Here is a 55,535-nt window from a genome sequence, read left to right as displayed (position 1 = left end):
CGCGCAACCACGGATCGTTGCAGGCTGAGTTGTGGGAAATCGCCAGGAACAGGCCAGGCTTGTCGACCGGTTGCGAACGTGCGATCAGATCACCGGCCATGCCCAGTGTCTGTGCAGTCGCCATGCCCGAGTAACGTCCGGCCAGGACAAATTCGACTTCGCCCAACAACAGCTTCTGAAAGGCCAGGGTCAGGCTGGACGTGCGCGCGAGGGTTAACTGCTGTGCGGCAAAAGTGCTGAATTGCGGGGTCAATCGAGCCCGTTCCGACACGGCACCCGGATGGCCGTGCAGATCGGGTGCTTGGTTGTAGACCAGTGTCGAATCCTTGCGCGTCCAGACCAGGTAGTCGTTTTCCAGCAAAGGTGGATGGATGTAATCCAGGGTTTCCAGCTCACTGACGGTCAACGTCGCGTCCGCCAGCATGTCCATGCGTCCGCTGCGCACTTCGTCCAGGGCCTGGGCGCGTTTGCCGGCATACAGCAGTTCGACCTTGAGCCCCAACTCCCCCGCCACTTGCTGCAACAAATCGGCACTGGCACCGATCAGGTGTTTGGGATCTTGCGGGTCTTGCCAAAGGTACGGCGGCGCATCGGGGCTGCCGGTGACCACCAGGCGTTCGCATTTGCCTGCGGCGAAAGACAGCGCCGGCAACAGCGTCAATCCCAGCAAGCTCCACACAAGGCGCAAATCCATGGCTTCACACTCCACTCATACCCGGTTATGCCTCCTGTAGGAGCGAGCTTGCTCGCGATGGACGTCAATGCGCCGCGTTTTTTCAGAATGAACGCATCATCGTTAACGCCCATCGCGAGCAAGCTCGCTCCTACAGAGAGCAAAAAAAAGCCCGGCCAAAAGGCCGGGCTCTTTATAAGTCAAGCCGCCGGTTTAGACCAGCTTCTCGAACTCGGGGATGGCTTCGAACAGGTCCGCCACCAGGCCGTAATCGGCCACCTGGAAGATCGGCGCTTCTTCGTCCTTGTTGATCGCAACGATCACTTTGGAGTCTTTCATGCCGGCCAGGTGCTGGATCGCGCCGGAGATACCGACGGCGATGTACAGCTGTGGAGCAACGATCTTGCCGGTCTGACCGACCTGCATGTCGTTCGGAACAAAACCTGCGTCGACCGCGGCGCGCGAAGCACCCACGGCAGCGCCCAGCTTGTCGGCCAGGGCGTACAGGTGTTTGAAGTTGTCGCCGTTCTGCATGCCGCGCCCGCCGGAAACGACGATCTTGGCAGCGGTCAGTTCCGGACGATCGGACTTGGCCAGTTCTTCGCCGACGAAGCTGGAGATGCCAGCGTCGTGGGCAGCGCCAACGGCTTCAACGGCAGCCGAACCGCCTTCAGCGGCAACCGGGTCGAAACCGGTGGCACGCACGGTGATCACTTTCACTGCAGCGTTCGACTGAACGGTAGCAATGGCGTTACCGGCGTAGATTGGACGCTTGAAGGTGTCAGCGCTTTCTACCGAGATGATCTCGGAAATCTGGTCAACGTCCAGTGCAGCGGCAACGCGCGGCAGGATGTTTTTGCCGTTGGAAGTGGCGGCAGCCAGGATGTGGCTGTAGCCCTTGCCAAGTTCGGCAACCAGTGGAGCAACGTTTTCCGGCAGTTGGTGAGCGTAGGCAGCGTTATCGGCTACCAGCACTTTAGCCACGCCAGCGACTTTCGCAGCGGCTTCCGCCACGGCGCCAGCGCCCTGGCCTGCAACCAGAACGTGGATGTCACCACCGATTTTGGCGGCGGCAGCAACGGTGTTCAGCGTGGCCGGGGCCAGCACTTTGTTGTCGTGTTCAGCAATAACCAAGATAGTCATTTAGATTACCTTCGCTTCGTTTTTCAGTTTCTCGACCAGTTCAGCCACCGACTTGACCTTGATACCCGCGCTGCGTGCAGCCGGCGCTTCGACTTTCAGGGTCTTGTTGGTGGAGGCGGTGGAAACGCCCAAAGCGTCCGGAGTCAGCACTTCGAGAGGCTTCTTCTTGGCTTTCATGATGTTCGGCAGAGACGCGTAGCGCGGCTCGTTCAAACGCAGGTCGGTGGTGACGATGGCCGGCAGTTTCAGGGAAACTGTCTGCGCGCCGCCGTCGATTTCGCGAGTCACGGCAACGCTGTCACCGCTGATTTCGACTTTCGAAGCGAACGTGCCCTGACCGTAGCCGCTCAGTGCAGCGAGCATCTGGCCAGTCTGGTTGTTGTCGCTGTCGATGGCCTGTTTGCCAAGGATCACCAGCTGAGGCTGTTCCTTGTCGACAACAGCCTTGAGCAGCTTGGCAACGGCCAGGGAAGTCAGGTCTTCGGCGGACTCGACGAGGATGGCGCGGTCGGCACCCAGAGCCAGCGCGGTGCGCAGTTGCTCTTGAGCGGTGGACGGGCCGACGGAGACGACGACGATTTCAGTCGCAACACCTTTCTCTTTCAGGCGTACGGCTTCTTCCACGGCGATCTCGCAGAACGGGTTCATCGACATCTTGACGTTGGCAAGATCGACGCCGGAATTGTCCGCCTTGACGCGAACCTTGACGTTGTAATCCACAACGCGTTTGACAGCTACAAGAACCTTCATGGATTCCTCGTTACTCTCCGGTGAAAAGAAAGTCGCCTAGGCGAACCTGGCGGTTGATGCTCATCGGGCGCAAGGGCACCTCTAAAAACGCCGGCTAACGTGTCAAGTGACCATCACTCATGATCTGCATGACCATTCGTCAGTGGTGACTGACGAGTCATTCAACGTCACGGCGTGTAAACTTCGCGCCAAACCCGCACGGCGCATCACTCTCTACTGCCATCGCCCTGTCTTTAGAGGTGCTCTTGAAACCAACTGCCAGCCTACGGCGAGCGCAAAACCGCCCGTATCTTGACCGGAACGCCTATTCCGGTCAATACGCCAAAATGGCCGTTCATAAGGCGCGTGACTTTGATTTCTCTGGCTTTGAGCCAATTCAAACAAACGTTTGTATTGGACGCTGAGAGTGGTGTAGATATAATGCGCCACCCAAAGAGAAAGGTGGTCAATCGATTGTCCGCTTTCGGCGTTGCGCCGGAATTCATGGATGCGACACCCAACCTCCAAATTAGAAAAAAACTGTTGAGCCTTGAGTAGGAGATAACCTGTGGAACGCGAATACATGGAATTCGACGTCGTCATCGTCGGTGCCGGCCCCGCTGGTCTTTCCGCCGCCTGCCGCTTGAAGCAGAAGGCCGCCGAAGCCGGTAAGGAAATCAGCGTCTGCGTGGTCGAAAAAGGCTCCGAAGTCGGTGCTCACATTCTGTCCGGTGCCGTGTTCGAACCACGCGCCCTGAACGAACTGTTCCCGGACTGGAAAGAACTCGGCGCGCCGCTGAACACTCCCGTCACCCGTGACGACATCTTCGTGCTGAAGAACGCTGAAAGCGCGCAGAAAGTTCCAGACTTCTTTGTGCCCAAGACCATGCACAACGAAGGCAACTACATCATCTCCCTGGGCAACCTGTGCCGCTGGCTGGCCCAGCAGGCCGAGAACCTGGGCGTGGAAATCTACCCGGGCTTCGCCGCTCAGGAAGCGCTGATCGACGAGAACGGCGTGGTGCGCGGGATCATCACCGGTGACCTGGGTGTCGACCGCGAAGGCCATCCGAAAGAAGGCCTGTACACCCCGGGCATGGAACTGCGTGGCAAATACACGCTGTTCGCCGAAGGTTGCCGTGGCCATATCGGCAAGCAACTGATCAAGCGCTTCAACCTCGACAGCGATGCCGACGCCCAGCACTACGGCATCGGCCTGAAGGAAATCTGGGAAGTCGACCCGGCCAAACACCAGCCAGGCCTGGTGGTGCACACCGCCGGTTGGCCGATGGACATCATGGGCACCGAGAACACCGGTGGCTCGTTCCTCTATCACCTGGAAAACAACCAGGTCGTCGTCGGCCTGATCGTCGACCTGTCCTACAGCAACACCTACCTGTCGCCGTTCGACGAGTTCCAGCGCCTCAAACATCACCCGGTGCTCAAGCAGTACCTGGAAGGCGGCAAGCGCATCAGCTACGGCGCCCGTGCGATCTGCAAGGGTGGCCTGAACTCGCTGCCGAAGATGGTCTTCAAGGGCGGCGCGCTGATCGGTTGCGACCTCGGCACCCTGAACTTCGCCAAGATCAAGGGCAGCCACACCGCGATGAAGTCCGGCATGCTCGCTGCTGAATCGGTGGCTGACGCACTGTTCGCAGAGAAGGACGGCAGCGAAGAGCTGACCACCTACGTCGACGCGTTCAAGAAGAGCTGGCTCTACGACGAACTGTTCGCCAGCCGCAACTTCGGCCCGGCGATCCACAAGTTCGGCGCCATCGTGGGTGGCGGCTTCAACTGGCTGGACCAGAACATCTTCGGCGGCAAACTGCCGTTCACCCTGCACGACACCAAGCCGGATTACGCTTGCCTGAAACTGGCGGCCGACTGCAAGAAGATCGACTACCCGAAACCGGACGGCAAGATCAGCTTCGATAAACTGAGCTCGGTGTTCATCTCCGGTACCAACCACGAAGAAGAGCAGCCGTGCCACCTGAAGCTGGCCGATCCGAGCATCCCGATCAGCAAGAACCTGCCGCTGTACGATGAGCCTGCCCAGCGTTACTGCCCGGCCGGCGTGTATGAAGTGATCACCAAGGAAGACGGCGAGAAGCGCTTCCAGATCAACGCCCAGAACTGCGTTCACTGCAAGACCTGCGACATCAAGGATCCTGCACAGAACATCACCTGGGTGACGCCGGAAGGCGCTGGCGGCCCGACTTACCCGAACATGTAAGCCTACCGCTGAACATCAAGGCTCCCGAATGGGGGCCTTTTTGTTGCCTGGCATTTATGCAACAACACAAACCCCATGTGGGAGCGAGCCTGCTCGCGAAAGCGTCCCGTCAGTCGACACTGGCATTAACTGACAGATTGCTTTCGCGAGCAGGCTCGCTCCCACAAGGGTTGCTGCCTGAGGTCAGATTTTGGCGCCCAACTCCGCCGAGAGCCGCGCCGTAACACCTTTGATCAGTGGAATCAGCTCGGCCATTTTTTCCAGCGGCATGTACGGCACGGTACTGGCGATGCTGATGCCGGCAACGATGCGCTTGCTGGCATCGCGCACCGGCGCCGCCACGCAACGGATCGACGGCTCGTTATCTTCCAGATCGAAGGCGTAGCCGCCGGCCACGTACTCGACCATGCGCTGCTCGAACTGCTCCCAGGATTGCTCCGGGTGCTGCGGCCAGAACTGGTTTTTTCCACCCACCGGCAGGCTGACTTCGTACAGGCGCTGCCACTCTTGCGGCGAATCATCGAGCATCAGCGCCTTGCCGATCCCGGTGCGCGCCAGCGGCATGCGATGGCCGACCCGCGAACGCATTTCCGGGCCATTGCGCCCCGGGTTCTTGTGCAGGTACAGCACTTCGTCGCCTTCACGGATCGCCAGATGAATGGTGTCGCCGGTCAACGCCGACAACTCATCCAGATACGGCCCGGCCAGGGTCACCAATGGCAACTCTTCACGGGCCTGAAACCCCAACTCGATCAGTTTCGGCCCCAGCAGATAGCCGACTTGCGGCACCACCCGCAGGTAACGCTCGTCCACCAGGCAACTGGCCAGGCGATGGGTGGTGCTGCGCGTGGTGCCGATCAGCCGGGCGATTTCCTTGAGATCGCGGGCGCCGCTGGCCACGGCATGAACCACACCCAAACCGCGAAGCAGGGTCTGGGTGCCGGTCGGTGCGGCGTCCTTGGCGATTTTTGGGGCGTCTTCCTGCATATCCAGCCTTTACCGTTGAGCGAGTGAACGGGCGGCATTATGGTCGCCCGCGTGCCACGACTACAACTTGATACGCTCGACCTTGCCCACCAGCAAGATGTAGGACAGTGCGCCAATCAATGCCAGCACCGAGATGTAGGTGATTGCCGGGGCAAAGGAATCACCCGTGGCGAGGAAGCCGATCACGATCGGCGTGGCAATGGCCGCCAGGTTGCCGATGAAGTTGAACACCCCGCCGGTCAGCCCGAGCAAACGCGCCGGGGCGAGCGTCGACACCAGTGACCAGGTGATCGAAGCCAGGCCGTTGCCGAAGAATGCCAGCGCGAGGAAGGCAATCACCAGTGGCGTCGACTCAACGAAGTTGGCGCCGATGATCGAGGTGGAAATCAGCAAGCCGCTGATGATCGGTAACTTGCGGGCGAAACCCACCGTGTAACCGCGACGGATCAAAAAGTCCGAGAAGAAACCGGAGCACAGTACGCCGACAAAGGCCGCGAGAAACGGCAGCGACGCCAACAGGCCGGACTTGATGAAATCCATGCCGCGATATTTCACCAGGTAGGTCGGGAACCACGTCAGGAAAAACCACAGGGTCGAGTTGAGGCAGAACTGGCCGAGGTAGATGCCCCAGAGCTTGCGCTTGGTCAGGACAATGCCAAGGTCAGTCCAGCTGAATTTGGCTTTGACCTTGGCCTGTTCGGCCTGGATATCCACCAGCCCGCCGCCCTCGCAGATCAAGTCGATCTCCGCCTGATTGGCGCCTTTGAAGTCCCGCGGCTCGCGATACACCGCGTACCAGATCACTGCCCACAGAATGCCTACCGCGCCGGTGGTGACGAACACCATATGCCAGCCGAATTCGTGCTGCAGCCAAGCCAGCACCGGTGTCAGGAAGGCCAGGCCGACGAATTGCCCGGAGGTGTAGAAACCGATGGCCGTGGCACGCTCGCGCTCGGGGAACCAGGTGGTGACCACGCGGCTGTTGATCGGATAGGCCGGCGCTTCCAGGGCGCCGACCGCCATGCGCAACACGAACAGCGCGATGAAGCTACCAGCGAAGCCGAGCATCACGGTGGCAATCGACCACAGCAGCAGCGCTGCCGTGTACAGGATGCGTGGCGGGACCCGGTCTACCAGCCAGCCGCCGGGGATCTGCATGGCGGCGTAGGTCCAGCCGAAGGCAGAGAAGATCAGGCCGACATGAATCGGGTCGATGCCCAGGTCACTGGTCAATGCCGGGGCGGCAATCGACAGGTTGCTGCGGTCCAGGTAGTTGATCACCACCGTGATGAACAACAGCACCATGATGAAAAAACGCTTGCGGCTGGGCGTCACCAAGGACGCCTGCCCGGTGAGGGTTTGCGGTTGCATGGGGGTGCCTCTTCTTATGGTTATTGAGGTCAATGAGAAAACCGGGGGAACGCAGATCCCTCTATCCATGGAGATCAAACTGTGGGAGCGAGCCTGCTCGCGAATGCGGTGTGTCAGGCAACATCAATGTTGAATGCACCATCGTCTTCGCGAGCAGGCTCGCTCCCACAGGACTCAGTGGTGTGTCAGTGACTCACCACTCGGCAAAACTGCCATCGGCATGGCGCCAGATCGGGTTGCGCCAGCGGTGGCCGATGGCGGCGCGTTCGATCACGTATTCCTCGTTGATCTCGATGCCCAGGCCCGGGCCGTTCGGGATCTTCACAAAGCCCTGGTCGTAGTCGAACACCCGTGGGTCTTTCACGTAGTCGAGCAGGTCGTTGCTCTCGTTGTAATGGATGCCCAGGCTCTGCTCCTGGATGAATGCGTTGTAACAAGCCGCGTCCAGTTGCAGACATGCCGCCAGGGCAATCGGCCCCAGCGGGCAATGCAACGCCAGCGCCACGTCGTAGGCTTCGGCCATGTTGGCGATCTTGCGGGTTTCGGTGATACCACCGGCGTGGGACGCATCCGGCTGGATGATGTCGACGTAGCCTTCGCTGAGCACGCGCTTGAAATCCCAGCGCGAGAACAGGCGCTCGCCGAGGGCAATCGGTGTGCTGGTCAGTGGTGCCAGTTCTTTCAGCGCTTCGTAGTTTTCGCTCAGCACAGGCTCTTCGATGAACATCAGCTTGTACGGATCAAGCTCCTTCATCAGCACCTTGGCCATGGGCTTGTGCACCCGGCCATGGAAGTCCACGCCGATGCCGACGTTCGGGCCGACCGCATCGCGCACGGCGGCGACATTGGCTAGGGCCTGGTCGACCTTGTCGAAGGTGTCGAGGAATTGCAGCTCTTCGGTGCCGTTCATTTTCACCGCAGTGAAACCGCGCTCGACAGCTTCTTTGGCAGCACGCGCCGTGTCCGCCGGGCGGTCGCCGCCGATCCACGAATACACGCGAATCTTGTCCCGCACCTGACCACCCAGCAGATCGCTGACCGACACGCCCAGCGCCTTGCCCTTGATGTCCCACAAGGCCTGATCAATACCGGCCAGGGCGCTCATGTGGATCGCACCGCCACGGTAGAAGCCGCCGCGATAGAGCACGGTCCAGATGTCTTCGATGTTGCGCGGGTCCTTGCCGATCAGGTAGTCGGACAATTCTTCGACGGCAGCGGCAACGGTGTGGGCGCGGCCTTCGACCACGGGCTCGCCCCAACCGGTGACGCCCTCGTCGGTTTCGACCTTGAGGAAGCACCAGCGTGGCGGAACGATGAAGGTGGTCAATTTGGTGATTTTCATCTGTTGTCTCTCTTATGGATGCAGCGCTCGCAGCGCCAAAAAGTCTTAGCGAAGGGCTTTCCAGGCAGCGACATAGGCCTTGGCATTGGCCGCCACCTGCGCAGGCGTCATGCCCGGTTTGAACAGACCGGAGCCGAGGCCGAAACCTTTGACGCCCGCGTCGATAAACACCTGCATGTTGTCCGGGGTAATGCCACCGACCGGCGCCAGAATCGTCCCGGCCGGCAGTACCGCCAGCCAGGCCTTGACGACTGCCGGCCCCATTTGCTCGGCCGGGAACAGCTTGAGGATGTCCGCGCCTTCGGCCAGCGCCGCGAAGGCTTCGGTCGGCGTGGCGACACCGGGCGACAGAGACAGCCCCGCCGCTTTCGCCGCACGCAGGACCTTCGGGTCGCTATGGGGCATGACGATCACCTGGCCCCCCGCCGCTTTCACCCGTTCGACCTGTTCCGGCGTCAGCACCGTGCCGGCACCGATCAGGCAATCGGCAGGCAAGGTACTGCGCAGGATGCGGATACTGTCGTACGGTTCTGGGGAATTGAGCGGCACTTCGATGACGCGAAATCCGGCGGCGTACAGGACCTCGCCGACAGCGGCAGCTTCCTGTGGACGCAAGCCGCGCAGGATCGCGATCAGGCCGTTTTGCGCCAGCGCTTGTTTGAGCATGTCAGACCTCCAGGCAGGTTTAACGGGATGCGGTGGACGAGACCAGACCGGCGGCGAGCGCCAGTTGCCACAATCCGCGTTCGGTGGCCTGTTCGGCCAGGGTCACCCGGGTAAAGCCGCAGGCGTCGAGCGCACGGCGGTAGCGGGCACAGAGTTGGGTATTGCCGATAAGGATGATCGACGGCAGGTGCACGCTGTTGCGCCGACGCCGCTGGACATTGGCCAGGGCCGCCAGCTCATGGCCGATCAGCAGGCCGGACAGGTAGTTTGTCTGAGCGGTGGCGCTCAATTCGCCGGTCAGGCCCAGGCTACGGGCGCTGAACAGGGTCGACAGCGGACCGGTTTCACCGTCCGCCGACAACGCGACCTGCACGCCACGATCAAACGCGTCCCCCTCGAAAGACCCGCCACGCTGCTGGGTGCGCCCGAGAATGCTGTGCTCGCTGAGCACGGCGAAGACTTCGCCGGTCATGAAAGTGTCGAAATGCACGATGCAGCCGTCGGCCACTTCCACCCATTTCGAATGACTGCCCGGCAGGCCGATCAGCAGGTCCGCGCTCGCCTCGCCCGGCAGGTTTTGCAGCACACCGAGCACCTGGGTTTCTTCGCCGCGCATCACGTTCGGCAGACGTGAACGCTCGATGACGCCGGGCACGATGTGCACATCGACGCCGCGCAGGCTGCGCACGGTTTGCAAGGAAGTGCCGAGCGTGGCGACGTTCGCCGGCGTGTCGCGGTACGCCGCTTCGCACCAGCCCTGGGCGCTGCCGACCATGCCACAGGCAATCACCGGCAATTGCGGCTGGGCATCGAGCCAGTCACCGCATGCCTCATCGAAAGCCAGTTCAAAACCGTCGGTGCATTCCCGGCCGCCGATGATTCGCGGCGTCTTGGGCAACTGCATGATCCCCGACGCCAGCGAACGCTGTTCGAGCACCTGCCCGCCTTCGGCCAGTTTGTAAGCACGTAATGAGGTTGTCCCCCAGTCGAGCGCGATCAATTGCGCCTGCATCGCTTCACCTGTTTTGGTTTTTGGCAGTGAGTGGGCGGGACTATAAACCGACGCGCCGCAAAATCTCAATATATAAATTAGCATCCCACATATTGAGATTAAGACAAAAAAAACCACCGCCTACGGTAGCTCCCTGGAATGCATTCCCCAGGAGCTAACTTGCTAGCGATGGTCGTCAACGATTAAGCGAAAACCTGACACCCCGTGGTGCTTTCGATTTATTCGCGAGCAAGCTCGCTCCTACAGGGGATACGGCTCAACTGCCCTCGGCGAACTCGCGCAATACTTTCCCATCCATCCGATACCGAACCCACTCCTCCTGCGGTTGCGCACCCAGGGATTTGTAGAAGTCGATGGCCGGCGTATTCCACTCCAGCACGCTCCACTCGAAACGGCCGCAGTCGTTGGCACAGGCGATTTTCGCCAGATGCCGCAGCAGGGTCTTGCCCGCGCCACCGCCCCGCTGTTCCGGCGTGATGTAAAGGTCTTCGAGGTACAGGCAATTGCTGCCCAACCAGGTGGAATAGCTGAAGAAGAACACCGCGAAACCGATGGCTGCGCCGTCGCGCAGGCAGATCAGGCCATGGGCCGTGGCGCCTTCGCTGAACAGGCTGCGTTCGATATCGGCAACGCTGGCGATGACTTCATGGCGGGCACGTTCGTAGTCGGCCAGTTCAGTGATGAACGCGAGGATTTGCGGTGCATCACTGGGGGTCGCCGGGCGGATTTCGATCGTCATGGACGTGCCTTGTCAAAAGTTGAAAACGCCATACTAAGGCGACGCGATATTTGTGGCGAGGGGGCTTGCCCCCGTTGGCCTGCGAAGCAGGCCCTTTCTCAGCGATCGCATTACACCAGAAAGATTGCAGCTTTCTTATTGGGGTTGCTGCGCAACCCAACGGGGGCAAGTCCCCTCACCACAAGCAAGCTCCCTCGCCACAACAACGCAGAGGCTTCACTCCGGCCGCCACTAACCCTGGCATCGATAACCTTGAACCTGACAATCAGGCACTGCGTGGTTAGATAGAGGCGCTGCTCACTTATCCGGTCAAGGAACCGCGTCATGTCTACCGCAACACCCCCAGTCTCAAGCAAGTTGTTCGGCCTGTTTTGCCTTGCCAGTTACCTGCTGTCATTGTCCTATGGCTCGACCTTCCTGCTGTCGCTGCTGATCAACGCGCGTGGTGGCAACGAACACGACGCCGGCAGTGTGATTTCCGCGGCGATGCTCAGCACCTTTGCGGCAGTGATCGTTTCCGGTCATTTGTCCGACTTGCTCGGTGCCGCCCGGTCGGTGGCGCTGTTCGGTGTGTTGCTGGTAGCGGCCAGCCTGGGCTTCGCCCTGACCCCGGGCTTCGGCCCTCTGCTGTTGTTTTTCGGCCTGCTGCTGGGCCTGGGTTGGGGCGTGTTCTACACCCTCGGGCCGATCATCGTGGCAAGCCTGGTGACGCCCGCACAGCGCGCCAGATACTTCGCCCTGCTGTCGGGCAGCATGATGACCGGGATCGGCAGTGGCCCGTTGCTCGGCCGCGCGGCGAGTGCCCTCGGGTATCCGGTGACCGCTGCGTTTTATCTGGCGGCACTGGCCAGCCTGGTCGGTGTGGTGCTGTTCTGGCGCCTGCAGCGGAAATTGAATCATGCCCCTCTGCCATCGGGCAGCGTGTCGCGGATTTCGTGGCGTGCCGCGGGTCAGGTGCTGTCGTCCAGGGCTGTCTTTGCGATCATCATGGTCGGTCTTGGCGGCTGCGTGTTCGGCGGTCTGTCGAGCTTTCAAACCAGTTATGCCGCAGCGCACTCGCTCGACTACTCGCTGTTCTTCCTCGGCTTCATGAGCGCGGCGATCAGTGGCCGAATGCTGGTTGCCGGGTTTGTGGTCAAGCGCGATCCATTGCGTGCCTCGTGCCTGCTTTCGGGGCTGATGCTGGCATCGATCGTCATGTTCGGTTTTGTCGTCGACAGCAGCTTCAGCTACGTGCTCGCGGCGGTGATGCTCGGGACCGGTTACGGCCTGACCTACTCGGTGATCAACGGCCTGGCCGCCAATGAGGCGCCGCCCGGCACCACCGCGCAATCCTTGTTGCTGTTCAGCCTGTCGTACTTCATCGGAGTGTTCGGCTTCCCCTTGCTGGCCGGGAAAATCATCGTTGAGCAAGGGATGGCCACGCTGCTGCTCACCGTGCTGGCGGTTGCTGCGCTCAACTGGTTGATCACCGCAGGCCGATTGATCTGGCGAAGGGCAGCGGCGGTCAGGGCATTGACACAGGCCTGAGCCGTCCGTCGCTAACAACGCACCTATCCCGGGCGAGGACGGACTAATCAGGTAAGGACTCTACCCGTTGGAGACAACACCATGATCCTGTCCAGGTTGACCGCCCTCGCCCTCTGCGCCCTGCTGTCTTGTGCCTCGTTCGCCGGGACCCTCGGCTCGAGCACCGGCCCGACCAATCCGGTGGAAAAGCCCAGGGCGCCAGCCATCCAGAGTGCCCCCGGCATGAACACCGACGGCACCACGATCGATCACAACATGCCTCCGTCCACCGGCACCGACCCACGCATCCAGGGCAATGACATGGGACGTCAGGGAGGGGCGGACTTGCCGAACAGAAAAACGCCCGGCAGCGGTGGTCTCGGCTCGAGCACCACCGAGGACGAGGACAGCAACATCAGCCAATAGTGAAGCCAGGAGAAATGTACTGAGCTGATGCCCCCTTCGCGGGCAAGCCCGCTCCCACAGGATCTATGCCACACCGGCACTCAATGTGTGAAGGCAGAACCCTGTGGGAGCGGGCTTGCTCGCGAAGGCGTCGTCATATCCAACATTTACATTTCAGACAGACCTTCACGGGCAAGCACGCGCCTACAGAGGAAATGAATGTCAGCGCTGCTTCAGTCGGTCAATGACCACCGCCAGCAGCAAGATCGAACCGCGAATCACATACTGATAAAACGTATCGATATTCTTCAGGTTCATCGCATTCTCGATGATCGCCAGAATCAACACCCCGGCAATCACGTGCCGGATCATGCCGATCCCGCCACTCAACGATACCCCGCCCAGTACACAGGCCGAGATCACGGTCAGCTCGAAACCCTGGCCGATCATCGGTTGGCCGGAGGTCATGCGCGACGCCAGGATCACCCCGGCCAACGCGCCAATCACGCCATGCACGGCAAAGATGATGATTTTGGTCCGGTCGACATTGACCCCGGCCAGCAACGCCGCCTCCTGATTGCCGCCGATGGCCATGGTGTTGCGCCCGTAGGTCGTGTAGTTCAACAGCCAGCCGAAGAACAGGAAGCAGACGATGGTGATCAGGATCGGTACCGGCACGCCGAACATCTGACCGTTGCCGAACACGAAGAACGACTCCTGGGACACCCCCACCGCCTTGCCGTTGGCGAAGATGTAGGCCAGGCCGCGCACGATCTGCATGGTCGCCAGCGTGGTGATCAGCGCGTTGACCCGCAGCTTGGCAATGACGATGCCGTTGATCAGCCCGACGATCAGGCCCATCACCAGCGCCGCACAGATACCGAGAAACACGCTGTCGGTATCACGCATCACCACCGCCGCAACCACCCCGGCACAGGCAATCACCGAGCCCACCGACAAGTCGAAATGCCCGGACGCCAGGCAATACAACATGGTGCACGCAGCGATCCCGGTGGTGGAAATCGCCAGGCCCAGGCCACGCATGTTCAGCGGCGACAGGAAGTTGTCGATCATCAGGGTACAGAGCACGAAGATTCCGACGGCCGCCAGCAGCATTACCCAGTCATCGAGGAAGCGCCGCAGGTCCAGCGGTTTGCGCGTGGTCGGCAGGGTGTTGTTTTGGGTTGTCATCATAGTCACCTCTCAGTTCGCCACGCCGTCAGCGCGTTGGCGCGGCAAAGCCAGTTGCAGCAGGTTGGATTCGTTGGCCTGGTCGCGGCTCAGCTCGCCACGCAGCGCGCCTTCGCACAGCACCAGGATGCGGTCGGAAATGCCCATGACTTCCATCAAGTCGCTGGACACCACAATCACCGCGATCCCCTCGGCCGCCAGGTTATGGATGATCTGGTAGATCTCGGCCTTGGCGCCGATGTCGATGCCGCGGGTGGGTTCGTCGAGCAGCAGCACTTTCATCGGCATCGACAGCCAGCGACCGAGAATGGCCTTCTGTTGATTGCCACCGGATAGAAACTTGATCGGCTGCCCGGCGTGTGGTGTTTTCACCTTGAGCGCCTTGATCTGCTGGTCGGCGTTGCCTTTTTCCCACTGGCCACGCAACAGGCAGCCGAAGGTGGAATGGGCACCGCGGGCGCTGATGTTGATGTTCTCGGCGACGCTGGCCAGCGGCAGGATGCCTTCCTTCTTGCGGTCCTCGGGGCACAACAGGATCCCGGCGGCAATCGCATCCCGGGGTGAACGCAGCTTCAGTTCATGGCCACGCAGTTTCAGCTGTCCGGCGCGGTTTCGCGCCAGGCCGCTGAGCAGGCGCAGCAGCTCGGTGCGACCGGCGCCCACCAGCCCGAACAAGCCGAGAATCTCGCCTTTGTGCACCTCGAAACTCACGGGCTCGCGTAACCCCGGCCCGAGCAGACCGTCGACCTTGAGTGCCACCGCGCCGCGCTGGCGCGGGCGGTAATCGTAGATGTCCTGGATGTCGCGCCCGACCATGCAGGTGACCAGATGATCGTGGGTCAGCTCATTCATGTCGTCGAACGTGCGCACGTATCGTCCGTCCTTGAACACCGTCACCGCATTGCAGATGCGGAACACTTCTTCCATGCGGTGGGAGACGTAGAGCACCACTTTCCCCTCGTCCCGCAGCCGGCCGATGATCGCCATCAAACGGTCGATCTCCCGTGCCGAAAGGCTGCTGGTGGGTTCGTCGAAGGCAATCACATGGGCGCCACGGGACAGCGCCTTGGCGATTTCCACCAATTGCCGCTGGCCGAGAGACAGGCGCCCGACTTTCTCCTGCGGGTCGATCTCATCGGCCAGGCCTTTGAGACAGGCCAGTGCCTGCTGACGCAGGGCGCTGCGATTGATCAGGCCGAAACTGGCCGGCAGATGCCCAAGAAACAGGTTCTCGGCCACGGTCATTTCCGGCACCAGATGCAGCTCCTGGTGGATCACCACGACGCCACTGCCGATGCTGTCGGCGGTGGACTTGAAGTCCATCGTCCGCTCGCCGATCTGCAAGGCTCCGCTGCTGGGTATGTAGGCCCCGCCGAGGATTTTCAGCAGCGTCGATTTGCCGGCGCCGTTCTCGCCCATCAAGGCATGAACCTGCCCCGGATGGGCGACGAAGCTGATGTTGTCCAGCGCCTTCACTCCGGGAAAGGTCTTGCCGATCCCGTTGAAGCGCAAGCTGCCGCTGTGTTGTTGTGTATGTATTTGCGCGTGCATAACCCACCTCTTCAAACCGGACAGGCAGCCTCGTCGCCGAGACCGTCGCTGAAATCAATGGCCGTCAGTTCCACAGGCCGATCTTTTCCAGTTCCTGCTTGAAGTTGTCGCGGGTGATCAGCGTCACGTCATCCATGGCGGTGTACTTCGCTGGTTCTTTGCCGGTGGTGACCCACTCGTACATCATGCTTGCGGTGTTGTAGCCCTCGATGTGCGGGCTCGGCAGCATCGAACCATAAAAGCCACTGTCGGGCTTCTTCAGCTCGCCGATGGCGTCGGTACCGTTGATGCCGATGCCGATCACGTTGGCCGCAGCGAACCCGGCGCTCTCGGTGGCGCGCACACCGCCGAGCACGGTGTTGTCGTTCATGCCGCCGATGATCAGGTTCTTCGCTGCACTCGGCAGTTTCACCAACGCCGAGTTGGTGGCGTCCATGCTGCCCGGCACGTCGAGGGTCTTGAGGGCCGAGAACAGGATGTGGTCCTTCGGCATGCCGGCGTCTTCCAGGGCTTTGACCGAACCGTCAGTGCGCTTCTTGCCGGTGTCGAGTTCGTTGTAGGTATTGATCACCGCGTACGTGTCTTTCCAGTCCCAGCCGCGTTTCTTCGCCTCGGTGGCCATGGCATGGCCTTGCTTCTGGCCGACTTCGAACGCGGCCATGCCGAGGTACGGCACGTCTTCCATGAATTTGCCGCTGGCATCGACGAAACGGTCATCGACGGCGATCACCTTCAACCCGTTGAGCCTGGCCTTGGCCATGATTGCCGGGCCGAGGGACACGTCCGGCGGGCAGATCACGAAGCCCTTGGCGCCGTTGGCCGCGAGGCTGTCGATGGCCGACAGGGTTTTCTCACCGTCCGGCACGGCGATCTTGATCAGGGTGAAGCCCTTCTCTTTCCCGGCCTTTTCGGCAAACGCCCACTCAGTCTGGAACCAGGGCTCTTCCGCTTGCTTGACCAGAAACCCGATTTTCACTTCCTCGGCCGCCAGCAGCGTGCTGCTCAGGCTGACCGCCGAGACCGCCAACGCGGCACAGCACAGGGAACGGATAGCACGACGACGATTCATAAGCTGACTCCTTGTTATTTTTCTTGAGCGTTCTTTGAAAGCGTTCTGTAAAGCCTGGGCGGTAAACCGTACTGCCAATAGTCATATCGTATGATGATTGACTTTCAGACGTACCAGGACGCCTGAAAGCCCGGCCACTCAGTCGTGGTACATCACCGAGCGCCCACCATCGATGGTGATACACGAGGCATTGATGAACGGCGCTTCATCACTGGCCAGGAACACCGCAGTCATCGCCACTTCAATCGGCTGGCCGATGCGTTTGGGCGGATGCAGGTCAAACGCACGCTGGCGCTCAGCGTGAGGATCGGCGAAACCGTTCCAGTAATCGATATTGATCTGGGTTTCGATATAGCCCGGTGCGATGGCGTTGACGCGGATGCCCCTGGACGCATATTCGATGCCCAGCGCGCGGGTCAGGCCGAGCAAGCCGTGCTTGGCCACCGGGTAGGGAAAGCAGCCCGGAATGATGTGGGAGGAATGGGTCGAGGCAATATTGATGATGCTGCCGATGCCCTGCTCGATCATCTGCGGCAGCACCGCCTTGCAGCCATACCACGCGCCATCGAGGTCAATGGCAAAGCAGCGACGCCAGTCTTCCTCGGTCATTTCCAGCGGATCACGGAACACGTTGATCCCGGCGCAGTTGACCAGCACATCGATCCGGCCATGTCGCTCGACCGCCAGCCTGGCCATAGCCTGCAGATCCTGCGACTGTGAAACGTCAGCCTTGATCGCCACCACGTCGGCGCCCTGTCCGCGCCAGTGCGCCGCGACCTTCTCGACTTTCTCAGCCTGGATGTCGCTGATGATCAACCTGGCCTGCTGGGACGCAAAGGTCGCCACAATGGCCTCGCCAATGCCCTGGGCGGCACCGGTCAGCAACACGACTTTGTCTTTGAGGCGCTCACCCTTGGGCGGCTCGGGCACCGGGGGCAATGACAGCGGTTCAGCCATGGTTCAAGACTCCTGTTCGAAAACACGACGAAAACCGGACATCAGTCGATGGCCGGTCAAAAGGCGTTGTGGAAGAAAACAGGTGAAAGCGAAAACGTTTCAGCTTGAAAACGCTTTGCGGCACTGTCTGCGCAAGGGAGCACGGGGGAGTTTCGCTGCATCACTTCACCTGTTTTGTTTTTTTGAGTGTGAGTGCATGTAACTGGTGAGGCCGACTATAAACCTGGCCCACGACAAATCTCAATATATATATTTACATCCCATAATATGGGAATTAACCCGCGAAACGCGTACAACGCTTCCCGGGCACATCCACTGGAATCGACAGCACCGCCCCATCCAGGGGATGGCCCAGCGGACTCGCCGCGCTGGTGATGTACAGGGTTTTCAGGTCGGCACCACCGAACACGCAACTGGTGGGACGACTGATCGGCAGTTCGATGGTCCGGTCGACTTTGCAGTCAGGGCTCAACCTGAGCAGACAGTGGCCATCCCAACGGGCATTCCAGATAAAACCTTCGGCATCCATCGCCGAGCCGTCCGGGCCGCCCCGCCCGTGCGGGCCAAACCAGACCTGCGGCGCATCGAGGGCCCCGTCGCTGCGGATGAAGTATCGATACAAGGTGCCATCGAGGCTGTCGCCGAAATAAACGCTGGTGGCGTCATCGCTCCACAACAGCGTGTTGGGAATGCCCAGGTTGCGCAGTAACGGCACAACCCGCCCGGCACGATCGATGCGCAACAGTCCACCCGAACGGCGCACGATGGGCAGGTCTTCGCCCTGTTCTCCGATATTGTTTTGCATGGTACTGAGCCAGAGCCGGCCCTGGGCGTCGCAGCGGGCTTCGTTGGGGCGGTTGCCCGGTTGCGGATCGGCCACGCAGAACAATGTCAGGCGCGGCGCCAAGCCCGGTGAATCGAGATCGAGCCGATACACGCCACTGCTCAATGTCACCAGCGCGTCGCCGCTTTCACAGGGGATGAAGGCTGACACATGTTCCGGCATCTGCCAGATCTGCACGTTGGCGCCGATCAACCGCAACGCCTGTTTACCCGTGATATCCACCCAATACAGGGCTTGGGTCGGCGCATCCCAGAACGGACCTTCGCCCAGTTTCGCCCGATGCCCGGTAACCGCCGTCAACGTCATGAAACCTCCTGCATGGTTCTTGTTTTTATGATGTAGGAGCCAGCTTGCTGGCGATGGTGTGTCAGTCGGTCTCGTGGTAGCTGATACACCATCGCCAGCAAGCTCGCTCCTACAGGGGTTCGAGTTCTCAGCTGGCCTTTTTATCGGCCATGACTTGCGGGTAGTAACGCTTGATCGCCAGGGCGGCGTTATCGATCAGGGTCATGCAGGCCCAGACACCCCGAGCGGTATCACGGGCCGCGATAGCCTCGGCCAGGTCCCGGTGAATCGGCAAGGTGCGACGCAGTTCATCCGGGTCGGCGGCGGACACTTCAAAGGCCACCGCCAGCAACGCGCCGAGGGCGGGAACCATTTGTTCGATGAACTGATTGTGGCTGGCGGCCAGGATGCACTCGTGGAAGAGCTGGTCGGCACGGTTGTAATCGAAGCCGCTGTCCACCGCCCGTTCCAGTGCGTTGCAGGCCAACAGGATCGCGTCCACCTGTTCGCCGGTTGCGCGCTCGCAAGCCCAGCGCACGGCCATCGGTTCGATGGTGCGACGCAGATCGAGCAGATCGTCGACGAAGTTTTCCGGCAAGCCGCTGCGCGACAGCCAGCCGACGACTTGTGGATCGAAGAGGTTCCAGCGCCGCACCGGCAACACTCGCGTGCCGACTTTCGGGCCGACTTCGAGCATGCCTTTGGCAACCAGGGTTTTGATCGCTTCGCGGATGACCGTACGGCTCACGCCAAGTTGTTCGCCGAGGTCGGCTTCGACCTTGAGTGACTCACCCGGCCTGACCTGCCCCGTGGCCAGCCAGCATCCCAGCCAGTCGACCGTCGTAGCATGAAAGCTGTTGGACATGAGCACCTCCAAGCCGTATGCGATGGAGGACCACGCTAATCATCATACGATTGTGTGTCAATTTGATTTTTTGAAGAAATCAGAAATCTGATGCGGGAGCGGGCTTGCTCGCGGATGACGGTGTTACTGAATCAACTCGGTACCGAGTACTTTTGAAGACCCACCTATCACGCTCTCGCTGAGCTGAACAAACGCCTGGGTATCGATTTCCCCCTGCTGCATCGCCCCGTGCAACACGTCGTCCAGTGAACGCTTGTTGTGGGTTTTCAGGCGAATCTCGCGATCCAGTTCCTGCAGCAACACCACCGCCCTGGCCACCTGCGCCGGGTTGACCCGATCACTGCGCAGCGTGGTGACTTTCTGGCTGGTCCCGACCAGTTTGCCGTGCAGGCTCTCGTAGCGTTCATCGCTCATGCCGCCGGCCCGGCGCACCAGTTCGATGGCGTAATACTCGGCAAAGCCTTCATTGATCCAGTCACTGCGCTTTGTGCCGTTGATCCGCCCGAACACCTGGGCCAACTCGCGAACCAGAGCGCTGGAGCCGCTTTCGCTGACCAATGGCAGGCGACTGTTGAGGTAGATCGACTCATGCGCCGACCGGCTGCCACGCCACATCGGATCATTGGCCCCGACGATCAGCAGTTTGCCCGGGTGTCGCGGGTACAGCGCCTGCACTTGCGGCCAGACGAAGGTCAGCATCGTCAGCACATCCATACGCCGCATGCCCTGCCCCAGCGGCGAGGCGACGGTGACTTCAGTCTCGCCCAGACGGGTACGGCGGCTGCCAAGCTGGCCGGCGAGCATCCAGCCCGTGGGCCGGTCGAACAGCCTGGAAGGGTTATCGATACGGAACTTGTTCTGGCCGATCCGTGGCCACGCGGTTTCGACGCTTTTCCAGCCACCGGGCAGCTCGAATTCAAGGCGTGAAACCAGTTCGATGCCATCTTGTTGATCGAGTCTGGCAGGCGGCACCAGATCGTCGCCGCGCATCAATGCCCAGCTTGGCGTCATGCGAGCATCAAAGCTGCCGTTCTTGCGACCGTGGTTGATACTCACCCGATACGTCAGGCTGGCCTTGTCAGCCGCTGGACGCCAGACACCCCGCACCGCTTTGCCAGGGGTCAGTTGCCATTGGCCGTCGGCCTTGAAATCGCTGTAGTGGCTGCCGTCGCCGAGGTCGAAATCCAGGCTGCGAACCGCCGAGCCCTGGGCGAGCGTCAGGCGCACTTCGGCCTGATCGTTCTTCGGCAACAGGCGCACGTGATAATCCAGATCGACCTTGTTCGCTGCCCATACGGGCGCACTCACGGCCAGTAATCCAACGCCCCACGCCTGCCGCCATCCCACAGCCATACACACTCCTTCGTGAAAGGTTGAGCCTCTGGCAGTCAGCCTGCGCGGAAAATCAGGTGATCTTCCCAGTCGTCTTCCGGCACGCTGCCTTCGGCGAGCATGCGCCCGGACTGGGAGATCCGCTCATGGTGCACGGCATCGCGATCACCGCACACCAGGTGATGCCACAACGGCAGGTCCTTGCCTTCGCTGACCAGACGATAGCCGCATGTCGGCGGCAGCCATTTGAATTCGTCGGCCTTGCCCGGCGTGAGCTGGATGCAGTCCGGCACAGTGTCGCGACGGTTAGGATAATCCGTGCACTGGCAGGTTTTCAGGTCCAGCAGTTTGCAGGCGATGCGCGTGTAATAGACGCTGTTGTCGTCTTCGTCTTCAAGCTTTTGCAGACAGCACAATCCACAGCCGTCGCACAGCGACTCCCATTCCTCCTGATCGAGTTGATCGAGGGTCTTGCGTATCCAGAACGGTTCTACTTTGGCGGCCATGGTTCGAGCATCGACATCAGGTGGTGAAAAGGCCGCCAGTCTAGTGCCCGAAGCCCCGTGGGCCAAGCATTGGCGACTGTCGGTAGAACGGGCTTGTCAGTTTCTGCGCTGCCAAGTAGGGTTTTTCGTCGCTTCCACTTTCAAACGTAGCAAGGAATCTCTTGATGAGTGCCAACCCACGCGTTGCCGATTACACCATTGACCCTCAGTTCACCGATCGCTGGTCGCCCCGCGCCTTCACTGGCGAAGCCATTGCCGAAGAAACCCTGCTGAGTTTCTTCGAAGCTGCGCGCTGGGCACCCTCGGCCTACAACTCGCAACCCTGGCGCTTTCTTTACGCACGTCGCGATACGCCGAACTGGGAACGCTACCTGGGACTGCTGAACGAATTCAACCGCAGCTGGGCGCAACATGCTTCGGCCCTGGTGATCGTGATATCGAAAACCACCTTCACCGCGCCTGGCGCCACAGAAGAAACCCCGGCCCTGTGGCACACCTTCGACACCGGTTCCGCCTGGGGCCACCTGGCCCTGCAAGCAAGCCTCAGCGGCTGGCACACCCACGGCATGGCCGGCTTCGACCAGGAACTGACCCGCAAGGAGCTGAACATTCCTGAAGGCTACGCCCTGCACGCCGCCGTCGCGGTGGGCAAGCTGGGGGACAAGGCCAGCCTGGCGGATTACCTGCAGGCCCGTGAAGTACCAAGCCCGCGTCGCCCGTTGAGCGAGCTGGCGGCTGAAGGTGACTTCAGTCTCTAAGCCATACTGAAAATCCCTGTGGGAGCGAGCTTGCTCGCGATGGCGGCCAGTCAGTCAACATTGATGTTGAAGCTAATGGCCTCATCGCGAGCAAGCTCGCTCCCACAGTTTTTGAGAGTGATTTCAGTACCCGCGATCGAAATCCACTTCCCCGCGCAACGCCTCTCCCACCTGAAACGCCCGCAGGTTTTCGACAAACAGCTTCACCATCATCGACGGCGAAGTCGGTGCCGAACTGTGGCCTGTAAGCAGCAGGCCCCAGGCTGTCCAGAATGGATGCCGCTGGGGCAATGGCTCCTGACGGCACACGTCGATCACCGCGCCCGCCAGATGCCCTTCCTTCAAGGCTTCCACCAGATCCGCATCGACCACCGCCACACCGCGCCCGGCATTGATGAACAACCCGGTCGGCTTGAATTGCTTGAACAGCGTAGCGTCGTAGATATCGTGGGTTTGCGGCGTGTTCGGCAGCAGATTGACCACGTAATCGACTTCACCGACCAGCCGCGGCAGATCCGCCAGAGAACCGACTTCGATAAACGGTGCCTGTTCCCGCGCGCTGCTGGCAACGCCATACAACTCGACACCAAACGGCACGAGGAACTGCGCGACACTCTGACCGATATCACCGGTGCCGACGATCAACACCTTGCGCCCCGCCAGGCTCTGGCCATGACGGCTGTCCCATTTGCGCTCGACCTGGCTGACCAGTCGCGCCAGCACTTCACGTTCGTGACCGAGCATATAGGTGAGCACGTATTCGGCCATGACTTGCCCGAAGATGCCGACTGCACGGGTCAATCGATAGTGCCGTGGCAAACCATCGGCCAGCAGCGGCGTAATGCCGGCCCAGGTCGATTGCAGCCATTGCGGTTGATGGCCCTGGCGTAACAGGGTCGCCAGCAGATCAGGCTGGCCGAGCCACACCGGACAATCAGCGGCCTGGCCGGCCAGTTCGGCGGAATCACCGCTGGTCAGCACCTCCAGGTCCGGTGCCGCCTCGCGCAACATTTGGGCGTACACGGGGTGGTCGTGTTCAGCAATCAGGACGCGCATGCTTCAAACCTTTCAAAAACAGTGCAGACGGCAGCCGACAGAGCGCTGCTCCGTCGATGCTGCCATCGCTAAAATCAATCAGTGTTTCATAACCACTCTGAACAGAGCCTGTCTGCCATTCACACCGGATCGTTGCGGCGCAACAATTCTTCCGGCAAGTGCTCGATGTACTCGTCTTCGGCAGGCGGCATTTGCAGGTGATAACCCTGTTTCTCGAGGTTTTCCAGCACGACCGCGATGTCCTCGCGCGACAGCTTGCGCTCGGGGCTGAGCACCAGGTCGAACGCGTGGATGGCCTTGCCGAAGGCTGCCATCAGGGGTTCCGGCACGCGCTCCAGAGCATCGCTCTTGAGCACATACAGGTACATTTCGTTTCTTTTCGAGCTGCGGTAGATGGAGCAAATACGTTTCAAGGCTGTTCTCCGGCGGTGACCAGGCTGTCCAGCAGCGCCTGGCCCATCAATTCGCGGCGCCAGCCACGCAGCGAATCAGGCAATTGGTAGGGACCATTGGGGAAGCCGCTCTTGAGCAGCGCTTCCAGGGTTTTCTTGCGCAGCATCAGTTCCGGCGCAATGTTCAGGCGCTCGGCCTCGGCCTGGCCGATGGCTTTGAGCTGCTTGAGTAACACGGCAGCGTCCACCGGCAGCGGCTCCGGCACGGATGGCGGCCATTGATCTGGCGACACACTGCCAGAGCGCTTGATCAGATCAAGCAGAAACTCACCATCCTGACGCACGGTACGCGGGTGCATGTCTTCGATTTTCGCCAGGGCGCCGAGATTATCCGGTTGCGTACGCGCCAGCGGCCACAACGAATGCTCGCGGATGATCCGGTTGCGCGGCAGGTCGCGGGCACGGGCTTCCTTTTCGCGCCAGGCACAAAGCTCGCGCAATACCACGAGTTGGGCGCGGGACAGCTTCCAGGCCAGCTTGGCATCGCGATAGACCTCGTACGGATCGATCTCGCGGCGCAGGTTGGCCACCAGTTCGGCACCGTCTTCCAGGACCCAGGCGTATTTCTCGTCAGACAGCTTTGGACGCAGCTTTACGAAGACTTCGGCCAGGTGCACGGCGTCTTCGGCGGCATAGCTGATCTGGGTTTCGGAGAGCGGACGTTGCAGCCAGTCGGAACGGGTTTCACCCTTGGGCAGGTCGATGCCGAGCACTTCCTGCACCAGGCGCGAATAACCCATGGAGAAACCGAGGTTCAGGTAAGCGGCCGCCAATTGCGTATCGAACAGTGGCGCCGGCAGGCTACCGGTCAGGCGTAGCAGGACTTCGAGGTCTTCGCTGCACGCGTGGACAACCTTGAGCACGGCCGGATTTTCCAGCAACGCGGCCAGAGGCTGCCAGTTGTCGATGGTCAGCGGATCAATCAGGTAGGCACGTTCGCCATCGCCGACCTGCAGCAGGCCTGCGATCGGGTAGAAGGTGTCGACCCGCATGAATTCGGTATCGAGGGCAACGAATGGCAGTTGCTGCCACTCGGCGCAAAACCGACCGAGGCTATCGTTGTCGCGAATCCAGTGAATATCGATGGCCACACGGCTCTCCCTTGAAGAATGGCGCGCAGTATATATCGCCCCCGGCGATTTCCGCGCATCCACTGAACAAGAGCGTTAGCGAAAACTGCTGCGTGACATGAAGAATAGTCCGACAAGGTCGGCCTAGCGGGTCTTACCCAGCACGTAGACCCGCATTTGTACACAACCGGGGAAAAAATCCTGATGGCTGAGCAAACGGAATCCCGCCTGCCTGAACTCGCTTTCGACCCCGGCCTTGCTCGGTAACGGCCCCTCCAGGCTTGAATGCGCGCCCTTGAAACGTCCGTCGAGGCGCCCGGCGACAATCACCGTATCGCGACTGACCCGGTAAAACTCGCCCAGCATCGCCAGACGATGCTCCGGGCTGTAAAGGTGCTGAAACAGTTGCATGCAAAAAATGCAGTCGACCGCGTTCTCCGACAAACCAATCGAGAAGGCGGAGCTTTGAAAGGTCTTGATCCGCTTCAACAGGCTTTGCGGGTGATGTGTGCGGGCATGATCGAGGATGTCCTGGGACGGGTCCGTCGCGAGGATCACCCGATTGGCATGTTCGGCCAGCACCGACCAGAAACGCCCCACCCCGCAGGCCACGTCGAGGATCAGCCCCGGTTCGCCGGCGACCTTGAGTGCGTTGCGCACCAGACACGCCTCACGCCAGAGCAGCAGACGCCCGGTCAGGCCCGGCGCTTGCGGCTGCAGGCAGACGCGTGCGTGTTCCTGGTCGTAGCGCCTGGCAATCTCAAGCTCGATGGCGGATGGGGGCTGAGCGGACATGTGCAATGGCTCTTGATAAACGTTCTACTGGCCGCAGGTCGGCAGCCGCCGCGTGAAACAAAACCGGAGCACTCAATCCTTGGCCAATACACCGTCGGTCACCGGGCCACGACATCCGGCAAACATGTCCAGATCCTGGTTGTAGACCTTGCTGTTGACCTCCAGCAGCCCAAGCATCGAATGGAACAGGTTGTCCTGGCTCAGGGGCTTTTCACGACCCTGTTGCAGGCAGCGGGTATCTACCGCAAACGACTGTTTATAGCTGTCGGAGAACCAGGCAAACATGGCCACATGTTTTTGCTGCTCCGGTGCCAGCATGTAAGGCGTGCCGTGGAGGAACAAGTTGTACTCGCCCAGGGATTCACCGTGGTCCGACAGATACAGCATCGCGGTGTCCACTTTGGACTGGTTACTGCGCAGCAGATCAATCAAGGTCGACAGCACATGGTCGGTATAGACCAAGGTGTTGTCGTAACCATTGACGATACTTTCGCGACTGCAATTGTTCAGGGCATTACTCTCGCAGACCGGGGTGAAGCGCTCGAACTCTTTCGGATAACGCTTGAAGTACTCCGGACCGTGGCTACCCATCTGGTGCAATACCAGCACGGTGTCCTTGTCCAGGGTATCGATGAAATGTTGAAGTCCCTGCAGCAGGATTTCGTCGCGGCATTCACTGTTGGCGCACAGCACCGGGTCTTTCAGATTGCTGACGTCCTGGAGGGTGACGCGATCGCATGCACCCTTGCAGCCTGACTGGTTGTCACGCCAGATCACGTCGATACCCGCATGCTTGAGCACATCCAGCAGGCCTTCTTCGTTCTTGGCCTTGCTGGCGTTATAGTCCTTGCGCCCCATGTTGGAGAACATGCAAGGCACCGATACGGCGGTTTCCGTACCGCAGGAGTGCACATCGGTGAAAGCGATCAGGCCATCTTCCTTGCTCAGTTTTGGCGTGGTGTCGCGGCTATAGCCAAGGATGCCGAAGTTCTCTGCCCGGGCACTTTCCCCCACGACAAGCACCGTCAGGGATTTGCGCCCGTGAGTTTGCCAGAGCGTATTGCGCTGGGCATCTTCACCAACTTTCATAAAAGGTTGATGCGCAGACGCAACCTGCTCACGCAAGTAACCGAGCGAAGCACCAATGTAGTTACTCGGCACCACCATCAGGCGCAACTCATGGTGGTTGCGAAACAGTGACGACAGGCCTTGATAATTGATCAGTGCAACACCACCGATAACCGCCACAGAGGCAAAGATCACCAATACCTTACTTAATAGCTCGCGATGCCAGCGACGATAACCAATCGGGGTTATCCACAATAACAAGGCTGGAAAAACACCGAGCAACAGTAGATAGGCGAACAACTTTATCGACAGTAAATCACGCACTTCGGTGGCATTGGTTTCAGCGAAGTTACGCAACATGCCGGCGTCAATCAGAACACCATACTGGCTCATGAAATACGCCACGCCCGCGCTGATCATGAACAGCAGGGTCAGGGCCGGCTTGAGCACCGGGCGGAAGGCCAGCAGCGTCAGCACGATATTGAAGGCCGCGAAGATCATCACCCCGAAGGCCACGCGCATAACGATGCCTTTGCCATCGGACGTGGTGATTTCGAACAGGTGTTGCCAGAGTAGAAAGTTGAAGCCAACCAACAAAAACGCACTGACAATCAGTGTCACCCATTCGGGGCGCACGGCTTTAATCTTAAACATGAGGTTCGGCGAGTCCTGAAAAGAAGTGCCTTCGCTAAATGTGAAAATTTCATTTACCGAGACAGTTCAAATTTTAGGAAGCCAACCATCAATTTTTTGTGAAAAAGAAGCCAACAATTAGTTGGCTTATAACACCTGCCTGAAACTTCAGACTATTTGAGAATAGTTCAGCTTTGGTTCAGTTTCGGCTCAAGCCTGATGCAGGTACCAGCGCCAGTCCTGCTCACCGACCTCCCCCATGAACTGGCGGTACTCGGCGCGTTTCACCGCCAGGTAGACACCGAGGAATTCGCCGCCGAAGGCTTCCCTGGCCCAACTGGAGCCTTCCAGCGAACGCAATGTGGTCAGCCAGTCCGTCGGCAACAGTTTCGCGGCCTGGGCGTAGCCATTGCCCTCTACCGGCGCACCCGGGTCGAGTTGTTCGCGGATACCGCGATGAATACCGGCCAGAATCGCCGCAGCCGCCAGATAGGGGTTGGCATCCGCGCCACAAATTCGATGTTCGATGTGCCGGGAATACGCCGGCCCGCCAGGGACACGCAAACTCACGGTGCGATTGTCCACACCCCAGGTGGCTGCCAGCGGCGCATAGCTGTTGGCCTGGAATCGACGGTAGGAGTTGGCGTTGGGGCAGAACAGCAACAGCGAGTCGAGCAAGGTACTGAGCATGCCAGCGACAGCCTGCTTGAGCAGGGGCGTTCCATCCGGGGCTTCGCTGGCAAAGAGATTGTTGCCGTCCTTGTCCGCCAGACTCACGTGCATGTGCATTCCGGTGCCAGCCAGGTCATCGAATGGCTTGGCCATGAAGCACGCTGTCATGCCGTGCTTGTGCGCCACCCCTTTGACCAGGCGCTTGTAGCGCACCGCTTCGTCCATTGCCTGCAACGCGTCGCTGCGGTGTTCGAGGGTGATTTCCACTTGCCCCGGCGCGTATTCGGAAATGGCCGTGCGCGCCGGAATCCCCTGGAGCTTGCAGGCGCTGTAGAGATCGGCAAGGAAGGGTTCGATCTGCTCAAGCTCGCGCAATCCATAGACCTGAGTGCCGCGCGGACGCCCGCCATCGACATCCCGTGCCGGTTGCGGCCGGCCATTGCTGTCGCGTTGCTGATCCAGCAGATAGAACTCCAGTTCCGCCGCCATGACCGGGTAATAGCCGTCAGCCTGCAAACCTTCGATGACTTTCGCCAGCAAGTGACGGGGATCGGCAATGGTAGCGGGCATACCCTCAGTCGGGTGCATGCTGACCTGCACGGCCGCGGTCGGTATCAGACGCCACGGCATACGCGTGAGGCTGCCGCTGATCGGGTAGGCCCGGCAGTCGATATCGCCGACATCCCAGACCAGCCCGGAGTTTTCCACGTCATCGCCGTTGATGGTCAGTCCGAGGATGGTGCTCGGCAATGGCCGCCCGCTTTCATACACCGCCAGCAACTCGTCACGGTGCAGCAGCTTGCCCCGCGGCACACCGTTGTTGTCGAGGATGAACAGCTCGAACATTTCAATATCCGGGTTCTGTTCCAGAAAGGTCAGGGCTTCAAGCCTGGTGGCAAACGAGGTCGTGGCAGTACTCATGGAAACTCTCTTTTTCCGTGTTTGACGGGTGCGCATAGGCACCCGCACTTTAATTCCGGTACCTACCGGAATATGTAGGAGCAATCAGCGGAAAAAGCGGGAATCCGGCGGGCGCGCATGGCGGCAATGCCACAGCGCCCAGAAGGCCAGTTCAGAAGGAAGTGCAGAAAGGCTTGGCGCGGTGGCAGGCGTGAATCGACGACCAAGGCTCGACGCACGAGCGTCGATGGTTGCCTTGAAGTGGATTGCGACTGGCCAACCGTCCATAGAGAGAACCGCAGAAAACAGATGACCCGCAGCGTCACACGATGGGTCCAGTCGTTAAATCAGGATTTGAAGAACCTTGGATGTCGTCTGGCTAAACATTCAACGGCGTCCGTATGACCGCACTCTTATTTAATTTCCAAATAGTCCAGCAGACTTTCTGATTTGCGGCCTTGCGGCCTCGCGCGCCTAATCGCAACCCTACCGTTCAAGGTCCGATCATGGAAAACACTCGCGCGACTACCCGCCCTGCCCTCTGGTTGATGTTCAGCATTGTTCTCGTCGCCCTGAACCTGCGTCCCTCCATGGCCGCCGTCGGACCTTTGCTCTCGGCAATTCGCGAGGACATCCCGCTGAGTTTCAGCCTGGCATCACTGCTGACCCTGCTGCCGGTCATGGCCATGGGACTGGCGATGTTTTTCGGACTGCGTGTCAGCCAGCGTCTCGGTGAACAGCGCACGGTCGTACTTTCGTTGCTGATCATAGGCGTGGCCACGGTGTCGCGCCTGTTTCTCGATTCGGTAGCCGAATTGATCCTCAGCGCCGTGCTGGCAGGTATCGGCATCGCCCTGATCCAGGCCCTGATGCCTGCGCTGATCAAATCCCGCTTCAGCGACCACGTTGCCCTGTGCATGGGGCTCTACGTCACATCGATCATGGGCGGTGCCGCCATGGGTGCGTCCTTTGCGCCGCTGGTGATGGCGTCTAGCGGCAGCTGGCGTATGGGCCTGGCGATCTGGGCCGTTCTCGCCGTGCTGGCATTGCTCTTCTGGCGCAGCCAAAGCGCGGGGATGCCCACACTGGATTCGAGGGCATCCCGCAACGGTTCGTTCTTTGCCAATTCCCGCGCGTGGTTACTCGCGATCTTCTTTGGCCTGGGCACTGCGTCCTACACCTGTGTTCTGGCCTGGCTGGCGCCGTACTACGTGGAAAAGGGCTGGAGCGAGCAACACGCCGGATTGCTGCTCGGGTTTCTGACCGCAATGGAAGTGCTGTCGGGCCTGCTGACGCCCTTCATCGCCAATCGCAGCCGCGACCGCCGCGTCGTGCTGATGGTCTTGCTGGCACTGATCATCGCCGGTTTCTGCGGACTGATTCTGAGCCCGCAGCACTTGAGCCTGATGTGGCCATGCCTGCTGGGGCTGGGCATTGGTGGGCTGTTCCCGATGAGCCTGGTCGTATCGCTGGATCACCTGGACAATCCATTGCGCGCCGGTGGCCTGACCGCATTCGTGCAAGGCATCGGCTACCTGATCGCCAGCCTGTCGCCGCTGCTGGCGGGGATCATCCGCGACCGGCTCGGCAGCTTTGAATGGGCCTGGTGGTCACTGACGGCGGTCATGGCGCTGATGATGTTGATGGTTTTGCGCTTCAACCCAAGGCACTACAGCCGCCACATCCACTGACCCGGAGCCTGCCATGAAAACCACCGGTTTCGCCGCCGCTCACGTCAGCATGCTGCTTTGGGCCTTGCTGATCGCCGCCTCGTTTTCCGCGGCGGCGCAAGTCAGCCAGGCCATCGACCCGATCCTGCTGACCGGTTTGCGCCTGTTGTTCTGCGCGGTGGTGTTTCTGCCGCTGTTGCTGCGTGAAGGCAACGCCGCCATGACCGCCCGCGGGCTGCTCGGTCATGCGGTGCTCGGCCTGCTGCTGGCGTTGTACTTCGGCTCACTGTTCGAAGCGTTGCGCTACACCTCGGCCGTCAATACCGGGACGATGTTTACGCTCGTGCCGCTGATGACCCTGGCTTTCGAAGCCGTGCTCATACCTGACAGCCGCCTGAAACAACGGATTGTGCCGATGCTGCTCGCCGCTGCCGGGGCGGTGTTACTGATCATGAAAGGCACCGGCCCCGGTGAGTTGCCATCGCCCTATGCACTGACCGTGTACGGCATCGGTTGCCTGGCGATGGCGCTCTATGCCCCTCTCAGCCAACGCCTGAAAGCCAATAGCCTGAAGGGACGCGGGCCGGTGCCCATGACGTTCTGGAACATGCTGTTCGGCGCGCTGTTCCTGCTGGTGTTCTGCGGATTCAGTGGTGGTTGGCGCTCGGCATCATCACTGACGCTCAAGGATTTCTATTGGCTGATGTACCTGGCGGTGTTCGCCACCCTGGCGACGTTCTGGTTGCTGCATCGGGCCATCGGCGTGATCGCGCCATCCTCGGTGATTTCCTATATCTACCTGAGCACGCTGTTCATCACCTTGTTTCACTGGCTTTGGGGACGACAGATGCCGCTGCCGCTGGAGTTGGCCGGCGCGCTGCTGGTGGGCATCGGCATGTTCGCGCTGTTGATCTCCAGCCGCCGCGCCGTGTCGGCGATGGTCCAGAGTTGAAGGGCTTCAGGGCGAAAATTCCTGCAAGGCATTTTCCCTGTTCGCTCATTCCGTTAGGATAATTCATCCACCCTGCACAGGGTCAGTGCAAGGGACGCAGCGAGACGCAATGGATGCTGAACAGTAATTCGCTTAGAAAACTCGACATGCAGGACCTCCTGGTGTTCGTCGCCGTGTACGAGCAGAACAGCGTCACCGGCGTATCCGAGATGCTTAGCGTCAGCCAGTCCACAGTGAGTTACTGCCTGAAAAAACTGCGCAACAGCTTCGAGGACGAACTGTTCATCAATACCCGTACCGGCGGCATGCAACCCACCGGCAAGGCCAGCGCGATGTACCCTCACGCGCTGAAAATCCTGGAAAGCATCAACTTGTGTCACGCCGGCTCACCCGCGTTCGACCCAGGCCTGCAAGCCGTGACTTTCAACCTCTGCGCACCGGAGTATTTCGAGCAGTTGATCCTGCCGCGCCTGCTGAAAACCTTCGCCCTCGCCGATCTCCCGGTGACGGTCAATGTGCTCAAACTCGAAGCCGACATCCCTGCCGAAGCGTTGCGCGAAGGCAGTCTCGACCTGGTGATGTGTTTCGGCCCGAACTTTCATCGCAGCCACGTCGATTTCAAATCCCGGACACTGCTCGATGATGATCTGGTCTGTGTGTTCGACAAACGCGCCACCCCGGCGGAACCACGTTTGAGCCTGCAAACCTATGTCGAACGTCGACACGTGTTCCCGACACCCTGGACGTCCGCCACCAACATGGTCGACGGCTGGCTCGCGCAACAGGCCAAACAGCGCCAGATCGTCGCGCGCGCCAACAGTTACAGTGCAGCGCTGAAGCTGATTACCGGCACCGACTATGCCCTGACCCTGCCCCGGCGCATCCAGCGGCTGCTGGCCAGTACCGACACCTTCAATCACTGTGAAGCGCCCGAGGGCTTGCCGGGGTTCACCCTCGACATGCAGTGGAGCCAGCGTGTCGATCAGGACAGCGCCAACAGCTGGTTGCGAGCGCAAGTGATCCAAGCCTGCGCCGCGCAGGAAACGGCCTGATACTCAGTGGCTGATGGCGGTCTTGCTGTAGGAATCGCGATCGATGTCGAGAATTTCCACGCACAACTGGACTTCAACGCCGCTCGGCCACTCACACAGGTCCTGAACCACCGCCAGCAGGCTTTCGGAAAGTTGTTTCTTGATCTGTGCGGAACGACCACTCAACAGTGCCAGTTTCACATGCACGAACGCCCGCTCAGACAAAGCAGTACCGACCTTGAACGTTTCGACCCTGACCGCGCGGCTCTTGATGTCGAATTCGGCAGCAAACTGACCGGAACCCACCAGCGTATTGTTCAACCGCATCAACGCCACATCGGCATTCAGGTCAGACAGGTTGGCAGTGTATTCCATGTGCAGGTGAGGCATGAGTTGGCTCCTGGAAGGGGATGGAAAGGTCGTACGTATAACACGCCCTGTTCATTCGGGCAGCGGCAAAACGGCACGCTCACTCATGAACGCCTCCAGGCGCGAACGCAACCAGCGCTCGGCAGGGTCGGTATCGACATGACTGAGCCAGACCATGGACAAATCCAGAGTCGGTGTCTTGAACGGAAAGGGCTCCTTGAACAGCATTCCCGAAGCAGCCATCGCCTCGGCGGTGTAGTCCGGCAGGCTGGCGATCAGGTCCGTCCCGGCGAGCAGTGCCGGCAACGAACTGTATTGCGGTACTGAGAGCACCACCTGGCGCGTGCGGCCGATTTCCGCCAGCCACTCGTCGGCGTAGCCACTGACGTTGGCGGTATGGGACACCAGCACATGCGGTCGCGCGCAATATTCGTCGAGCGTCAGCGGAGTGTCGCAAGCATCGGCGCGCAAAATGCTGGGCTGGATGTGCCGCAGCAACTTGCGCTTGGCATTGGCCGGCAAGCCACGGGTCTGGCTGATACCCACCGTGATATCGCCGGACGCCAGCAAGTCGGGAATCCGCCAGTAATCGACGTGCTGCACCACAAACACCACGTTTGGCGCTTCCTGGCGCAGCGTTCGCAGCAAGGGCGGCAACAGGCCGAACTCGACATCGTCGGATAAGCCAATGCGGAACGTCATCGTGCTGCTGGCCGGGTCAAAATCATGGGTCAGGCTCAAGGCCACGGACAAGGAATCCAGCGCCGGCGACAGGTGCCTGATGATCTCTTCTGCCCGTGCCGTCGGCTCCATGCGATGGCCAACACGGATGAACAGCGGATCATTGAACATCGCACGCAAACGGTTGAGCGCAGAACTGATGGTCGGCTGACCGAGAAACAGCTTCTCCGCCACCCGGGTGACATTGCGCTCCAGCATCAGCGTTTCGAACACCACCATCAGGTTGATATCCGCCTTGCGAAGTTCGTTGCGATTCATCCAGTGTCCCCGCTCCCCAAATCTGCTGACAGTTTAGGGAGCCGGGGCAACTGCCGTCTATCCAACTCAAGTTCAACAGCCTGACGGGGTTCGCGTTCAAGCAACTGGATTTCCTTGATCGAGGTCTGTTCGCAGGCTCCCTTGATCAGATGCCGGCAGAGATAGACCACTGAAAAAACTTCAGAAACGAAAAAGCCCCGTAACTTTTCAGCTACGGGGCTTTTTCCATGTAATGGCGGAGAGATAGGGATTCGAACCCTAGGTACCGGTGAAGGTACAACGGATTTCGAATCCGTCCCATTCGGCCACTCTGGCATCTCTCCAACGGCGCGCATCATAACAACACTTTCGCCGGAAGCGAACCCCCCAAGCGAAATATTTCTGTGCTTTCAGATGCTTGCGTCGGTTAAAGCGGTACGCCCAGACGGTTGGCGACTTCTTCGTAGGCTTCGATGACGTCACCGAGGCCCTGACGGAAGCGGTCCTTGTCCATTTTCTTGCCGGTAGCCTTGTCCCACAGACGGCAGCCGTCCGGGCTGAACTCGTCGCCCAGCACGATGGAACCATCGTGGAACACGCCGAATTCCAGCTTGAAGTCGACCAGCAGCAGGCCGGCGTCGTCGAACAGTTTGCTCAGGACTTCGTTGACCTTGAGCGACAGTTCTTTCATGCGAACCAGTTGCTCGGCGGTGCCCCAACCGAAAGCCACGACGTGGGATTCGTTGATGAACGGGTCGCCCTTGGCGTCGTCCTTCAGGAACAGTTCGAAGGTGTAAGGGTTGAGCTTCATGCCCTCCTCGACACCCAGGCGCTTGACCAGGCTGCCCGCGGCGTAATTACGCACGACGCACTCGACCGGGATCATGTCCAGCTTCTTCACCAGGCATTCGTTGTCGCCCAGCAGTTTGTCGAACTGGGTCGGCACGCCGGCAGCTTCGAGCTTCTGCATGATGAAGGCGTTGAACTTGTTGTTCACCATGCCCTTGCGGTCGAGCTGTTCGATACGCTTGCCGTCGAACGCCGAAGTGTCGTTGCGAAACAGCAGGATCAAACGGTTAGCGTCGTCGGTCTTGTAAACCGACTTGGCTTTGCCGCGGTAGAGTTCTTCACGTTTTTCCATGATGGGCTCCGCTTGCTAAGTAGATGGGCTAGGCGATGTGTCGCCAGTCGAGCCCTGAATCTTGATCGGCCAGTTGCAGCCAGTCCGGGTCGCACCCAAGGGTGTCGACAAAACATTGCCGGGCCAGCTGCGGCAGGTTGTTCTTGCTGCTCAGATGGGCCAGGACCAGGTGTTGCAGGTCCTTCCAGCCCAGCTCGGCCACCAGGAATGCCGCCTGATGGTTGTTCAAATGTCCCAGTTCACCGCCCACCCGCTCCTTGAGAAAGTACGGGTAATGACCGCGAGCCAGCATGTCCCTGCAATGGTTGGACTCGATCATCAATGCATCGAGGTCCCGGTAACCGTCCAGCACCTTGTCGCAATAGGAGCCCAAGTCGGTCAACAGGCCGAAACGCCGTAAACCGTCACTGAAGACATACTGCGTCGGTTCCTGTGCATCGTGGGCCACGGCAATGACACCGATGCTCAAGTCGCCGATTTGCAACTGCTCGCCACCGGCCAGAAAGCCTGCGGGTTCAATCGGTTTGCGCATCCCGCGCAAGGTCCCGCGACTGAGGTAGACAGGCAGATTGTAGCGCCGAGACAGCAAACCCACGCCATGCACGTGGTCGGCATGTTCGTGGGTCACGAGTATCGCGCTCAGCTGCGCAGGGTTCACACCCAGTCGCAGCAGGCGTTTTTCGGTTTCCCGCAGGGAAAAACCACAATCCACCAGCACGTACGTATCAGCGCTGGCTACCAGCGTGCCGTTCCCTTGACTGCCGCTGCCGAGAACGGCAAAACGCATAGGATCAGCCCAGGTTGTCTTGAATCTTGCTCAACACTTTACGCGCCACATCTGCCGGCGCCACGGTGTTGATGTTCTTCTCGACGGTGACCTGGACGTTCTCGCCAACCTTGCTCAGGCGAACCTGATAACGCTCGGCACGGGCCTCAAGCTCTTCCTTGCTCGGCGCACTGCCGAACAGGCCGCTGAGGAAGCCTGGCTTGTCGTCTTTGCTCTCGGCTTTTTCGGCCAGGTTGATGTAGTACAGGCCCAGGCTGCGGTTGATGTCTTCAACGCGCCACTCACCTTGTTCCAGCGCACGACCTACGCTCGACCAGGCACGGTCAAGGTCGGTACCGACGTTCAGCACAGGGTTGCCGCTGCCGTCTTCACTCAGGCTGACACGGCTGGGCGCGTCGAAATCACGCGAAGCCAGCATGGAGACAGAGCCGCCCTTCTCCGAGATACGGCTCATGCTCGCGAGCATGTCGTCGACCAGTGCCGCGTCCAGGCCAGTGTTGACCGAACGGTTGGTGAACTCGACGTCGGCGGTGCTGCCGGCAGGACGCTCAGCGCTGACCACGTAGACTTCACTGGTGTTGCGCTGCACGCCCGGCTCGATGCGCACCCGCACGCGGGTTTCGCTGTCGGTGCTGACGCCGGCCGCGCTCAGGCGCTTGGCCATGGCCGCAGACAGCTCATCGGAATGCTGCCAGGTCGTGGTGAATTCGCCGGTTTGCGGGCGCTGTTCATCCAGACGGAAACCGTTGTCCTGGAAGAACTGAACGGCCACAGGCCAGATTTCGGCCGGCGGATTCTGCGCCAGGATGGAACTGGTGCCGCCGCTCTTCTGCAGCGAATAGGGACTGGCGTCGGCAGCCGCCGTCAGCGGCTGGGGACGAGGAACGACGTATTCGCCCGTGGCGGTGTCATCGGCCACGTTGCGCGGGATCGGCAACAGAGGATCCAGACGCTTGGCGGTATGGATATCCGGCGGAATTTGCATCGGTGCAGTCTGTTGCGCTTCCAGGTAATCGCTACCACGGTCACGGAAATAACCTTCCGGGCCCCAGATCCATCCGCAGCCACTGGTGCTGGAGATAATCAAGGCAAGTGCGGAAAGTCCGGCCATTCGCTTCATGCGTTGTACTTCCTCAATTAAACCAGGACGCTGCACTGGCGCAGGGCCGTGCGGAGCGTTTCGTGACAAGGTGCGCTCAGCCAGGTCAGCGGCAGGCGAATGCCTTCGTGCATCAGGCCCATTTCGACCAAAGCCCACTTCACCGGAATCGGGTTGGCTTCGATGAACAGGTCCTTGTGCAGCGGCATCAGTTTTTCGTTGATAGCCCGGGCAGTCTCGGCGTCACCCTTGAGGGCGGCCTCGCACAGATCGGCCATTTCACGCGGCGCGACGTTGGCGGTGACGGAGATGTTGCCCTTGCCGCCCATCAGGATCAGCTCGACCGCGGTCGGATCATCGCCGGACAGCACGATGAAGTCCTTGCTGACGCCATCGAGGATGGCCTTGGCGCGCTTGAGGTCGCCGGTCGCTTCCTTGATACCGATGATGTTCGGCACGGTCGACAGGCGGATCACGGTCTCGGCCTGCATGTCGCAGGAGGTGCGGCCGGGCACGTTATAGAGAATCTGCGGGATGTCGACCGCTTCGGCGATGTGCTTGAAGTGCAGATACAGGCCTTCCTGGGTCGGCTTGTTGTAGTACGGCACGACCAGCAGGCAGGCATCGGCGCCGGCTTCCTTGGCATTGCGGGTCAATTCGACGGCTTCGCGGGTCGAATTGGCGCCGGTACCGGCAATCACCGGAATGCGGCCATTGACCTGCTTGACTACCGCCTTGATGACGGCGATGTGTTCATCGACATCAAGGGTTGCCGATTCGCCGGTGGTACCGACGGCGACAATGGCATGGGTGCCGTTTTCAAGGTGGAAGTCCACAAGTTTGCTGAGGCTGTCCCAGTCAAGACGCCCCTGTGCATCCATGGGAGTGACCAGTGCCACCATACTGCCCGCAATCATGAAACCGCTCCTGCCGGAAAAAGAGAGCCGTAATGGTACTGGCGCCAAGTTGCTTGCACAAGCGAAGTACTGTGCTGCCGCCATTCCCCTTGGCGCCGGTTTTCGCTACCCTTCAGACTTTGATCGTTACAGACAAGCTCGTCCGTCGGGTTTCAGCCTCCATTTTCGGCATCACAAGTCCTGATCCAGCGTTGCCACGTCTCGCTCCCGCCCCGGCGGAGCCTGTTCGCAATCTGTCACTCGGGACTTTCTGAGTTCGCATCCGCAGGCTCGCTCCCGGCCAATCAGCCCTTAGATGTACCGACCGCTCATCGCTTTAGGAATGCTGCATGTCCACCCCCACAGTTCGCGAACAATTCCTTGTTATCAGTGCCCTCGGCGCCAACCCCATGGAGCTGACCAACGTCCTGTGCCGCGCCAGCCATGAAAACCGCTGCGCCGTTGTCACCTCTCGCCTGACCCGCCATGGCGAATGCAGTGCCCTGGTGCTGGAAATTTCCGGTAGCTGGGATGCCCTGGCGCGCCTGGAAGGCAGCCTGCCAGTGCTGGCCAAGCGGCATGCGTTCACGGTCAACGTGGTACGCAGCGCCGCCCTGGAAAACCGCCCCCAGGCCCTGCCGTACGTCGCTTATGTCAGCTCGGCCTACCGCTCGGACATCATCAACGAGCTGTGCCAGTTCTTCATGGACCACAATGTCGAGCTGGAGAACCTGACCTGCGACACCTATCAGGCTCCGCAGACCGGCGGCACCATGCTCAACGCCACGTTCACCGTGACCTTGCCGGCCGGCGTGCAGATCAGCTGGCTGCGCGATCAGTTCCTGGATTTCGCCGACGCGCTGAACCTGGACGCCCTGATCGAACCCTGGCGCCCACAGAACCCAATGTAAGGAAGCTTTCCATGGCCGTTGCCATCGACCAACCGGTTGCCGATTTCGAAGCCCCCGCCACCAACGGGCAGACCGTCAGCCTCGCCGGCCTGAAGGGCAGGCAGGTGGTGATCTACTTCTATCCGAAGGACAGCACGCCGGGCTGCACCACCGAGGGCCAGGGCTTTCGTGATCAGTATGCTGCGTTCAGGGCCGCCAACACCGAAGTGTTCGGCGTGTCGCGCGACAGCCTGAAATCCCACGAGAACTTCAAGTGCAAACAGGAATTCCCCTTTGAGCTGATCAGCGACAAGGACGAAGCCATCTGCCAGCTGTTCGACGTGATCAAGCTGAAAAAGCTGTATGGCAAGGAATACATGGGCGTGGATCGCAGCACGTTCCTGATCGACAAGAATGGTCTGCTGCGCCAGGAGTGGCGTGGCGTGAAGGTGCCGGGGCATGTGGATGCGGTTCTGGCGGCGGCTCAGGCCCTCGACAAAGCCTGATTCATATAGCGCCTATCCGGACGCTTTCGCGGGCAAGCCCGCTCCCACAGTTGACCGAGTTGTTCAGGCGAACAAGGTCCAATGTGGGAGCGGGCTTGCCCGCGAAGAGGCCATCAGCCTCACCGAAGATTTAAAGCAACGGCGCGACTTCCGGCTCCTTGCGCGGCCAAGCGTCCAGTACCGCCTTGAACAGCGTCGCCAGGGGAATCGCAAAGAACACCCCCCAGAAGCCCCACAACCCGCCAAACAGCAGCACCGCGCAGATGATCGCCACCGGGTGCAGGTTGACCGCCTCCGAGAACAGCAAGGGCACCAGCACGTTGCCATCGAGCGTCTGGATGATTCCGTAGACCGCCATCAGGTAGATGAACTGATCGCTCCAGCCCCACTGGAACAGCGCAATCAGAAACACGGGCACAGTCACCACCACGGCGCCGACATAAGGCACCACCACCGAAATCCCCACCAGCAGTGCCAGCAACGCCGCGTAGTTGAGTTCAAGCACGACAAAGGCGATGTAGGTCACACCACCGCAGATGAAGATTTCGATGACCTTGCCGCGAATGTAGTTGGCGATCTGCCGGTTCATCTCATGGGCGACCCGGGTGATCAACGCCCGCTCACGGGGCAGGTAACCGCGCACCCACTGGCCGATCATGGCTCGGTCCTTGAGGAAGAAAAACACCAGGATCGGTACCAGCACCAGGTAGATCATGATGTTCACCAGCAATGGCAGGCTCGACAGCGAGAACGTCAGTGCCCACTGACCAAACTTGCCGATTTCGCCGCGCGCCACTTCGATGGCCTGCAGTACTTGCTCATCAGATACCAGATGCGGATAGCGCTCGGGCAACAGCAGCAACAGTGACTGCCACTTGGCGAGCATGCCGGGCAACTCGTTGAACAAGGTGATCAGTTGATGCCACAGCAGCGGCACGACCACCACGATAAACACCAGCAACAGCCCCATGAACAACGCAAAGACCAGCCCCACCGCGACCCCGCCCGGCACTCGCAGGCGTTCAAGCGTCACCACCAGCCCCTGCATCAGGTACGCCAGCACCATCCCGGCGAGCACCGGCGCCAGCATTCCGCCCAGGGTCAATACGGCGGTGAACGACAGAAACAGCAGGACAGCCAGCACCACCGCTTCTTCATCGGAAAAATAGCGCTGAATCCAGTCGCGTAACACTTTGAACATCAATAATCCTTAGGAGCAAACGCAGCACAATTCAGGCTTTTTTCAACCAGTAGCGGTAAACACCTGCCTCATCTTCTTCACGAAGCAGGGTATGACCGGCCAATCGGGCAAAGGTGCGAAAGTCGCGCTGCGAACCTGCATCGGTGGCGATGACCTTGAGTACCGCGCCACTGGCCAGCCGGTTGAGCTCCATCTTGGCCTTGAGCAGCGGCAACGGGCAATTCAGGCCGCTGGCGTCCAGTTCAACGTCATGCTCTACAGCATCGGTCATTGCATCACTCCGGGTCAGGTGGTTGAGTTGCCTAGAATATCTGGTCGCAACGCCGGTGTCCGGCTACAGTAAGGTCTTTGTCGACTAAGGCTTAGTGCATGACATTTTTGCGCCCTACCCTGCTGACGCTCGCTTGCCTGCTCGCCTCACCGGGCTTCGCCGACGACCTGCCGTCACTCGGCGACGCCAGTTCTGCCATTGTCTCGCCACAACAGGAATACGAGCTCGGCCGCGCATGGCTGGCCATGTTGCGCAGCCAGGTTTCGCAACTCAACGACCCGCAACTCAAGAATTACGTGGAATCCAGCGTTTACCGCCTGCTGGAGACCAGCCAGGTCACTGACCGGCGCCTGGAGTTCATCCTGATCAACAGCCCGCAGCTCAACGCCTTTGCGGCGCCGGGCGGGATCGTCGGGGTCAACGGAGGCTTGTTCCTCAACGCCCAGACCGAAGGCGAATACGCCTCGGTACTGGCGCACGAACTGGCTCACTTGTCGCAGCGCCACTTTGCCCGGGGTATCGAAGCACAAAAACGCATGCAAGTACCCATGATGGCTGCATTGCTGGCGGGTATCGTGGTAGCGGCGGCAGGTGGCGGTGACGCCGGGATCGCAGCCATTGCCGGCACACAGGCAGCAGCCATTCAGGAACAGCGGCGATTCTCCCGCCAGAACGAACAGGAAGCCGACCGTATCGGCCTCCTCAATCTGGAAAAGGCCGGTTACGATCCCCGCTCGATGCCCACCATGTTCGAACGCCTGGGGCGTCAGTACCGCTACGATGCCAAGCCACCGGAGTTCCTGCTGACTCACCCGGTCACCGAATCGCGTATCGCCGACACCCGCAACCGCGCCGAACAGTTCCCAACGGGCGGCATTGAAGACAGCATGCGCTACCAGCTGATCCGCGCACGCGTACAGCTGATCTATGAAGAAACCCCGGGGCTCGGCGCCAAGCGCTTCCGCGCCCAACTCGACGAGAACCCGAAAAACGACGTGGCACGCTACGGCTTGGCGATCGCCCAGATCAAGGGCGGCCAACTGAACGAAGCACGGGAAAACCTCAAGCAGTTGCTGGCCAAGTCACCCAACGAAATCATCTACAACCTCGCTCAGGTCGATCTGGACATCACCAACAATCGCCTGGCGGATGCCCAGTCCCGGGTTGACCGCTTGATGACCCAGTACCCTGGCAACTACCCGCTGAACCAGGTGCGCGTCGACCTACTGCTCAAGCAAAACCGCACCGCAGATGCGGAGAAAGCCCTCGAAGGTCTGCTCAAGTCACGGCCGGATGACCCGGACGTGTGGTATCAGGTTGCCGAGACGCGCGGACTGTCGGGCAATATCATCGGCCTGCATCAGGCGCGCGCCGAATATTTTGCCCTGGTCGGGGACTACAAACAGGCCATTCAGCAACTGGACTTCGCCAAACGCAAGGCCGGCAGCAACTTCCCGCTGTCTTCGCGGATCGACGCGCGGCAACGCGAGCTGATGGAACAGGAGCGCATGATCAAGGACATGATGGGCTGACGCCCTCGCAGACAATAAGTCCGGACACAAAAAAACCGCCTCTTTCGAGGCGGTTTTTTATTCAGCCATCAACCGGATTATTCAGCCAGCTTGAAGGTGATGAAGCTCGCACGACCTTGACGCAGTACCCGCATCGACACCGAACGGTTCTTTGGCAGCGCCTTGGCGATGTCCGCGAACTCCTTGGCGGAACCGATGGCCTGGTTGTTCAGGTGGGTGATCACATCACCCGGCTGCAGGCCGATCATGGCGGCAGGACCGTCCTGCACTTCCTTGATCACCACACCACCTTTGAGGTCGTAGGTTTTCTTCTGGTCGTCAGTCAGTTCGACCACGGAAACACCGAGGCGATTGCTGCTGCGCTCGATGCTGGATTTTGGCTCGGCGCCCATTTCCTTGTCTTCATCCGGAATGGCACCGACGGTCAGCTCGACATTTTTGCGCTTGCCGTCACGAATCACTTCCAGATCGGCCTTGGCGCCAGCCTTCAATGCGCCAACGAGGTGCGGCAGGTCAGCCGACATGACGATTGGCTGACCGTTCATGCTCAGGATCACGTCGCCCACTTGCAGGCCACCCTTGGCAGCCGGGCCATCATCCTGGATCTGGGCCACCAGCGCACCCGCCGGCTTCTCAAGGCCAAACGACTCGGCGAGATCCTTGCTCACTTCCTGAATCACCACGCCCAGCCAGCCACGGCTGACCTTGCCACCGGACTTCAGCTGATTGGAAACGTCCATGGCCACGTCGATCGGGATTGCAAACGACACGCCCATGAAGCCACCGGAGCGGGTATAGATCTGCGAGTTGATCCCGACCACTTCACCGTCGAGGTTGAACAGCGGGCCGCCCGAGTTACCCGGGTTGATCGGCACGTCGGTCTGAATGAACGGCACATAGTTTTCATTCGGCAGACTGCGACCGACGGCGCTGACGATGCCTTGGGTCACCGTATGGTCAAAGCCGAACGGCGAACCGATAGCAACCACCCACTGGCCTGCCTTCAGGTCCTGGGATTTACCGAGCTTGAGCACCGGCAGATCCTTGCCTTCGATTTTCAGCAGCGCCACGTCGGAACGTGGATCGGTACCGACCAGCTTGGCCTTCATTTCGCTGCGATCGGCCAGACGGACGAGGATTTCGTCTGCATCGGCGATCACGTGGTTATTGGTCAGGATGTAGCCATCAGACGAGATGATAAAACCCGAGCCCAGGGAAGTTGCCTCGCGCTGACGGTCACGAGGAGAACGCGATTGCGGCGGCATGCCCCGCTCGAAGAATTCGCGCAGCATTGGCGGCAGGCCTTCGAGGTCGGGCATTTGCTGGCTGACTTTGCGATCCGGCAGCTTTTGCGTGGTACTGATGTTCACGACCGCGGGCGAGGCTTGTTCGACCAGTTGCGTAAAGTCAGGCAATTCGACCGCTTGGGCGGTGACCGCCTGACCGAGCACCAGCACGGTGGCAATAATGGAAAGGTAGGACTTCAAGCGTGGTATCGACATACGGCTCCCGTTACGACGAGCAGGGTTAAGCGATATGGAGCAAGGAACACCGGGAACAATACGCCGGTATTTTTGTTCCGGGAACAACAAACAAGGCCAGAGCCGAGGGGCTCTGACCTATAAGAAATTTAAGGTTTTTTTGCAAATTGAAATGCTCACGAAACATTTCGAATTTAGCTCACTGCTTGGTTGCAGTGGCATCGGTGCGCATTGAAAGCGCTATCCGTTCAGCAGTACCTACCGGTATCTCGCCGACGACGGTCACCATCATGTCGCCCTGTGCCGTGGTCAAGCGCCGGGAAACCGCAACGGTCGGCCCCAACTGAGTACGGGTGTCGGTGACGGTTGCGCCATTCAACGGTTCGAGGAATACCGAAAAACGCGCCAGCCCATCGTCGTACATCAGGCTATTGACCTGGGTCTTGGTCTGCGGATCCTTGCGAGCGGTACTGCTGGTCAGCTCGAAGCCGGGAGGCAACCAGTCGGAATGCCAGACCTGGGCAGTCTTGACGGCAGAAGCCTTGTCACTGTCGAGGTTGACTGGCTTGCAATCATTGCTGGCCTGCAGATCCTTTTCGGAAGGAACATCGGCCGTATCCAGTTGCGTGAACTGGAAGCGCTCCAGCAACCGCCCCTTGTCGTCCAATAACAAAGACTTCAGAGGCAGGCCGGTTTCTTTGTCCAGATGCAGTTCAAAACCGTAACGGTGTTGATCGCGGGGTTTCAGCGATACGATCACCGCCGAACGCCCGGCAACACGCGACTTGCCGATGACGGCGAGGTCATACCAATTCTTGAGCTTTTGAGGATCGAGTGCACGGGCAGCGGAGTTGGGGGAGTCCCCCAGCCCTGCTATCAGTGTGCCGCTGACGCATTGAGTATGCCCATCAATGCGAACGACTTCCTGAGCGGAGCCGTCGAGCTGGATCAATCGCTCGCGGACCTTTCCATCCTGGACGAGGTGCCAGATGTTATGGGTAGAAAAACTACCGTTACGCTCGTAGACGAAAGTACCCTGAAAGCTTTGCTGCTGCTCTGCCTGGCCCAGGCGGGTCAACCAGTCCTGGGCATCATCAGCTTGGGCTGGAACGATGAACCAGCCGCTGAGCAGAAGCGAAAGTAGAGGTATGGCGCGCATGATCCTCCTTAACGGTTTTCCAGACTTGCCGCACGAGCGTAAGGCAGAGCGCTCTCAGTACCTTTCAGTGCAGCCTGTTGTGCATGTTGGCGCAAGTAGCCTGGCAGACGCTGATCGTGCCAGCCTGGCTGACCTTGCAAAACGCCATTGGCCATTGGGCCTGTAGCTTCCGAACTCTCATTGTAGCCTGCCAGAACAGCAGGGCCTTTTACTTGAGGAGCGGCCAGTGCGGGTTGACTGGATTGCTGGGCCAGTTCGGTACCGGCGATCTCATCCTGGTTGTACAGACGCACACCGGCCAGTACTGCCAGGGTCACAGAAGCTGCGACCGCCAGACGACCCAGGCTGCGCCATGGACCGCGGGAAGCTTTTGCCGGTGAGGCTTCGTCAGCCAGGGCAGCAGAAACAGCCGCAGCGATGTCCAGGCGTGGAAGCAGCAGATCCTTGTGCATCACTGCCCGAGCGATCTGATAACGAGCCCAGGTTTCACGGGTTTCAACATCGTCGCAGGCATTCAATACCCGACGCAATTCCAATTCGTCCGCTTCGTTATCCATCACTGCGGACAGCGATTCCTGCAGGGCTTCACGACTCATGGCGTTCCTCTCTTGGCTGTCGCCGCTGTCTTTAGTTTTCCTGCAACAACGGCTGCAGGGCTTTGTCGATGGCCTCCCGGGCGCGGAAAATCCGGGAGCGCACGGTGCCTACCGGACATTGCATGACGCTCGCAATGTCCTCGTAACTCAGACCATCAAACTCACGTAAAGTTAAAGCCGTACGCAAATCTTCCGGCAGTTGCTGAATGGTTCGATGGACAGTGCCTTCGATCTCATCCCGCAGCAAAGCCCGTTCTGGCGACTCGAGATCCTTGAGGCCATGATCGCCATCGTAGAACTCTGCATCTTCGGAACTGACATCGCTATCCGGCGGCCGACGGCCGCGTGAAACCAGATAGTTTTTCGCCGTGTTGATGGCGATGCGGTAAAGCCACGTATAAAACGCGCTGTCTCCGCGAAAATTTCCAAGTGCACGGTACGCCTTGATAAAGGCTTCTTGTGCCACATCCTGGGCTTCATGGGTGTCGTGCACAAAACGCACGATCAACCCGAGAATTTTGTGCTGGTATTTCAGCACTAGCAGATCGAAAGCACGCTTGTCGCCGCGCTGAACGCGTTCGACCAGTTGCTGATCCTCTTCCTGGGTTAGCATGAACACTCCTCGATGAGCTCGGAGGAGGCTTGCAGAAGTAAACCACCAGACTTGCAACCATAGACTCGGGCTTTTCGCAAAAGTTCTCCCCCTCCAGGCAAGTTTCCTGCGGGCTCTGATTTGGCACGCACGAAAAGCGCAGCGCGAGTGGGCCCGGCTGCGCGAATAATCTTGTCATCGGATTCTTCGCCAGGGATCGAACTGCAATCCTGTACTGAATCCGACGCTGTCCCTTGTTTCAGGCAACGGTCTATTGATCTTGGCACTTTGGCAAAAGTTCCAAATATTTATAGCTGCGCCGAACCGACATTGTGCAACCGTGAAGCGAAAAAGACTGTTAAATCGGCGATACAGTCATTCTCGCGCGCCATGGACAGAAAACCATCCGACGAAGCGCCCGACATTTTGCGTCACAGTAGTTTCACAATGCCATGCTGGCTCGGGTATTGTGCCGTCCCCCCCCTCTATATACTAGTGGGCTGTGCGGCTGACTTGACTCGCCAGTCCAGCTGCGCCACCCCCGACCCGGGTCGCTTTGAGCGGAATCCTGAAATGAGCCAACAGTTTCAACACGATGTTCTGGTAATTGGCAGCGGTGCTGCCGGCTTGAGCCTTGCGCTGACCTTGCCCGGTCATTTGCGCATTGCCGTATTGAGCAAAGGCAACCTCGCCAATGGCTCGACGTTCTGGGCCCAGGGTGGTGTTGCCGCCGTGCTGGACGACACCGATACCGTTGAATCCCATGTCGATGACACACTCAATGCCGGCGGCGGCCTGTGCCATGAAGACGCGGTGCGCTTTACCGTCGAGCACAGCAAGGAAGCGATTCAATGGCTGATCGACCAGGGCGTGCCTTTTACCCGCGATGAACAGTCGGGCAATGAAGATGGCGGGTTCGAATTCCACCTGACCCGCGAAGGCGGTCACAGCCATCGGCGCATCATCCACGCCGCCGATGCCACGGGCGCTGCCATTTTCACAACCCTGCTCGAGCAGGCCAGGAAACGACCGAACATCGAACTGCTGGAGCAGCGGGTTGCGGTAGACCTGATCACCGAGAAACGCCTGGGACTCGAAGGTGATCGCTGCCTCGGTGCTTATGTGCTCAATCGCGGCACCGGCGAAGTCGATACCTATGGCGCCCGCTTTGTGATCCTCGCCTCCGGCGGAGCGGCCAAGGTTTACCTGTACACCAGTAACCCCGACGGCGCCTGCGGCGATGGCATCGCCATGGCCTGGCGCTCAGGCTGCCGGGTGGCGAACCTGGAGTTCAACCAGTTTCACCCCACCTGCCTGTATCACCCGCAGGCCAAGAGTTTCCTGATCACCGAAGCCCTGCGCGGCGAGGGTGCCCACCTCAAGCTGCCCAACGGCGAGCGCTTCATGCAGCGTTTCGATCCACGGGCAGAACTGGCGCCACGGGACATCGTCGCCCGGGCCATCGACCATGAAATGAAACGCCTGGGTATCGATTGCGTTTATCTGGACATCAGTCACAAGCCCGAGGCCTTCATCAAGACGCACTTCCCGACGGTGTACGAACGCTGCCTGGAATTTTCCATCGACATCACCAAACAGCCGATTCCGGTGGTCCCGGCGGCGCACTACACCTGCGGTGGCGTGATGGTCGATCAACAGGGCCGCACCGACGTGCCGGGGCTGTACGCCATTGGCGAAACCAGTTTCACCGGCCTGCACGGCGCCAACCGCATGGCCAGCAACTCGCTGCTTGAATGTTTCGTTTATGCCCGCTCGGCGGCCACGGACATTCTCGAACAGTTGCCCCGGGTTCCAATGCCCGCCCCCCTTCCCGCCTGGGATGCGAGCCAGGTTACCGATTCCGATGAAGACGTGATCATTGCGCACAACTGGGATGAGCTGCGGAGGTTCATGTGGGACTACGTTGGCATCGTGCGCACCAACAAACGCCTGCAACGGGCACAACACCGCGTACAACTGTTGCTGGATGAAATCGACGAGTTCTACAGCAACTACAAGGTCAGCCGGGATCTGATCGAGCTGCGCAACCTGGCCCAGGTGGCCGAGCTGATGATTTTGTCAGCCATGGAGCGCAAGGAAAGCCGTGGCCTGCATTACACCCTCGACTACCCGGACATGTTGCCGGTCGCGCTGGACACTATTCTGGTGCCGCCCACCTACGTCGGCTGAATTTGAGCCGGACCCGCAGGCGTCGGTGCACATCCGCCGCCTGCGCATCCCGAGGCACGCAAATGGCCCTGACCCGGCGCTCGCCCCGCAGACGGAAACGCAAGACCACCACCAACGGCAGCGCCAGGCTGTCCGGCCTCAGCTGCACGGGCTGCCAACCCTTGGCCCGACTCCACAACTGCCAGCCATCGGCATCGCGCCGCAAGCCGCAAAAGGCTTGCGGATGGGTCAGCAGGATTTGCCGGGGCAACAGCCAGAAGCCGTGAGCCAAGCACAGCACGATGCCGAGCGCGCTGGCCCAGAGCGGAATCGACAATAAAAACAACGAACCCAGCGCGAACAGCTGGGCCAGCAGATACGCCGCCAGCAACTGCCGTGAGGCATGCCAGCGGCATTCGAACGAATTACTTGGGCTGGACACGATCCAGGATCATGCGAACCATGCGTTGCAGCTCGGGATCTTCCGATTCGCTGCGTTCCATGAACCAGCCGAACATGTCCTGATCCTCACACGTCAGCAGTCGGACGTACAACGCGCGATCCACCTCGTTGAGCGTTGCGTAAACCTCTTTCGTGAACGGTACCAGCAACACGTCAAGCTCAAGCATGCCACGGCGGCTGTGCCAAAAGAGGCGGTTCAGTTCAACATCTTCGACCATGGAGCGCTCCTCAAATAGGCCGCAAGTATACAGGCCCGCGCACCGTCGAACAGTCGGCTTTGGTCGGGCACCGGTGATCCTTTGTGAACTACCCATTTCGAAGGCGGCCCCTTATGATGTCCACCAGACTTTTTACCCTGCGATGACCCATGGCCGATTCTGCTTTTTTCTGCACCCTTTCTCATGAAGGTGTTCTCGCGGTCCGCGGCGCGGACGCCAGCAAATTCCTGCAAGGCCAACTGACCTGCAATCTCAACTATCTGAGCGATTCCCGGGCCAGCCTCGGTGCGCGCTGCACGCAGAAAGGCCGGATGCAATCGAGTTTCCGCATCCTGCTCGAAGGTGATGGCGTGGTCCTGGCCATGGCCACCGAATTGCTCGAACCGCAACTGGCGGACCTGAAAAAATACGCGGTGTTTTCCAAATCGAAACTGACCGACGAGAGTGCCGCCTGGGTCCGCTTCGGCATTGACCATGGCGACGCCGCACTGGCCAGCCTCGGCCTGGACCTGGCGGCAGAAACCGACAGCGTCGTGCGCAGCGATGGACTGATCGCCATCCGTGTTTCGCCGCAACGCGCCGAGTTGTGGGTCGCCGCAGGTCTTGCCGATGCGGTCAAAAGCAAGCTGTCGGCGGTGCTGAGCGAAGGTGACCTGAATCAATGGTTGCTGGGCCAGATACGTGCCGGGATCGGCCAGGTCATGCCCGGCACCCGCGAGTTGTTCATCCCGCAGATGCTCAACCTGCAAGCGGTCGGTGGCGTGAGTTTCAAGAAAGGTTGCTACACCGGCCAGGAAATCGTCGCGCGCATGCAATACCTGGGCAAACTCAAGCGTCGCCTGTATCGCCTGCAACTGGCGGCCGGCGAGCTGCCGGAACCGGGTATCACGCTGTTCTCCCCGACCCATGGCAGCTCTATCGGCGAAGTGGTGCTGGCTGCCCGCGCCGGGCAAGGCATTGAGCTCCTGGCGGTGTTGCAAGCCGAAGCGGCAGACAGTGGAGACATCCACCTGGGGGCGCTCGAAGGGCCGTCCTTGCAGCTGCTCGACCTGCCTTATGAACTGGATCGCGATCGCGAAATCCAGCAATAACGGCAGCACTTGGCGCAACACCCAGAGAGACTAAATGAGCGAACTGGCGGAAAAGGTCCAACAGGATTTGGTTGAGGCCATCAATAACGATGACCTGGTTCTGCCAACGTTACCGGAAGTGGCCCTGCAAATTCGCAAGGCCGCGGAAAACCCGGAAGTCAGCGTCAGTACCCTGAGCAAAGTGATCGGCCGTGATACCGCGCTGTCGGCGCGCCTGATCAAAGTGGTCAACAGCCCGCTGTTGCGCGCGACCCAGGAAGTGACCGACCTGCACACCGCGATCACTCGCCTGGGCATCAACTACAGCTGCAATCTGGCGATCGGCCTGGTCATGGAGCAGATTTTCCACGCCCGCTCCGACGTGGTGGAACAGAAAATGCGCGAAGTCTGGCGCAAAAGCCTGGAAATCGCCGGCGTCAGCTATGCCCTGTGCCGCAGCTACACCCGGCTCAAGCCCGACCAGGCTGCTCTTGGCGGGCTGGTGCATCAAATCGGCGTGCTGCCGATCCTGACCTACGCCGAAGATCACTATGAATTGCTGTCCGACCCGGTCAGCCTCAACCATGTGATCGACCGGATTCATCCGCTGATCGGCGAAAAACTGCTCAAGGTCTGGGACTTTCCCGACATGCTGGTGCAGGTACCGCAGCTCTACCTGAATTTCAAACGCCAGTCGGCGCAGATCGACTATGTGGATCTGGTGCAGGTGGCCAGCCTGTATTGCTTCCGGGACACCGAACATCCGCTCGCCACTCTCGATGCCTTGACTGTACCGGCCTTCAGGACGCTCGGAGTCGACTTTGACGACGAGGCGATGTGCGCCGACCTGGAAGAAACCCGCACGATGTTTTACTGATCAAGGACTGCTTCGCCCCCTTCGCGAGCAGGCTCGCTCCCACATTGGATCTATGCAACACCACAAATCCCTGTGGGAGCGAGCCTGCTCGCGAAGGGGCCTGAACAGACGCTGCATCACTCCCCTGCAACAAAGCTCACCCGCACCTTCAACCCCGCCCGCTCTCCATCATGCAGGCTGATCTGCGCCAGATGCGCGCGGCAGATTTCGCCGACAATCGCCAAACCCAACCCTGAGCCAGCCACTTGCTGATTGCGCCGGTAAAAACGCTCGAATACCCGGTCACGCTCCTCAAGAGGAATACCGGGGCCATCATCTTCGACTTCCAGCACGGCGGGGGCCGAGACTCGCAGAATCACATTGCCGCCCGGCGGCGTGTGAGCCAGTGCGTTATCCACCAGATTGCTCAGCAGTTCGTTCAACAGCGTCGGCTCGCCCCGCAACCAGACGGGTTCATCCGCTTCCAGCGCCAGCGCGATGCCGCGCTTGTGGGCCAACGGCGCCATGGCCATGCCCAGCTCCCGGGCCAATTGACTGAGGTCGAGCAACTGCGCGCCACCCTCGGCAATCGCCCGGGCGCCATTTTCGACCCGTGCCAGGGAAAGCAACTGATTGGCCAGGTGGGTCAAGCGGTCAGTGCCCTGGGCGGCGGTCTCCAGCGTGCTGCGCCAGGTATCGGGCTCGGATGAGCGCATGCCCAGCTCCAGTCGCGCCTTGAGGGCTGCCAATGGCGTGCGCAGCTCGTGGGCCGCATCGGCAATGAATTGCGCCTGCTTCTCGAACTGTCCACGCAGACGCTCGGTAAAGTGATTGAGGGCGCGCACCAGCGGCCACAATTCGCGCTGCACTTCCACCAATGGCAAGGGGCGCAGATCGTCCGGCTGGCGCTCTTCCACCGCCGTGCGCAGGCGCTCCAGCGGGCGCAACGCGGCACTCACCGCAAACCACACCAGCATCAACGCACCGATTGCCAGCATGCCCAGGCGCAGCAAGGTATCCGCCGCCAGACTGCGGGCCATGCTGACGCGCGCCTCATCGGTTTCCGCCACGCGGATTTCCGCCATGCCGTTCATGTTGGGCTCGCTCACGGGCTTGAGCAGGCTCACCACGCGCACGTTCTGCCCGCGGTACTGGGCGTTGTAGAAGCGCGCCAGCGCCGGGTAATCATCGGTGCGCGGCGTTCCCGGCGGTGGCGCGGGCAGGTTTTCGTAACCGGAAATCAGCTTCTGATTGATGTCATTGACCAGGTAGAAAATTCGCCCGGCACTGTCGTAGGCAAAGGTATCGAGGGCCACGTAGGGCACGTCGGCACTCAGGGTGCCGTCGCGCTGGGAAACGCCGGCGGCGATGGTGCGCGCCGAGGCCAGCAAGGTCCGGTCATAGGCCGTGTCGGCGGCTTCACGACCGTTCCAGTAGGCGCTCAACCCGCTGGCCAGCATCAACACCACCAGCAACAGCGCCAGGTTCCACAACAACCGCCAGCGCAAGCTGCTGGGCTTATGCATCGCGGCTTTCCAGCAAGTAACCGAGGCCACGGAAGGTCACGATGGCGACCGGCTGGCCGTCAAGCTTCTTGCGCAGGCGGTGCACGTAGATTTCGATCGCATCGGGACTGGCCTCTTCATCCAGACCGAACACTTGCGACGCCAGTTGCTCCTTGCTCATCACCCGACCGGGGCGTGCGATCAGGGCTTCGAGTACCGCCTGTTCGCGGGAGGTCAGGGTCAGCAATTCTTCACCGAGGGTGAAACGCCGGGTTTCCAGGTCATAGGCCAGCACACCACAACGCTGGATACGTTCACCGCCCAGCACACTGCGGCGCAGCAACGCCTTGACCCGGGCTTCGAGTTCGGTCAGTTCGAACGGCTTGGCCAGGTAATCGTCGGCGCCGAGGTTCAGGCCATGGACCCTATCCTTGACGTCACTGCGGGCGGTCAGCATCAACACCGGGAGGTTCTTGCCCCGCGCCCGCAGGCGCGCCAGCACTTCGAAACCATCCATGCGCGGCAAGCCGACATCGAGGATCGCCATGGCGTATTCCTCGCTGCCCAGCGCCAGGTCGGCGGCCACGCCATCGTGCAGAACGTCCACAGTCAGCCCGGTGCTCTTGAGCGCCTGGGCGACACTTTCGGCGAGCTGCAAATGGTCTTCGACGAGCAGGACACGCATGGATCTATACCTCGTTCAGGGATGGCCGACGCCATTCTTTGGCGCGGAGTTTACAGCCGCAATCACCGCTGTGAAGCCCGAAAAACCGTGAAAGCCCGCTGAAAGGTTAGCGAAAGGTTGGGTCGTTAGAGTCGCCCCACGGATGGTTTCGACTGCAGACCATCGAATCGTAGTTTGAAAACGTGCTTTGACATGTAACTACCGAAAAACGCCTCGAAGCGTTTTCGCCAATAAAAACAATAAACGAGGTACTGCACCATGCTGTCCACACAGCTTCAGGCTTGCCCGCCCCGCCCTTTCTCTCGCTCCCCGATTTTTACGCTTGCCAGCGCCGAAGCCGGCTGCCCGTCGTTCGATCCGTGCGGATTCGAACACGCCAGCACCGCGCGAAATCGTCGCACCTGAATCATCCCCAAAAACAAAAACTCCACTGGAGACAAAAATGAATCGTTCAATGCGCCGTTTCGCCCTCGCCGCTAGCTGTGTGCTATTCGCCGGCCAACTCATGGCCGAGCCTAAACGCCCGGAATGCATCGCCCCGGCCTCGCCCGGTGGTGGTTTCGACCTGACCTGCAAACTGGCGCAAAGCGCGCTGGTCAACGAAAAACTGCTGACCAAACCGATGCGGGTGACCTACATGCCCGGCGGTGTCGGCGCGGTGGCGTACAACGCGGTAGTCGCCCAGCGTCCGGCCGATGCCGGTACGTTGGTGGCCTGGTCCAGTGGTTCGCTGCTGAACCTGGCCCAAGGCAAGTTCGGTCGTTTCGATGAAAGCAATGTGCGCTGGCTGGCCGCCGTCGGCACCAGCTACGGCGCTATCGCGGTGAAGAGCGATTCGCCCTACAAGACCCTCGACGATCTGGTCCAGGCACTGAAGAAAGATCCGAGCAAAGTGGTGATCGGTTCCGGCGGCACCGTCGGCAGCCAGGACTGGATGCAGACCGCGCTGATCGCCAAGGCCGCCGGGATCAATCCGCGTGACCTGCGTTACGTCGCCCTCGAAGGTGGCGGCGAGATCGCCACTGCCCTGCTCGGCGGTCATATCCAGGTTGGCAGTACCGACATTTCCGACTCCATGCCGCACATCCAGAGCGGTGACATGCGCCTGCTGGCGGTGTTCTCCGACAAGCGTCTGGACGAGCCGGAAATGAAGAACATCCCGACTGCCCGCGAACAAGGCTACGACATCGTCTGGCCGGTGGTTCGCGGCTTCTACCTGGGGCCGAAGGTCAGCGACGAGGACTACGCCTGGTGGAAGGACTCCTTCGACAAACTGCTGGCTTCACCGGAGTTCGCCAAGTTGCGCGACCAGCGTGAACTGTTCCCGTTCGCCATGACCGGCCCGGAGCTGGACACCTATGTGAAGAAACAGGTCGCGGACTACAAAGTGCTGGCCAAAGAGTTCGGCCTGATCCAGTGATCGCCTCTGTCTAGCGGCTGCGACTCCGTTTGGCGGAGTCGCGGCACAGGAGTTTCACATGCTCTTACAACGCATTTTTGCTTCGGTGCTGTTGCTGGCCTGTCTCAGCCTGGTGCTGATGGCCTTGCCCTATCAGGCACCTTTTTCCTACGAACCGATCGGCCCACGCGCGTTCCCCCTGTTGATGCTGGGGCTGATGGGCCTGGCGCTGGTTTACATGGTGTATCGGCCCTCGCCGATCAAGCACACCGATGATGATCCGCCGATGGATCGCGAGACCCTGACCAAAATTGGTGTTTGCGTGCTGTTGCTGCTGGTCTTCGCCGGGCTGTTCGAACCGCTGGGTTTCATCCTCAGCAGCATGCTGGTTGGCATTCCAATGGCTCGCCTGTACGGCGGGCGCTGGCTGCCGGGCGTGATCATCATCAGCCTGATGAGCGTCGGCCTGTACCTGCTGTTCGACAAAGTCATGGACGTGCCACTGCCTCTGGGCCTGCTCGACGTACTGGAGAACTGATATGGATACGCTTGGTTACTTGAGTCACGGCTTCGGCGTCGCACTCACCCCTTACAACCTGGTGACCGCTCTCAGCGGCACGCTGATCGGTACGGTCGTCGGCCTGCTTCCGGGGCTGGGCCCGATCAATGGCGTGGCGTTGTTGATCCCGATCGCTTTCGCCCTCGGCCTGCCACCGGAGTCGGCGCTGATCCTGCTGGCCGCGGTTTACCTGGGTTGCGAATACGGCGGTCGTATCAGTTCAATCCTGCTGAACATCCCGGGCGAAGCTTCCACCGTCATGACCACCCTCGATGGCTACCCGATGGCCCGCCAGGGTCTGGCCGGTGTGGCGTTGTCGTTGTCGGCGTGGAGTTCGTTCATCGGCGCCTTCATTGCGACCTGCGGGATGGTCGTGTTCGCGCCGATGCTGGCGAAATGGGCGATTGCCTTCGGTCCGGCGGAGTATTTCGTACTGATGGTGTTCGCCATTGTCTGCCTTGGCGGCATGGCGGGTGACAGGCCGCTCAAGACGTTCATCGCGGCGCTGATCGGCCTGTTCCTGTCGACCGTCGGCATTGATGCCAACAGCGGCGTTTACCGTTTCACCGGGGACAACATCCACCTCACCGATGGCATTCAATTCGTGGTCCTGGTGCTGGGCCTGTTTTCCATCAGCGAAATTCTCCT

Annotated in this window: 55 protein-coding genes and 1 tRNA gene (2 of these 56 cut by a window edge); 16 read left to right on the top strand and 40 right to left on the bottom strand. The window is 60.2% G+C overall.

Features of this window, described 5'->3' with window-relative positions:
* The 3 genes from PPUTUW4_RS06770 to PPUTUW4_RS06760 form a co-directional block, all read right to left on the bottom strand.
* Window positions 1-694, bottom strand: the 5' portion of a protein-coding gene (locus PPUTUW4_RS06770; RefSeq protein ID WP_015093948.1) for a transporter substrate-binding domain-containing protein. It extends 143 nt beyond the left edge of the window; the window shows 694 of its 837 coding nt (coding positions 1-694); it begins with the start codon at window positions 692-694; the stop codon falls past the left edge of the window.
* A gap of 192 nt (window positions 695-886) precedes the next feature.
* Window positions 887-1,816, bottom strand: coding sequence for an FAD-binding protein (locus tag PPUTUW4_RS06765; protein WP_015093947.1), 930 nt, complete (start codon window positions 1,814-1,816; stop codon window positions 887-889).
* Window positions 1,817-2,566 carry an electron transfer flavoprotein subunit beta/FixA family protein gene (locus tag PPUTUW4_RS06760; RefSeq protein WP_015093946.1) on the bottom strand — a complete coding sequence of 250 codons (750 nt, stop codon included), beginning with the start codon at window positions 2,564-2,566 and terminating at the stop codon, window positions 1,817-1,819.
* A 547-nt stretch (window positions 2,567-3,113) separates the two neighbouring features.
* Between PPUTUW4_RS06760 and PPUTUW4_RS06750 the strand changes: the two genes are divergently transcribed.
* A complete protein-coding gene (locus PPUTUW4_RS06750) occupies window positions 3,114-4,778 on the top strand; it encodes an electron transfer flavoprotein-ubiquinone oxidoreductase (protein ID WP_015093945.1) in 1,665 nt (554 codons plus the stop codon).
* 183 nt (window positions 4,779-4,961) lie between these two features.
* On the opposite strand, the gene PPUTUW4_RS06745 is transcribed toward PPUTUW4_RS06750, so the two are convergent.
* The 6 genes from PPUTUW4_RS06745 to PPUTUW4_RS06720 form a co-directional block, all read right to left on the bottom strand.
* On the bottom strand, window positions 4,962-5,765 hold the full coding sequence (locus tag PPUTUW4_RS06745; protein WP_015093944.1) for an IclR family transcriptional regulator: 804 nt from the start codon (window positions 5,763-5,765) through the stop codon (window positions 4,962-4,964).
* Between the two features lie 60 nt (window positions 5,766-5,825).
* A complete protein-coding gene (locus PPUTUW4_RS06740) occupies window positions 5,826-7,136 on the bottom strand; it encodes an MFS transporter (RefSeq protein ID WP_015093943.1) in 1,311 nt (436 codons plus the stop codon).
* A 193-nt stretch (window positions 7,137-7,329) separates the two neighbouring features.
* Window positions 7,330-8,478: a galactonate dehydratase gene (gene dgoD / locus PPUTUW4_RS06735; RefSeq protein WP_007977010.1), complete on the bottom strand. Its 1,149-nt coding sequence runs from the start codon at window positions 8,476-8,478 to the stop codon at window positions 7,330-7,332.
* A gap of 45 nt (window positions 8,479-8,523) precedes the next feature.
* A complete protein-coding gene (locus tag PPUTUW4_RS06730) occupies window positions 8,524-9,144 on the bottom strand; it encodes a 2-dehydro-3-deoxy-6-phosphogalactonate aldolase (RefSeq protein ID WP_015093942.1) in 621 nt (206 codons plus the stop codon).
* A gap of 19 nt (window positions 9,145-9,163) precedes the next feature.
* On the bottom strand, window positions 9,164-10,156 hold the full coding sequence (locus PPUTUW4_RS06725) for a 2-dehydro-3-deoxygalactonokinase (RefSeq protein WP_015093941.1): 993 nt from the start codon (window positions 10,154-10,156) through the stop codon (window positions 9,164-9,166).
* Window positions 10,157-10,412: 256 nt separating this feature from the next.
* Window positions 10,413-10,895 (bottom strand): GNAT family N-acetyltransferase, encoded by a 483-nt coding sequence (locus tag PPUTUW4_RS06720; RefSeq protein WP_007977016.1) that lies wholly within the window; start codon window positions 10,893-10,895, stop codon window positions 10,413-10,415.
* A 324-nt stretch (window positions 10,896-11,219) separates the two neighbouring features.
* On the opposite strand from PPUTUW4_RS06720, the gene PPUTUW4_RS06710 reads away from it, so the two are divergent.
* Together PPUTUW4_RS06710 and PPUTUW4_RS06705 are read left to right on the top strand one after the other, a co-directional pair.
* Window positions 11,220-12,425 (top strand): MFS transporter, encoded by a 1,206-nt coding sequence (locus tag PPUTUW4_RS06710; protein ID WP_015093940.1) that lies wholly within the window; start codon window positions 11,220-11,222, stop codon window positions 12,423-12,425.
* Window positions 12,426-12,506: 81 nt separating this feature from the next.
* Window positions 12,507-12,830 (top strand): hypothetical protein, encoded by a 324-nt coding sequence (locus PPUTUW4_RS06705; protein ID WP_015093939.1) that lies wholly within the window; start codon window positions 12,507-12,509, stop codon window positions 12,828-12,830.
* Window positions 12,831-13,031: 201 nt separating this feature from the next.
* Here the strand turns inward: PPUTUW4_RS06705 and araH are convergent, their stop codons facing one another.
* From araH to PPUTUW4_RS06665, 8 genes are all read right to left on the bottom strand, one after another.
* Window positions 13,032-14,000, bottom strand: a complete 969-nt coding sequence (gene araH, locus PPUTUW4_RS06700; protein WP_015093938.1) for an L-arabinose ABC transporter permease AraH — start codon at window positions 13,998-14,000, stop codon at window positions 13,032-13,034.
* Window positions 14,001-14,012: 12 nt separating this feature from the next.
* The gene (gene araG, locus PPUTUW4_RS06695) at window positions 14,013-15,551 is read right to left on the bottom strand and encodes an L-arabinose ABC transporter ATP-binding protein AraG (protein ID WP_015093937.1); all 1,539 of its coding nucleotides are present in this window, start codon (window positions 15,549-15,551) and stop codon (window positions 14,013-14,015) included.
* Between the two features lie 64 nt (window positions 15,552-15,615).
* Window positions 15,616-16,620 (bottom strand): substrate-binding domain-containing protein, encoded by a 1,005-nt coding sequence (locus PPUTUW4_RS06690; protein ID WP_015093936.1) that lies wholly within the window; start codon window positions 16,618-16,620, stop codon window positions 15,616-15,618.
* Window positions 16,621-16,758: 138 nt separating this feature from the next.
* A complete protein-coding gene (locus tag PPUTUW4_RS06685) occupies window positions 16,759-17,577 on the bottom strand; it encodes an SDR family oxidoreductase (RefSeq protein WP_015093935.1) in 819 nt (272 codons plus the stop codon).
* A 274-nt stretch (window positions 17,578-17,851) separates the two neighbouring features.
* Window positions 17,852-18,727 (bottom strand): SMP-30/gluconolactonase/LRE family protein, encoded by an 876-nt coding sequence (locus PPUTUW4_RS06680; RefSeq protein ID WP_015093934.1) that lies wholly within the window; start codon window positions 18,725-18,727, stop codon window positions 17,852-17,854.
* A gap of 127 nt (window positions 18,728-18,854) precedes the next feature.
* Window positions 18,855-19,571 (bottom strand): FadR/GntR family transcriptional regulator, encoded by a 717-nt coding sequence (locus tag PPUTUW4_RS06675; protein ID WP_015093933.1) that lies wholly within the window; start codon window positions 19,569-19,571, stop codon window positions 18,855-18,857.
* A 123-nt stretch (window positions 19,572-19,694) separates the two neighbouring features.
* Window positions 19,695-20,924 (bottom strand): hypothetical protein, encoded by a 1,230-nt coding sequence (locus tag PPUTUW4_RS06670; RefSeq protein WP_015093932.1) that lies wholly within the window; start codon window positions 20,922-20,924, stop codon window positions 19,695-19,697.
* A 35-nt stretch (window positions 20,925-20,959) separates the two neighbouring features.
* A complete protein-coding gene (locus PPUTUW4_RS06665; RefSeq protein ID WP_007984794.1) occupies window positions 20,960-21,409 on the bottom strand; it encodes a YcgN family cysteine cluster protein in 450 nt (149 codons plus the stop codon).
* A 164-nt stretch (window positions 21,410-21,573) separates the two neighbouring features.
* Here PPUTUW4_RS06665 and PPUTUW4_RS06660 point away from each other — a divergent pair, with 164 nt between their 5' ends.
* Complete coding sequence (locus PPUTUW4_RS06660) at window positions 21,574-22,167, top strand: nitroreductase family protein (RefSeq protein ID WP_015093931.1); 594 nt, start codon at window positions 21,574-21,576, stop codon at window positions 22,165-22,167.
* Window positions 22,168-22,290: 123 nt separating this feature from the next.
* Here the strand turns inward: PPUTUW4_RS06660 and PPUTUW4_RS06655 are convergent, their stop codons facing one another.
* The 6 genes from PPUTUW4_RS06655 to PPUTUW4_RS06630 all read right to left on the bottom strand — a co-directional run bounded on the left by PPUTUW4_RS06655 (window position 22,291) and on the right by PPUTUW4_RS06630 (window position 28,834).
* A complete protein-coding gene (locus PPUTUW4_RS06655; RefSeq protein WP_015093930.1) occupies window positions 22,291-23,223 on the bottom strand; it encodes a D-2-hydroxyacid dehydrogenase in 933 nt (310 codons plus the stop codon).
* Window positions 23,224-23,342: 119 nt separating this feature from the next.
* Entirely contained in the window at window positions 23,343-23,636 is a 294-nt protein-coding gene (locus tag PPUTUW4_RS06650) for a YcgL domain-containing protein (protein WP_015093929.1), read from the bottom strand.
* Window positions 23,633-24,766 (bottom strand): ribonuclease D, encoded by a 1,134-nt coding sequence (gene rnd, locus PPUTUW4_RS06645; protein ID WP_015093928.1) that lies wholly within the window; start codon window positions 24,764-24,766, stop codon window positions 23,633-23,635. The genes PPUTUW4_RS06650 and rnd overlap by 4 nt, the downstream gene beginning before the upstream one ends.
* A 123-nt stretch (window positions 24,767-24,889) precedes the next feature.
* Entirely contained in the window at window positions 24,890-25,540 is a 651-nt protein-coding gene (locus PPUTUW4_RS06640; RefSeq protein WP_015093927.1) for a class I SAM-dependent methyltransferase, read from the bottom strand.
* A gap of 72 nt (window positions 25,541-25,612) precedes the next feature.
* The gene (locus tag PPUTUW4_RS06635) at window positions 25,613-27,262 is read right to left on the bottom strand and encodes a phosphoethanolamine--lipid A transferase (RefSeq protein ID WP_015093926.1); all 1,650 of its coding nucleotides are present in this window, start codon (window positions 27,260-27,262) and stop codon (window positions 25,613-25,615) included.
* A 189-nt stretch (window positions 27,263-27,451) separates the two neighbouring features.
* Window positions 27,452-28,834, bottom strand: a complete 1,383-nt coding sequence (locus tag PPUTUW4_RS06630; protein WP_015093925.1) for a glutamine synthetase family protein — start codon at window positions 28,832-28,834, stop codon at window positions 27,452-27,454.
* Window positions 28,835-29,319: 485 nt separating this feature from the next.
* Between PPUTUW4_RS06630 and PPUTUW4_RS06625 the strand changes: the two genes are divergently transcribed.
* The 3 genes from PPUTUW4_RS06625 (at window position 29,320) to PPUTUW4_RS06615 (ending at window position 32,487) form a co-directional block, all read left to right on the top strand.
* Complete coding sequence (locus tag PPUTUW4_RS06625) at window positions 29,320-30,504, top strand: cyanate transporter (protein ID WP_015093924.1); 1,185 nt, start codon at window positions 29,320-29,322, stop codon at window positions 30,502-30,504.
* Between the two features lie 13 nt (window positions 30,505-30,517).
* Window positions 30,518-31,435 (top strand): DMT family transporter, encoded by a 918-nt coding sequence (locus PPUTUW4_RS06620; protein WP_015093923.1) that lies wholly within the window; start codon window positions 30,518-30,520, stop codon window positions 31,433-31,435.
* Window positions 31,436-31,548: 113 nt separating this feature from the next.
* Window positions 31,549-32,487, top strand: coding sequence for a LysR family transcriptional regulator (locus tag PPUTUW4_RS06615; protein ID WP_015093922.1), 939 nt, complete (start codon window positions 31,549-31,551; stop codon window positions 32,485-32,487).
* A gap of 3 nt (window positions 32,488-32,490) precedes the next feature.
* On the opposite strand, the gene PPUTUW4_RS06610 is transcribed toward PPUTUW4_RS06615, so the two are convergent.
* The 7 genes from PPUTUW4_RS06610 to dapA form a co-directional block, all read right to left on the bottom strand.
* The gene (locus tag PPUTUW4_RS06610; RefSeq protein ID WP_015093921.1) at window positions 32,491-32,856 is read right to left on the bottom strand and encodes a 5-carboxymethyl-2-hydroxymuconate Delta-isomerase; all 366 of its coding nucleotides are present in this window, start codon (window positions 32,854-32,856) and stop codon (window positions 32,491-32,493) included.
* A 51-nt stretch (window positions 32,857-32,907) separates the two neighbouring features.
* Window positions 32,908-33,834 carry a LysR family transcriptional regulator gene (locus PPUTUW4_RS06605; RefSeq protein WP_015093920.1) on the bottom strand — a complete coding sequence of 309 codons (927 nt, stop codon included), beginning with the start codon at window positions 33,832-33,834 and terminating at the stop codon, window positions 32,908-32,910.
* A 233-nt stretch (window positions 33,835-34,067) separates the two neighbouring features.
* Window positions 34,068-34,157 (bottom strand) — tRNA-Ser (locus PPUTUW4_RS06600).
* 83 nt (window positions 34,158-34,240) lie between these two features.
* Complete coding sequence (purC, locus tag PPUTUW4_RS06595; RefSeq protein ID WP_007944067.1) at window positions 34,241-34,954, bottom strand: phosphoribosylaminoimidazolesuccinocarboxamide synthase; 714 nt, start codon at window positions 34,952-34,954, stop codon at window positions 34,241-34,243.
* A gap of 28 nt (window positions 34,955-34,982) precedes the next feature.
* Entirely contained in the window at window positions 34,983-35,741 is a 759-nt protein-coding gene (locus tag PPUTUW4_RS06590) for an MBL fold metallo-hydrolase (protein ID WP_015093919.1), read from the bottom strand.
* A gap of 4 nt (window positions 35,742-35,745) precedes the next feature.
* Window positions 35,746-36,861 (bottom strand): outer membrane protein assembly factor BamC, encoded by a 1,116-nt coding sequence (gene bamC / locus PPUTUW4_RS06585; protein ID WP_015093918.1) that lies wholly within the window; start codon window positions 36,859-36,861, stop codon window positions 35,746-35,748.
* Window positions 36,862-36,878: 17 nt separating this feature from the next.
* The gene (gene dapA, locus PPUTUW4_RS06580) at window positions 36,879-37,757 is read right to left on the bottom strand and encodes a 4-hydroxy-tetrahydrodipicolinate synthase (RefSeq protein WP_007979774.1); all 879 of its coding nucleotides are present in this window, start codon (window positions 37,755-37,757) and stop codon (window positions 36,879-36,881) included.
* 329 nt (window positions 37,758-38,086) lie between these two features.
* Between dapA and PPUTUW4_RS06575 the strand changes: the two genes are divergently transcribed.
* Window positions 38,087-38,647, top strand: a complete 561-nt coding sequence (locus PPUTUW4_RS06575) for a glycine cleavage system protein R (RefSeq protein ID WP_007979776.1) — start codon at window positions 38,087-38,089, stop codon at window positions 38,645-38,647.
* Window positions 38,648-38,658: 11 nt separating this feature from the next.
* Window positions 38,659-39,132 (top strand): peroxiredoxin, encoded by a 474-nt coding sequence (locus PPUTUW4_RS06570; protein WP_015093917.1) that lies wholly within the window; start codon window positions 38,659-38,661, stop codon window positions 39,130-39,132.
* A 130-nt stretch (window positions 39,133-39,262) separates the two neighbouring features.
* Here PPUTUW4_RS06570 and PPUTUW4_RS06565 read toward each other — a convergent pair whose 3' ends face one another.
* Window positions 39,263-40,333 (bottom strand): AI-2E family transporter, encoded by a 1,071-nt coding sequence (locus PPUTUW4_RS06565; protein WP_015093916.1) that lies wholly within the window; start codon window positions 40,331-40,333, stop codon window positions 39,263-39,265.
* Window positions 40,334-40,364: 31 nt separating this feature from the next.
* A complete protein-coding gene (locus tag PPUTUW4_RS06560) occupies window positions 40,365-40,604 on the bottom strand; it encodes a sulfurtransferase TusA family protein (RefSeq protein WP_007979782.1) in 240 nt (79 codons plus the stop codon).
* A 98-nt stretch (window positions 40,605-40,702) separates the two neighbouring features.
* Between PPUTUW4_RS06560 and PPUTUW4_RS06555 the strand changes: the two genes are divergently transcribed.
* Window positions 40,703-42,136, top strand: coding sequence for a M48 family metalloprotease (locus PPUTUW4_RS06555; protein WP_015093915.1), 1,434 nt, complete (start codon window positions 40,703-40,705; stop codon window positions 42,134-42,136).
* A gap of 77 nt (window positions 42,137-42,213) precedes the next feature.
* Here the strand turns inward: PPUTUW4_RS06555 and PPUTUW4_RS06550 are convergent, their stop codons facing one another.
* The 4 genes from PPUTUW4_RS06550 to rpoE form a co-directional block, all read right to left on the bottom strand.
* Window positions 42,214-43,638, bottom strand: a complete 1,425-nt coding sequence (locus PPUTUW4_RS06550; RefSeq protein WP_015093914.1) for a DegQ family serine endoprotease — start codon at window positions 43,636-43,638, stop codon at window positions 42,214-42,216.
* Window positions 43,639-43,816: 178 nt separating this feature from the next.
* A complete protein-coding gene (locus PPUTUW4_RS06545; protein ID WP_015093913.1) occupies window positions 43,817-44,776 on the bottom strand; it encodes a MucB/RseB C-terminal domain-containing protein in 960 nt (319 codons plus the stop codon).
* Window positions 44,777-44,784: 8 nt separating this feature from the next.
* On the bottom strand, window positions 44,785-45,372 hold the full coding sequence (locus PPUTUW4_RS06540) for an RseA family anti-sigma factor (RefSeq protein WP_015093912.1): 588 nt from the start codon (window positions 45,370-45,372) through the stop codon (window positions 44,785-44,787).
* Window positions 45,373-45,403: 31 nt separating this feature from the next.
* On the bottom strand, window positions 45,404-45,985 hold the full coding sequence (rpoE, locus tag PPUTUW4_RS06535; protein ID WP_003172477.1) for an RNA polymerase sigma factor RpoE: 582 nt from the start codon (window positions 45,983-45,985) through the stop codon (window positions 45,404-45,406).
* Window positions 45,986-46,537: 552 nt separating this feature from the next.
* Here rpoE and nadB point away from each other — a divergent pair.
* Window positions 46,538-48,154, top strand: a complete 1,617-nt coding sequence (gene nadB / locus PPUTUW4_RS06530) for an L-aspartate oxidase (RefSeq protein WP_015093911.1) — start codon at window positions 46,538-46,540, stop codon at window positions 48,152-48,154.
* Here nadB and PPUTUW4_RS06525 read toward each other — a convergent pair.
* Window positions 48,123-48,575 carry a protein YgfX gene (locus PPUTUW4_RS06525; protein WP_015093910.1) on the bottom strand — a complete coding sequence of 151 codons (453 nt, stop codon included), beginning with the start codon at window positions 48,573-48,575 and terminating at the stop codon, window positions 48,123-48,125. The two genes, nadB and PPUTUW4_RS06525, sit on opposite strands and share 32 nt — an antisense overlap.
* Window positions 48,559-48,813 carry a succinate dehydrogenase assembly factor 2 gene (locus PPUTUW4_RS06520; RefSeq protein ID WP_007979797.1) on the bottom strand — a complete coding sequence of 85 codons (255 nt, stop codon included), beginning with the start codon at window positions 48,811-48,813 and terminating at the stop codon, window positions 48,559-48,561. The genes PPUTUW4_RS06525 and PPUTUW4_RS06520 overlap by 17 nt, the downstream gene beginning before the upstream one ends.
* Window positions 48,814-48,962: 149 nt before the next feature.
* Here PPUTUW4_RS06520 and PPUTUW4_RS06515 point away from each other — a divergent pair, with 149 nt between their 5' ends.
* On the top strand, window positions 48,963-49,904 hold the full coding sequence (locus PPUTUW4_RS06515) for a folate-binding protein YgfZ (protein ID WP_015093909.1): 942 nt from the start codon (window positions 48,963-48,965) through the stop codon (window positions 49,902-49,904).
* A gap of 34 nt (window positions 49,905-49,938) precedes the next feature.
* Window positions 49,939-50,760, top strand: a complete 822-nt coding sequence (locus PPUTUW4_RS06510) for an HDOD domain-containing protein (RefSeq protein WP_015093908.1) — start codon at window positions 49,939-49,941, stop codon at window positions 50,758-50,760.
* A 116-nt stretch (window positions 50,761-50,876) separates the two neighbouring features.
* Here PPUTUW4_RS06510 and PPUTUW4_RS06505 read toward each other — a convergent pair whose 3' ends face one another.
* Together PPUTUW4_RS06505 and PPUTUW4_RS06500 are read right to left on the bottom strand one after the other, a co-directional pair.
* On the bottom strand, window positions 50,877-52,265 hold the full coding sequence (locus PPUTUW4_RS06505; protein ID WP_015093907.1) for a sensor histidine kinase: 1,389 nt from the start codon (window positions 52,263-52,265) through the stop codon (window positions 50,877-50,879).
* Window positions 52,258-52,929 carry a response regulator gene (locus PPUTUW4_RS06500; protein ID WP_007979804.1) on the bottom strand — a complete coding sequence of 224 codons (672 nt, stop codon included), beginning with the start codon at window positions 52,927-52,929 and terminating at the stop codon, window positions 52,258-52,260. Before PPUTUW4_RS06500 ends, PPUTUW4_RS06505 begins: the two co-directional genes overlap by 8 nt.
* A 442-nt stretch (window positions 52,930-53,371) precedes the next feature.
* On the opposite strand from PPUTUW4_RS06500, the gene PPUTUW4_RS06495 reads away from it, so the two are divergent.
* The 3 genes in view from PPUTUW4_RS06495 to PPUTUW4_RS06485 are tightly spaced (at most 58 nt apart) and all read left to right on the top strand, a layout consistent with a single transcriptional unit that may run on beyond the window.
* On the top strand, window positions 53,372-54,349 hold the full coding sequence (locus PPUTUW4_RS06495; RefSeq protein ID WP_015093906.1) for a tripartite tricarboxylate transporter substrate binding protein: 978 nt from the start codon (window positions 53,372-53,374) through the stop codon (window positions 54,347-54,349).
* A 58-nt stretch (window positions 54,350-54,407) separates the two neighbouring features.
* Window positions 54,408-54,866, top strand: a complete 459-nt coding sequence (locus tag PPUTUW4_RS06490; RefSeq protein ID WP_015093905.1) for a tripartite tricarboxylate transporter TctB family protein — start codon at window positions 54,408-54,410, stop codon at window positions 54,864-54,866.
* A 1-nt stretch (window position 54,867) separates the two neighbouring features.
* A protein-coding gene (locus tag PPUTUW4_RS06485) for a tripartite tricarboxylate transporter permease (protein WP_008050724.1) crosses the window boundary here: on the top strand, window positions 54,868-55,535 show its 5' portion. The gene runs 847 nt beyond the window's last position; 668 of the gene's 1,515 nt are visible here — the first part of the coding sequence; the start codon lies at window positions 54,868-54,870; the stop codon falls past the right edge of the window.

Origin of the sequence: Pseudomonas sp. UW4, from assembly GCF_000316175.1 — a bacterium.
GTDB classification, from domain to species: domain Bacteria; phylum Pseudomonadota; class Gammaproteobacteria; order Pseudomonadales; family Pseudomonadaceae; genus Aquipseudomonas; species Aquipseudomonas laurylsulfatiphila.
The sequence above is the reverse complement of the archived record's forward strand: the minus strand, read 5'-3'. Positions and strand labels throughout refer to the sequence as shown.

Excerpts from the sequence above, each read along its gene's own strand:
- PPUTUW4_RS06670 (WP_015093932.1), bottom strand. The coding sequence starts at position 20,924 with ATGGCTGTGGGATGGCGGCAGGCGTGGGGCGTTGGATTACTGGCCGTG.
- PPUTUW4_RS06655 (WP_015093930.1), bottom strand. The coding sequence starts at position 23,223 with ATGCGCGTCCTGATTGCTGAACACGACCACCCCGTGTACGCCCAAATG.
- PPUTUW4_RS06550 (WP_015093914.1), bottom strand. The coding sequence starts at position 43,638 with ATGTCGATACCACGCTTGAAGTCCTACCTTTCCATTATTGCCACCGTG.
- PPUTUW4_RS06520 (WP_007979797.1), bottom strand. The coding sequence starts at position 48,813 with ATGGTCGAAGATGTTGAACTGAACCGCCTCTTTTGGCACAGCCGCCGT.
- PPUTUW4_RS06540 (WP_015093912.1), bottom strand. The coding sequence starts at position 45,372 with ATGAGTCGTGAAGCCCTGCAGGAATCGCTGTCCGCAGTGATGGATAAC.
- PPUTUW4_RS06500 (WP_007979804.1), bottom strand. The coding sequence starts at position 52,929 with ATGCGTGTCCTGCTCGTCGAAGACCATTTGCAGCTCGCCGAAAGTGTC.
- rpoE (WP_003172477.1), bottom strand. The coding sequence starts at position 45,985 with ATGCTAACCCAGGAAGAGGATCAGCAACTGGTCGAACGCGTTCAGCGC.
- PPUTUW4_RS06685 (WP_015093935.1), bottom strand. The coding sequence starts at position 17,577 with ATGGCTGAACCGCTGTCATTGCCCCCGGTGCCCGAGCCGCCCAAGGGT.
- PPUTUW4_RS06610 (WP_015093921.1), bottom strand. The coding sequence starts at position 32,856 with ATGCCTCACCTGCACATGGAATACACTGCCAACCTGTCTGACCTGAAT.
- PPUTUW4_RS06710 (WP_015093940.1), top strand. The coding sequence starts at position 11,220 with ATGTCTACCGCAACACCCCCAGTCTCAAGCAAGTTGTTCGGCCTGTTT.
- PPUTUW4_RS06590 (WP_015093919.1), bottom strand. The coding sequence starts at position 35,741 with ATGCGTTTTGCCGTTCTCGGCAGCGGCAGTCAAGGGAACGGCACGCTG.
- PPUTUW4_RS06730 (WP_015093942.1), bottom strand. The coding sequence starts at position 9,144 with ATGCTCAAACAAGCGCTGGCGCAAAACGGCCTGATCGCGATCCTGCGC.
- dapA (WP_007979774.1), bottom strand. The coding sequence starts at position 37,757 with ATGATTGCGGGCAGTATGGTGGCACTGGTCACTCCCATGGATGCACAG.
- PPUTUW4_RS06625 (WP_015093924.1), top strand. The coding sequence starts at position 29,320 with ATGGAAAACACTCGCGCGACTACCCGCCCTGCCCTCTGGTTGATGTTC.
- PPUTUW4_RS06545 (WP_015093913.1), bottom strand. The coding sequence starts at position 44,776 with ATGCGCGCCATACCTCTACTTTCGCTTCTGCTCAGCGGCTGGTTCATC.
- PPUTUW4_RS06495 (WP_015093906.1), top strand. The coding sequence starts at position 53,372 with ATGAATCGTTCAATGCGCCGTTTCGCCCTCGCCGCTAGCTGTGTGCTA.
- PPUTUW4_RS06605 (WP_015093920.1), bottom strand. The coding sequence starts at position 33,834 with ATGAATCGCAACGAACTTCGCAAGGCGGATATCAACCTGATGGTGGTG.
- PPUTUW4_RS06680 (WP_015093934.1), bottom strand. The coding sequence starts at position 18,727 with ATGACGTTGACGGCGGTTACCGGGCATCGGGCGAAACTGGGCGAAGGT.
- PPUTUW4_RS06630 (WP_015093925.1), bottom strand. The coding sequence starts at position 28,834 with ATGAGTACTGCCACGACCTCGTTTGCCACCAGGCTTGAAGCCCTGACC.
- bamC (WP_015093918.1), bottom strand. The coding sequence starts at position 36,861 with ATGAAGCGAATGGCCGGACTTTCCGCACTTGCCTTGATTATCTCCAGC.
- PPUTUW4_RS06635 (WP_015093926.1), bottom strand. The coding sequence starts at position 27,262 with ATGTTTAAGATTAAAGCCGTGCGCCCCGAATGGGTGACACTGATTGTC.
- PPUTUW4_RS06615 (WP_015093922.1), top strand. The coding sequence starts at position 31,549 with ATGCTGAACAGTAATTCGCTTAGAAAACTCGACATGCAGGACCTCCTG.
- dgoD (WP_007977010.1), bottom strand. The coding sequence starts at position 8,478 with ATGAAAATCACCAAATTGACCACCTTCATCGTTCCGCCACGCTGGTGC.
- PPUTUW4_RS06505 (WP_015093907.1), bottom strand. The coding sequence starts at position 52,265 with ATGCATAAGCCCAGCAGCTTGCGCTGGCGGTTGTTGTGGAACCTGGCG.
- PPUTUW4_RS06565 (WP_015093916.1), bottom strand. The coding sequence starts at position 40,333 with ATGTTCAAAGTGTTACGCGACTGGATTCAGCGCTATTTTTCCGATGAA.
- PPUTUW4_RS06560 (WP_007979782.1), bottom strand. The coding sequence starts at position 40,604 with ATGACCGATGCTGTAGAGCATGACGTTGAACTGGACGCCAGCGGCCTG.
- PPUTUW4_RS06665 (WP_007984794.1), bottom strand. The coding sequence starts at position 21,409 with ATGGCCGCCAAAGTAGAACCGTTCTGGATACGCAAGACCCTCGATCAA.
- araG (WP_015093937.1), bottom strand. The coding sequence starts at position 15,551 with ATGCACGCGCAAATACATACACAACAACACAGCGGCAGCTTGCGCTTC.
- PPUTUW4_RS06515 (WP_015093909.1), top strand. The coding sequence starts at position 48,963 with ATGGCCGATTCTGCTTTTTTCTGCACCCTTTCTCATGAAGGTGTTCTC.
- araH (WP_015093938.1), bottom strand. The coding sequence starts at position 14,000 with ATGACAACCCAAAACAACACCCTGCCGACCACGCGCAAACCGCTGGAC.
- nadB (WP_015093911.1), top strand. The coding sequence starts at position 46,538 with ATGAGCCAACAGTTTCAACACGATGTTCTGGTAATTGGCAGCGGTGCT.
- PPUTUW4_RS06660 (WP_015093931.1), top strand. The coding sequence starts at position 21,574 with ATGAGTGCCAACCCACGCGTTGCCGATTACACCATTGACCCTCAGTTC.
- purC (WP_007944067.1), bottom strand. The coding sequence starts at position 34,954 with ATGGAAAAACGTGAAGAACTCTACCGCGGCAAAGCCAAGTCGGTTTAC.
- PPUTUW4_RS06745 (WP_015093944.1), bottom strand. The coding sequence starts at position 5,765 with ATGCAGGAAGACGCCCCAAAAATCGCCAAGGACGCCGCACCGACCGGC.
- PPUTUW4_RS06725 (WP_015093941.1), bottom strand. The coding sequence starts at position 10,156 with ATGCAGGCGCAATTGATCGCGCTCGACTGGGGGACAACCTCATTACGT.
- PPUTUW4_RS06690 (WP_015093936.1), bottom strand. The coding sequence starts at position 16,620 with ATGAATCGTCGTCGTGCTATCCGTTCCCTGTGCTGTGCCGCGTTGGCG.
- PPUTUW4_RS06765 (WP_015093947.1), bottom strand. The coding sequence starts at position 1,816 with ATGACTATCTTGGTTATTGCTGAACACGACAACAAAGTGCTGGCCCCG.
- PPUTUW4_RS06740 (WP_015093943.1), bottom strand. The coding sequence starts at position 7,136 with ATGCAACCGCAAACCCTCACCGGGCAGGCGTCCTTGGTGACGCCCAGC.
- PPUTUW4_RS06575 (WP_007979776.1), top strand. The coding sequence starts at position 38,087 with ATGTCCACCCCCACAGTTCGCGAACAATTCCTTGTTATCAGTGCCCTC.
- PPUTUW4_RS06570 (WP_015093917.1), top strand. The coding sequence starts at position 38,659 with ATGGCCGTTGCCATCGACCAACCGGTTGCCGATTTCGAAGCCCCCGCC.
- PPUTUW4_RS06620 (WP_015093923.1), top strand. The coding sequence starts at position 30,518 with ATGAAAACCACCGGTTTCGCCGCCGCTCACGTCAGCATGCTGCTTTGG.
- PPUTUW4_RS06640 (WP_015093927.1), bottom strand. The coding sequence starts at position 25,540 with ATGTCCGCTCAGCCCCCATCCGCCATCGAGCTTGAGATTGCCAGGCGC.
- PPUTUW4_RS06675 (WP_015093933.1), bottom strand. The coding sequence starts at position 19,571 with ATGTCCAACAGCTTTCATGCTACGACGGTCGACTGGCTGGGATGCTGG.
- PPUTUW4_RS06705 (WP_015093939.1), top strand. The coding sequence starts at position 12,507 with ATGATCCTGTCCAGGTTGACCGCCCTCGCCCTCTGCGCCCTGCTGTCT.
- PPUTUW4_RS06510 (WP_015093908.1), top strand. The coding sequence starts at position 49,939 with ATGAGCGAACTGGCGGAAAAGGTCCAACAGGATTTGGTTGAGGCCATC.
- PPUTUW4_RS06720 (WP_007977016.1), bottom strand. The coding sequence starts at position 10,895 with ATGACGATCGAAATCCGCCCGGCGACCCCCAGTGATGCACCGCAAATC.
- PPUTUW4_RS06555 (WP_015093915.1), top strand. The coding sequence starts at position 40,703 with ATGACATTTTTGCGCCCTACCCTGCTGACGCTCGCTTGCCTGCTCGCC.
- PPUTUW4_RS06760 (WP_015093946.1), bottom strand. The coding sequence starts at position 2,566 with ATGAAGGTTCTTGTAGCTGTCAAACGCGTTGTGGATTACAACGTCAAG.
- PPUTUW4_RS06490 (WP_015093905.1), top strand. The coding sequence starts at position 54,408 with ATGCTCTTACAACGCATTTTTGCTTCGGTGCTGTTGCTGGCCTGTCTC.